This is a genomic window from Corynebacterium canis (genome assembly GCF_030408595.1).
GTDB classification, from domain to species: domain Bacteria; phylum Actinomycetota; class Actinomycetes; order Mycobacteriales; family Mycobacteriaceae; genus Corynebacterium; species Corynebacterium canis.
In genome coordinates this window covers 1,728,213-1,785,883 of sequence record NZ_CP047080.1, presented here as the reverse complement: position 1 = coordinate 1,785,883, position 57,671 = coordinate 1,728,213, and the positions used below count along the sequence as shown (strand labels likewise).

The 57,671-nt window shown below is 60.6% G+C and carries 50 protein-coding genes and 1 pseudogene (2 of these 51 cut by a window edge); 40 read left to right on the top strand and 11 right to left on the bottom strand.

The annotated features are described in order from the left end of the window. From ruvC to CCANI_RS07760, 16 genes are all read left to right on the top strand, one after another. On the top strand, positions 1 to 366 hold the 3' portion of the coding sequence (ruvC, locus tag CCANI_RS07835; RefSeq protein WP_246118226.1) for a crossover junction endodeoxyribonuclease RuvC. The gene continues 300 nt to the left of window position 1, outside the view; 366 of the gene's 666 nt are visible here — the last part of the coding sequence; its start codon lies beyond the left edge, outside the window; the stop codon is at positions 364 to 366. Then, positions 363 to 977, top strand: a complete 615-nt coding sequence (ruvA, locus tag CCANI_RS07830) for a Holliday junction branch migration protein RuvA (RefSeq protein ID WP_146324550.1) — start codon at positions 363 to 365, stop codon at positions 975 to 977. Before ruvC ends, ruvA begins: the two co-directional genes overlap by 4 nt. A gap of 12 nt (positions 978 to 989) precedes the next feature. After that, positions 990 to 2,081, top strand: a complete 1,092-nt coding sequence (gene ruvB / locus CCANI_RS07825) for a Holliday junction branch migration DNA helicase RuvB (protein WP_146324549.1) — start codon at positions 990 to 992, stop codon at positions 2,079 to 2,081. Between the two features lie 25 nt (positions 2,082 to 2,106). Then, positions 2,107 to 2,400 (top strand): preprotein translocase subunit YajC, encoded by a 294-nt coding sequence (gene yajC, locus CCANI_RS07820; RefSeq protein ID WP_146324548.1) that lies wholly within the window; start codon positions 2,107 to 2,109, stop codon positions 2,398 to 2,400. A gap of 144 nt (positions 2,401 to 2,544) precedes the next feature. After that, entirely contained in the window at positions 2,545 to 4,389 is a 1,845-nt protein-coding gene (gene secD / locus CCANI_RS07815) for a protein translocase subunit SecD (RefSeq protein ID WP_146324547.1), read from the top strand. Continuing rightward, positions 4,390 to 5,541 carry a protein translocase subunit SecF gene (gene secF, locus CCANI_RS07810; RefSeq protein ID WP_146324546.1) on the top strand — a complete coding sequence of 384 codons (1,152 nt, stop codon included), beginning with the start codon at positions 4,390 to 4,392 and terminating at the stop codon, positions 5,539 to 5,541. It abuts the gene before it with no gap. A gap of 400 nt (positions 5,542 to 5,941) precedes the next feature. After that, a complete protein-coding gene (locus tag CCANI_RS07805; RefSeq protein WP_146324545.1) occupies positions 5,942 to 7,291 on the top strand; it encodes an LPXTG cell wall anchor domain-containing protein in 1,350 nt (449 codons plus the stop codon). A gap of 1,169 nt (positions 7,292 to 8,460) precedes the next feature. Then, complete coding sequence (locus tag CCANI_RS07800; RefSeq protein WP_146324544.1) at positions 8,461 to 9,120, top strand: putative Ig domain-containing protein; 660 nt, start codon at positions 8,461 to 8,463, stop codon at positions 9,118 to 9,120. Positions 9,121 to 9,276: 156 nt separating this feature from the next. Next, positions 9,277 to 10,839, top strand: coding sequence for an ABC transporter substrate-binding protein (locus CCANI_RS07795; RefSeq protein WP_246118225.1), 1,563 nt, complete (start codon positions 9,277 to 9,279; stop codon positions 10,837 to 10,839). Next, positions 10,836 to 11,393 (top strand): adenine phosphoribosyltransferase, encoded by a 558-nt coding sequence (locus CCANI_RS07790; RefSeq protein ID WP_146324542.1) that lies wholly within the window; start codon positions 10,836 to 10,838, stop codon positions 11,391 to 11,393. Before CCANI_RS07795 ends, CCANI_RS07790 begins: the two co-directional genes overlap by 4 nt. A gap of 7 nt (positions 11,394 to 11,400) precedes the next feature. Further along, entirely contained in the window at positions 11,401 to 13,689 is a 2,289-nt protein-coding gene (locus CCANI_RS07785) for a RelA/SpoT family protein (protein ID WP_146324541.1), read from the top strand. A 1,269-nt stretch (positions 13,690 to 14,958) separates the two neighbouring features. Beyond that, complete coding sequence (locus CCANI_RS07780; RefSeq protein ID WP_146324540.1) at positions 14,959 to 15,600, top strand: ABC transporter permease; 642 nt, start codon at positions 14,959 to 14,961, stop codon at positions 15,598 to 15,600. Beyond that, complete coding sequence (locus CCANI_RS07775) at positions 15,593 to 16,816, top strand: ABC transporter ATP-binding protein (protein ID WP_146324539.1); 1,224 nt, start codon at positions 15,593 to 15,595, stop codon at positions 16,814 to 16,816. Before CCANI_RS07780 ends, CCANI_RS07775 begins: the two co-directional genes overlap by 8 nt. Next, complete coding sequence (locus tag CCANI_RS07770; protein WP_146324538.1) at positions 16,813 to 17,547, top strand: ABC transporter permease; 735 nt, start codon at positions 16,813 to 16,815, stop codon at positions 17,545 to 17,547. The genes CCANI_RS07775 and CCANI_RS07770 overlap by 4 nt, the downstream gene beginning before the upstream one ends. A gap of 5 nt (positions 17,548 to 17,552) precedes the next feature. Then, complete coding sequence (locus CCANI_RS07765; RefSeq protein ID WP_246118224.1) at positions 17,553 to 18,530, top strand: glycine betaine ABC transporter substrate-binding protein; 978 nt, start codon at positions 17,553 to 17,555, stop codon at positions 18,528 to 18,530. A 465-nt stretch (positions 18,531 to 18,995) separates the two neighbouring features. After that, positions 18,996 to 20,273 carry an MFS transporter gene (locus tag CCANI_RS07760; RefSeq protein WP_186750266.1) on the top strand — a complete coding sequence of 426 codons (1,278 nt, stop codon included), beginning with the start codon at positions 18,996 to 18,998 and terminating at the stop codon, positions 20,271 to 20,273. Positions 20,274 to 20,927: 654 nt separating this feature from the next. Here the strand turns inward: CCANI_RS07760 and CCANI_RS07755 are convergent. Continuing rightward, on the bottom strand, positions 20,928 to 21,281 hold the full coding sequence (locus tag CCANI_RS07755; protein ID WP_146324536.1) for a cupin domain-containing protein: 354 nt from the start codon (positions 21,279 to 21,281) through the stop codon (positions 20,928 to 20,930). Between the two features lie 389 nt (positions 21,282 to 21,670). Beyond that, on the bottom strand, positions 21,671 to 21,928 hold the full coding sequence (locus CCANI_RS07750; RefSeq protein WP_146324535.1) for a hypothetical protein: 258 nt from the start codon (positions 21,926 to 21,928) through the stop codon (positions 21,671 to 21,673). 223 nt (positions 21,929 to 22,151) lie between these two features. On the opposite strand from CCANI_RS07750, the gene CCANI_RS07745 reads away from it, so the two are divergent. Then, on the top strand, positions 22,152 to 22,652 hold the full coding sequence (locus CCANI_RS07745) for a transposase (RefSeq protein WP_146325764.1): 501 nt from the start codon (positions 22,152 to 22,154) through the stop codon (positions 22,650 to 22,652). Further along, complete coding sequence (locus CCANI_RS07740; RefSeq protein ID WP_290210812.1) at positions 22,652 to 23,740, top strand: DDE-type integrase/transposase/recombinase; 1,089 nt, start codon at positions 22,652 to 22,654, stop codon at positions 23,738 to 23,740. Before CCANI_RS07745 ends, CCANI_RS07740 begins: the two co-directional genes overlap by 1 nt. 160 nt (positions 23,741 to 23,900) lie before the next feature. Here CCANI_RS07740 and CCANI_RS07735 read toward each other — a convergent pair whose 3' ends face one another. Further along, entirely contained in the window at positions 23,901 to 24,743 is an 843-nt protein-coding gene (locus CCANI_RS07735; RefSeq protein ID WP_146324872.1) for a peptidylprolyl isomerase, read from the bottom strand. A 102-nt stretch (positions 24,744 to 24,845) separates the two neighbouring features. Here CCANI_RS07735 and CCANI_RS07730 point away from each other — a divergent pair, with 102 nt between their 5' ends. Both CCANI_RS07730 and hisS read left to right on the top strand, forming a co-directional pair. After that, complete coding sequence (locus CCANI_RS07730; RefSeq protein WP_186750313.1) at positions 24,846 to 25,487, top strand: MBL fold metallo-hydrolase; 642 nt, start codon at positions 24,846 to 24,848, stop codon at positions 25,485 to 25,487. Between the two features lie 9 nt (positions 25,488 to 25,496). Next, complete coding sequence (hisS, locus tag CCANI_RS07725; protein ID WP_146324868.1) at positions 25,497 to 26,780, top strand: histidine--tRNA ligase; 1,284 nt, start codon at positions 25,497 to 25,499, stop codon at positions 26,778 to 26,780. Positions 26,781 to 26,786: 6 nt separating this feature from the next. Here the strand turns inward: hisS and CCANI_RS07720 are convergent, their stop codons facing one another. Then, positions 26,787 to 27,497, bottom strand: coding sequence for a hypothetical protein (locus CCANI_RS07720; protein WP_146324867.1), 711 nt, complete (start codon positions 27,495 to 27,497; stop codon positions 26,787 to 26,789). Positions 27,498 to 27,502: 5 nt separating this feature from the next. Next, positions 27,503 to 28,072, bottom strand: coding sequence for a TetR/AcrR family transcriptional regulator (locus CCANI_RS07715; RefSeq protein ID WP_186750310.1), 570 nt, complete (start codon positions 28,070 to 28,072; stop codon positions 27,503 to 27,505). Between the two features lie 85 nt (positions 28,073 to 28,157). Here CCANI_RS07715 and CCANI_RS07710 point away from each other — a divergent pair, with 85 nt between their 5' ends. Further along, complete coding sequence (locus CCANI_RS07710; protein WP_146324863.1) at positions 28,158 to 30,752, top strand: DEAD/DEAH box helicase; 2,595 nt, start codon at positions 28,158 to 28,160, stop codon at positions 30,750 to 30,752. 150 nt (positions 30,753 to 30,902) lie between these two features. After that, a complete protein-coding gene (locus tag CCANI_RS07705) occupies positions 30,903 to 32,948 on the top strand; it encodes a VWA domain-containing protein (protein ID WP_146324862.1) in 2,046 nt (681 codons plus the stop codon). 1,086 nt (positions 32,949 to 34,034) lie between these two features. Here CCANI_RS07705 and ypfJ read toward each other — a convergent pair. Then, positions 34,035 to 34,925 (bottom strand): KPN_02809 family neutral zinc metallopeptidase, encoded by an 891-nt coding sequence (ypfJ, locus tag CCANI_RS07700; protein WP_146324860.1) that lies wholly within the window; start codon positions 34,923 to 34,925, stop codon positions 34,035 to 34,037. A 201-nt stretch (positions 34,926 to 35,126) separates the two neighbouring features. Between ypfJ and aspS the strand changes: the two genes are divergently transcribed. From aspS to nusB, 15 genes and pseudogenes are all read left to right on the top strand, one after another. Further along, complete coding sequence (gene aspS, locus CCANI_RS07695; protein WP_146324858.1) at positions 35,127 to 36,920, top strand: aspartate--tRNA ligase; 1,794 nt, start codon at positions 35,127 to 35,129, stop codon at positions 36,918 to 36,920. Positions 36,921 to 36,944: 24 nt separating this feature from the next. Beyond that, a complete protein-coding gene (locus CCANI_RS07690; RefSeq protein ID WP_146324856.1) occupies positions 36,945 to 38,150 on the top strand; it encodes a phosphotransferase in 1,206 nt (401 codons plus the stop codon). Continuing rightward, positions 38,147 to 39,487 carry a replication-associated recombination protein A gene (locus tag CCANI_RS07685; protein ID WP_425457353.1) on the top strand — a complete coding sequence of 447 codons (1,341 nt, stop codon included), beginning with the start codon at positions 38,147 to 38,149 and terminating at the stop codon, positions 39,485 to 39,487. Before CCANI_RS07690 ends, CCANI_RS07685 begins: the two co-directional genes overlap by 4 nt. Before the next feature lie 70 nt (positions 39,488 to 39,557). Beyond that, the gene (alaS, locus tag CCANI_RS07680) at positions 39,558 to 42,227 is read left to right on the top strand and encodes an alanine--tRNA ligase (RefSeq protein WP_146324855.1); all 2,670 of its coding nucleotides are present in this window, start codon (positions 39,558 to 39,560) and stop codon (positions 42,225 to 42,227) included. Between the two features lie 9 nt (positions 42,228 to 42,236). Then, positions 42,237 to 42,746, top strand: a complete 510-nt coding sequence (gene ruvX, locus CCANI_RS07675; protein ID WP_146324853.1) for a Holliday junction resolvase RuvX — start codon at positions 42,237 to 42,239, stop codon at positions 42,744 to 42,746. After that, complete coding sequence (mltG, locus tag CCANI_RS07670) at positions 42,733 to 43,893, top strand: endolytic transglycosylase MltG (protein ID WP_146324851.1); 1,161 nt, start codon at positions 42,733 to 42,735, stop codon at positions 43,891 to 43,893. Before ruvX ends, mltG begins: the two co-directional genes overlap by 14 nt. After that, positions 43,890 to 44,687 (top strand): shikimate dehydrogenase, encoded by a 798-nt coding sequence (locus tag CCANI_RS07665; RefSeq protein WP_146324849.1) that lies wholly within the window; start codon positions 43,890 to 43,892, stop codon positions 44,685 to 44,687. Before mltG ends, CCANI_RS07665 begins: the two co-directional genes overlap by 4 nt. Positions 44,688 to 44,706: 19 nt before the next feature. Further along, positions 44,707 to 45,084: a prepilin peptidase gene (locus CCANI_RS07660; RefSeq protein ID WP_146324847.1), complete on the top strand. Its 378-nt coding sequence runs from the start codon at positions 44,707 to 44,709 to the stop codon at positions 45,082 to 45,084. 59 nt (positions 45,085 to 45,143) lie between these two features. Then, positions 45,144 to 46,352 carry a chorismate synthase gene (gene aroC, locus CCANI_RS07655; RefSeq protein WP_146324846.1) on the top strand — a complete coding sequence of 403 codons (1,209 nt, stop codon included), beginning with the start codon at positions 45,144 to 45,146 and terminating at the stop codon, positions 46,350 to 46,352. Then, positions 46,352 to 46,882 (top strand): shikimate kinase, encoded by a 531-nt coding sequence (locus CCANI_RS07650; RefSeq protein WP_146324844.1) that lies wholly within the window; start codon positions 46,352 to 46,354, stop codon positions 46,880 to 46,882. The genes aroC and CCANI_RS07650 overlap by 1 nt, the downstream gene beginning before the upstream one ends. 3 nt (positions 46,883 to 46,885) lie before the next feature. After that, on the top strand, positions 46,886 to 47,950 hold the full coding sequence (gene aroB / locus CCANI_RS07645; RefSeq protein ID WP_146324842.1) for a 3-dehydroquinate synthase: 1,065 nt from the start codon (positions 46,886 to 46,888) through the stop codon (positions 47,948 to 47,950). 2 nt (positions 47,951 to 47,952) lie between these two features. Beyond that, positions 47,953 to 48,387, top strand: coding sequence for a type II 3-dehydroquinate dehydratase (gene aroQ, locus CCANI_RS07640; protein ID WP_146324840.1), 435 nt, complete (start codon positions 47,953 to 47,955; stop codon positions 48,385 to 48,387). Positions 48,388 to 48,391: 4 nt separating this feature from the next. Next, positions 48,392 to 49,486 (top strand): M24 family metallopeptidase, encoded by a 1,095-nt coding sequence (locus CCANI_RS07635; protein WP_146324838.1) that lies wholly within the window; start codon positions 48,392 to 48,394, stop codon positions 49,484 to 49,486. 47 nt (positions 49,487 to 49,533) lie between these two features. Then, positions 49,534 to 50,097 (top strand): elongation factor P, encoded by a 564-nt coding sequence (gene efp, locus CCANI_RS07630; RefSeq protein WP_146324836.1) that lies wholly within the window; start codon positions 49,534 to 49,536, stop codon positions 50,095 to 50,097. Positions 50,098 to 50,108: 11 nt separating this feature from the next. Further along, positions 50,109 to 50,765, top strand: a pseudogene (nusB, locus tag CCANI_RS07625) (transcription antitermination factor NusB); the annotation flags it as partial. An 860-nt stretch (positions 50,766 to 51,625) separates the two neighbouring features. Here nusB and CCANI_RS07620 read toward each other — a convergent pair. The 5 genes from CCANI_RS07620 to CCANI_RS07600 are packed head-to-tail and all read right to left on the bottom strand — an operon-like array spanning position 51,626 to position 54,830. Then, the gene (locus CCANI_RS07620) at positions 51,626 to 52,072 is read right to left on the bottom strand and encodes a hypothetical protein (protein WP_146324834.1); all 447 of its coding nucleotides are present in this window, start codon (positions 52,070 to 52,072) and stop codon (positions 51,626 to 51,628) included. After that, complete coding sequence (locus CCANI_RS07615) at positions 52,069 to 52,497, bottom strand: hypothetical protein (protein ID WP_146324832.1); 429 nt, start codon at positions 52,495 to 52,497, stop codon at positions 52,069 to 52,071. The genes CCANI_RS07620 and CCANI_RS07615 overlap by 4 nt, the downstream gene beginning before the upstream one ends. A gap of 53 nt (positions 52,498 to 52,550) precedes the next feature. After that, positions 52,551 to 52,961, bottom strand: a complete 411-nt coding sequence (locus CCANI_RS07610) for a YbjN domain-containing protein (RefSeq protein WP_146324831.1) — start codon at positions 52,959 to 52,961, stop codon at positions 52,551 to 52,553. Beyond that, positions 52,958 to 53,398, bottom strand: coding sequence for a YbjN domain-containing protein (locus tag CCANI_RS07605; RefSeq protein ID WP_146324829.1), 441 nt, complete (start codon positions 53,396 to 53,398; stop codon positions 52,958 to 52,960). The genes CCANI_RS07610 and CCANI_RS07605 overlap by 4 nt, the downstream gene beginning before the upstream one ends. Before the next feature lie 4 nt (positions 53,399 to 53,402). Continuing rightward, positions 53,403 to 54,830: a TIGR01777 family oxidoreductase gene (locus CCANI_RS07600; protein WP_246118255.1), complete on the bottom strand. Its 1,428-nt coding sequence runs from the start codon at positions 54,828 to 54,830 to the stop codon at positions 53,403 to 53,405. A gap of 221 nt (positions 54,831 to 55,051) precedes the next feature. On the opposite strand from CCANI_RS07600, the gene pyrR reads away from it, so the two are divergent. The 3 genes in view from pyrR to CCANI_RS07585 are tightly spaced (at most 25 nt apart) and all read left to right on the top strand, a layout consistent with a single transcriptional unit that may run on beyond the window. After that, a complete protein-coding gene (pyrR, locus tag CCANI_RS07595; RefSeq protein WP_146324827.1) occupies positions 55,052 to 55,615 on the top strand; it encodes a bifunctional pyr operon transcriptional regulator/uracil phosphoribosyltransferase PyrR in 564 nt (187 codons plus the stop codon). A 10-nt stretch (positions 55,616 to 55,625) separates the two neighbouring features. Then, positions 55,626 to 56,555: an aspartate carbamoyltransferase catalytic subunit gene (locus CCANI_RS07590; RefSeq protein ID WP_146324825.1), complete on the top strand. Its 930-nt coding sequence runs from the start codon at positions 55,626 to 55,628 to the stop codon at positions 56,553 to 56,555. A 25-nt stretch (positions 56,556 to 56,580) separates the two neighbouring features. Beyond that, positions 56,581 to 57,671: the 5' portion of a dihydroorotase gene (locus tag CCANI_RS07585; RefSeq protein ID WP_146324823.1), read on the top strand. 265 nt of this gene lie beyond the right edge of the window; only the first 1,091 of its 1,356 coding nucleotides appear in the window; it begins with the start codon at positions 56,581 to 56,583; the stop codon falls past the right edge of the window.

Genomic DNA, 57,671 nt, shown 5'->3' with positions numbered 1-57,671 from the left:
CGGGGTATTCCGGTGCATATGTATACCCCCAGTGAGGTGAAAAAGGCCATTTCAGGCAATGGTCGCGCCGATAAGAAGCAGATGACGGCGATGATTACTCGTATCCTTGGCCTTGGTGAACCTCCGAAGCCTGCCGACGCCGCGGACGCGTTGGCGTTGGCTGTGTGTCATTGTTGGCGCGCGCCGTTGTTGTTGCGCCAGGAGGCGACGTTGAAGCAGGTGGAGGCGGTGCGGCGGCAGCAGCAGGGTAAGCTGGGCCAGGCGAAGGCGCAGCAGTTGCAGGCGCGGTCGCGGTCGGCGAGCCATCACCGTGGTAGGGGCGCGGTGGCGCCGGATGTGTTCCCTGGAAGTAGGAGTAGTAGATGATCGCTTCGTTGCGCGGCACTGTGTTGAGCATTGGGCTGAATAGTGCCGTAATCGAATGCGCTGGCGTGGGGTACGTAGTTACCGCCACACCGCAAACCTTGGCTACCTTGCGCCGCGGTGAGGAGAGCCTTGTGCTCACCACCATGGTGGTGCGGGAAGACGCCATGAATTTGTACGGTTTCACCGATGATGCCAGCCGCGAGATGTTTAGTCTGCTGCAAACCGTTTCCGGCTTGGGTCCACGCTTGGCTCTTGCTGCGCAGTCTGTGATGAATCCCGCCGAGTTGAGTAACGCGATTGCGGGTGGTGATGCGAAGTTGTTGCAGCGTATTCCCGGTGTGGGTAAGCGAATGGCTGAACGCATGATTGTTGATTTGAAGGATAAGGTCATCGCGTTTACCACCAGCGGGCAATCGTTTGCCGACGCCCCTTCGGGCACCGCCCTGCCGCACCCCGGCGTGGCCGTCGATCAGGTGACGGAGGCGCTGGTTGGTTTGGGTTTCCCGGAGCGTTCCGCTACCGCGGCGGTGACTGCTGTGCTTTCCGCCACGCCGGAGTTGGATACTTCTGCCACCTTGCGGGCGGCCCTTGCATACTTGGGAAAGAAGTAGCGAGGAGGCGGTATGGGTGATGTAGAGAAAACTGAGTTTCAGCTGCCCGATGGTTTGCCGGAGTGGCGTCGCGGCCCGGATTCTTCCGTGGAGCCCAACCGCCAGGAGACTGATCGTGACGCGGAGGCCGGCCTGCGTCCGAAGAGTTTGGATGAGTTTATTGGGCAGCCGAAGGTGCGCAATCAGCTGAGCTTGGTGCTTACGGGCGCGAAGAACCGCGGCGCGACGCCGGACCATGTGTTGTTGTCGGGCCCGCCGGGTTTGGGCAAGACGACGATGGCGATGATTATCGCACAGGAGCTCGGTTCCAGCCTCCGTATGACCTCCGGCCCGGCATTGGAACGGGCGGGCGATCTCGCGGCCATGCTTTCGAATCTTATGGAGGGCGATGTGCTGTTTATCGACGAGATTCACCGCATCGCCCGCCCCGCCGAGGAAATGTTGTATATGGCGATGGAGGATTTCCGCATTGACGTGATCGTGGGCAAGGGGCCCGGCGCGACGTCGATACCCTTGGAAATCGCCCCGTTTACGCTGGTGGGGGCGACGACCCGCTCGGGCATGCTCACTGGGCCGTTGCGCGACCGCTTCGGGTTTACCGCGCAAATGGAGTTTTACGACGTCCCGGACTTGACGCGGGTGGTCACGCGCGCCGCCCGCATTCTGGGCGTGGGCATTCAGGAGGATGCGGCCACGGAGATTGCCTCGCGCTCGCGGGGGACGCCGCGCATCGCCAACCGGCTGCTCCGACGGGTGCGCGATTTTGCGGAAGTGTATTCGGATGGCCATATCGATCTTGGGGCGGCGAAGGCCGCGCTGATTGTGTTCGATGTGGATGAGATGGGCTTGGATCGGCTGGACCGTGCGGTGTTAAGCGCGCTGGTAAAGAATCACGGCGGCGGCCCGGTCGGGGTGAGTACGCTTGCGGTGGCGGTGGGGGAGGAGGCGTCGACAGTCGAGGAAGTGTGTGAGCCTTATCTCGTACGCGCGGGAATGATGGCGCGAACTGGGCGCGGGCGCGTGGCTACGGCGGCTGCGTGGCGGCACCTTGGGCTGGAACCGCCGCAGGGTACGCCGGGGGATTATCAACCCACCTTGTTATAGCCCAAGAATCTGGCACACTAAGGCAATGCCAGAAATACTGTTATTAGGTGTTGTCCTTATTATCTTCCTCGTGCCTTCGCTGCTGCAATTGCGGCGGCAGCAACGGGTGATCACGCAGCGGCGGGCGTTGCAGGCGAGTCTGCAGATCGATGAGCAGGTGGTGGTTGCCTCCGGCCTGCACGGCCGCGTGGTTGCCGTGCGGGAACACGAGGTGGACCTAGAGATCGCCCCAGGGACCGTCACTACGTGGGACATCGAGGCCGTGGTGCGGCGCGTGGAGCCGCAGGTGGAGCGGGGTGAGCAAGCGGCTGAGGAATAAGAGTGTCTGCGCTAATGACGTACCATATCGTTTGGACTAGATTTGAATAGGTCTTTTTTAGGTTGGGCACTTTCCGCGCTGGGTTGTTTCCGCGGGGTGCGTGTCTGATCGTTTCGTACATCAATCCTCGAGGAGAAAAACCCAGTGGCATCGTCATCCGCGCGCTCACGCGTCGGACTCGCCAACTGGCCCAAACTTGCATTGACATCGTTTGTGGCCATCCTGGTGATCATCTACGCGCTGATCTTTTTTACCGGTGATCGCACCGCCAAACCCAACCTTGGCATTGACCTGCAAGGCGGTACCCGGGTTACCTTGGTGCCGCAGGGTGAAGAACCCACCCAGGAACAATTGGCGCAGGCCCGCACGATTCTGGAAAACCGTGTCAACGGCATGGGCGTGACCGGGGCCAGCGTGATCGCCGACGGCAATACTCTCGTGATTACCGTGCCGGGGGAGGATACCTCCCAGGCCCGCGCCTTGGGGCAAACCTCGCAGCTGCTGTTCCGCCCGGTGGAGCAGCCCGGCATGCCGGATACCGCGGCGCTGATGAAGGTGACCGAGGAGATGGCCAATCGGTGGGTGGAGCTCGGCGTGATCACGCCGGAGCAGGCCAATACTTCGCTGGAGGACCTGGCCAAAACCATGAGCACCGCCGTGGACGCGCAGGGCAACCCCGTGCCGGACGAGGCGAATAAGGTGGAGGCGCCGAAGGTTTCCGCGAAGGCACCGGGGGAGGCAAAGAACTCTATCGACGCCGCGGAACGCCGCCAGAAGATCACGGAGATGCTGCGCGCGGACCGGCAATCGGAGGATCCGACGATGCAGATCGCCGCGGCCAACCTTTTGCAATGCGGCCAAGAGTTGGATCCCATCGCGGGCAGCGACGAGCCCAGCAAACCGTTGGTTGCTTGCGACGCCGCGACAGAGGAAAAGTACATCCTCGGCCCGGCGCCGCTGCTGGTGGGGCAGACCGATGAGGTGCACGGCAAGCGCCTGACGGGTAATGAGATTGATACGAACCGCCCGATTACCGGCGGGTTGAACCCCGAGACCGGCCAGATGGAGATCAATTTCGCCTTTAAGTCCGAGGGCGAGGAGCAGGGCGCGGCCACCTGGTACGAGCTGACCCAGGAGTACCTGCAGCGCCAGGTCGCCATCACCTTGGATTCGCAAGTGATTTCGGCTCCGCAGATTCAATCGCCGACGCCGCCCGGCTCCGGCACCTCCATTACCGGTAAGTTCTCGCAGCAGGAGGCCACCGAGCTGGCCAATAACCTGCGCTATGGTGCCCTGCCGCTCAGCTTTGCCGGCGAAAACGGTGAACGCGGCGGCACGGCGACGACGGTCCCGGCGTCGTTAGGCATTGCCTCGTTGAAGGCGGGCCTTATCGCGGGCCTGGTGGGCTTGATTTTGGTGGCGCTGTTCGCCTTCGCCTACTACCGCGTGTTTGGCTTCGCGGCGGTGTTCTCGCTCTTTGCCTCAGGCGCACTGGTGTACGGTTCGCTGGTGCTGCTCGGCCGTTGGATCGGCTACTCGCTGGACCTGGCGGGCGTGGCCGGTTTGATCATTGGTATCGGCACCACCGCGGACTCCTTCGTGGTGTTCTACGAGCGCATCAAGGACGAGGTGCGTGAAGGCCGCACGTTTAGGTCGGCGGTGCCGCGGGCGTGGGAGCGCGCCAAGCAGACAATTATCTCCGGTAACTTCGTGTCCCTGATCGCCGCCGTGGTGCTCTATATTTTGGCCGTGGGCGACGTCAAGGGCTTTGCGTTTACCCTCGGGTTGACCACGGTGTTCGACCTCTTGGTCACATTCTTTGTTACCGCGCCGCTGGTGGTGCTGGCGTCGCGGATCCCGTGGTTTGCTAAGCCGGCCGTCAATGGCCTGTCCAGCGTGATGAAGGTGGCGGAGCGGAACCGCGCGGAAGTGGTTGCCGCTGGTGGCGCGCGCGCCGATGAAGCCGATGATAAGGAAGAGGAGAAGTAAATGAGCTCCACCGGAATAATGAAGCGCCTGTACACGGGCGAAGGCGGAGTGAACTTCGTGGGTCGCCGCCGCCTCTGGTACACCATCACCGGCGTGGTGCTTGCGGTGTGTATCCTGATGGTGATTATCCGCGGCTTTACGCTCGGCATTGATTTCCAGGGCGGCACGAAGATAAACATGCCGGCGGGGGATTTGGACCCCACGCGGGTGGAGCAGGTGTTTACGGAGGCCACCGACGTTGAACCTGTGATGGTGCAGATCGTCGGCGCCGGGGATTCCCGCGTGCTGGAAATCAACTCCGAACGTTTGAGCGACGAGCAGATTGCGCAGGCGCGGGAGGCGCTGTTCGACGCGTTTAAGCCCGAGGACGGCACTGGGACGCCTTCGCCCGACGCCATCGGCGATTCCACGGTTTCGGAGTCTTGGGGCTCCACGATTACCAATCGCATGCTGATTTCGCTGGGCGCGTTCCTTGTGCTGATCTTCGGCTATATCGCGTTTCGCTTTGAGCGCGATATGGCGATCTCCGCGATTGCGGCGTTGGGTGTCGACGCCGTGGTTATTGCGGGCATCTACGCATTGATCGGCTTCGAGGTGACCCCCGCTACCGTCATTGGGTTGCTTACTGTGCTGTCCTTCTCGCTGTATGACACGGTGGTGGTGTTTGACAAGGTCAAGGAGAATACCGCCGGCTTTGAGTCCACCACGCGGCGGACGTATGGGGAGCTTTCGAACCTGGCGATCAACCAGACGGTGATGCGTTCGATTTCCACGACGGTGATTTCGGCGTTGCCGATCGCCGCGCTGATGGTGGTGGCGGTGTGGCTGATGGGCGTGGGCACGCTGAAGGACCTCGCCTTGGTGCAGCTGATCGGCATTATCGAGGGCACGTTCTCCTCGGTCTTTTTGGCCACGCCGTTCCTAGTGAGCCTGAAGAATCGGCAGCGCAAAGTGCGCGAGCACAATGAGCGAGTTGCGGCCGCGCGGGCGGGCGAAAATGCATCCGAAGATGATAGTGAAGATGCTTCTGACAAGGGAGAATTTGCGCGCAATGCAGATGGTAAGCGAATTGTCTCCGTACCAGCAGCACCTGCGCCGCGTCGTAGCACGCAAAATGCATCTGGGAAGAGTTGGCGCCCAGGTTCCGAATAGGAATTCAATTCGATAACTAAAACGTCGCATTTGTATTACGCAAAGGCGACGTTTTGCTTATATTTAGGGCGTCGCGTTTCGGTGGGGCGCAGTGTTGCTAGGGTGGGCAACTACCTGCGGTTTCTTAAAATATTTTCATTTTTGCCCCCAAGATGGGTGGCGCGGACTACCCCCGTTTTTGGGGGTGAATAAATCTATATCTGTCCAATTTGTCACAATTTGCGTAGAAATCCCTTGTGTGCGAATGAACTTTAGTGAAGTATCGCAATTAGTGCGGCTCTAGTCCTTGTCCAATTCCAGTTGCCTTTACTGGTGTCGTACTGCTCAGGCTTATTGAGAGCTTATTGAGAGTTTTCACTACCGTTTTTCAGTTTTGTTTCACCCAAGGAGTACAGAAGTTATGAAACGTTCTCGCTTACTTGTTGGTGCTGTTGCTACCGGCCTTGCGGCCACCGTGATTCCGGCACCCGCGTACGCGTGCGATGACGTATGCGACCAGCCGGGAAATCCTGGAGTTACCACACCGGATACTCCAGACGCGCATGATGCGATCCAGGGCGCTGTGCAAAGCGTGCAGCTGTCCTCGGGCCTGTTAAGGCTCAACGAGTCGATCCCGATCCTTTCCGGATCCTCCGCAGCTTCTGCTCCTGTAGTTGCCCCTAGCGCTCCGGCGGCGGGTTCCGGTGCCGCGGCCGCTGGCTCCGCAGAGGCCGCACTTGGTTCTTCCGCAGGTTCGGCAGCCGCATCCGCAGGTACGAGCGCAGCATTAAGCGCCCCGGCAGTGGGGTCTGCCGCAGGTTCCGAAGCAGCATCCGCAGGTACGAGCGCACTGTTGAGCGACCCAGGTTTGGGCTCGGCAGCTGCCTCCGCCGGCACCAGCGCAGCGCTGAGTGGCCCGGCGACTTCATTTATCCCGGATATGACCGTGGCTGTGGGCGTTCCCTTCAGCTACCAAATCCCGATCGCAGCTGGTTCCTCGGCCCCGCTTCTGAGCGGCCTGCCAGCCGGTCTTTCCTACGACCCCTACAGCGGGTTGATTTCTGGCGTGGCGTTGTCCGGCCCGGCCCGCATCTGTGATGTCGGGGTCATCGGTGACGATGGCAGCAGCCTGGGCAGCTTCTCCATGTCGCTGTCCGACGACGCCGCGCTGGGTAGCGCTGCCGGTTCCAGTCAACTATCCAGCGCCGGTAGCGCAGCAGGCTCGAGCGCCCTTTCCGGCGGCGGTAGTGCCGCAGGTCTAGGCTCTGGCGCGGGTTCCAGCGCGGGCCTTGGCTCCGCTGCCCTCGGCTCGGGTGGCCTTGGTTCCGGCGGGGGTAGCTCCACCGCGGCTGGTTCTGCGGCCTTTGGTGGTTTGCTGTCCAGTGTGGCCGCATTGGCCATCGGTGCTGGCGTGCTTGGCGCATTGTCTGCGGGCTCTAGCGATTCCGGTAAGGGCGGCGGCGATGACCAAGATAAGCCCACCGCACCCGATAAGCCTGCCGAAAACGCACCCGGCGGTAAGGGTATCCCGAAGAATGAGGGCCAAGGCGGCGGCGCACCTGAGGGCGGAACTCAGCCCGGCGGCAAGGGTGTCCCGCAGCAAGATGGCAAAGGTGGCGGCGCACCTCAGAATAATCAGACCGCCGTTGCGGCTGCCCCGAAGCAGCTAGCAAACACCGGTGCTGCGGATAGCATTAACGCGTTCTTGTTGTCTCTGGTCGCGTTTGCGGCTGGTGGTTCGTTATTGTTGGCACAGCGTAAGCGCCGTTAGGCGTTAGCAAACCGGTACCAACAAGCGTCATTGTCTGCGGGCAACATTCCCGCAGGCAGTGGCGTTTTTTGTATGGAGCTAGCGCCGTGTGGGTGGTGGCCCAGGCGGCCTGGGTATCAGCGGCCGCGTCCCGAATTTCTCGCGTAGAGTTTGAACTTTTTCGAACCATCAGGCCATGTCAAATCTGCCTCAGGCAGATCTAACGCGGCCGTTTTGCGTTCCTGCGGAAATGCCACCGCGCTGCGGTCGGTGTGTCGAATCTGCCTGAGCACGGAGCATCGTCGGCTGTTTTTGGTCCCCAAGCCACCCCAGCGGCAATAGGTTGTGGGCCCCGCCTAAGACACCGATGGGTAGTGTGCAACCGCTGACTTGGGCTCGTCTTTCTATTCTTCATTGACCACCCCAAAGAAGAAATTCCGGACGAATCTCGCCCGAAAACGCTGCAAATCGTCTTTTTATTCTTCGTTAACCACCCTAATGAAGAAATCCCGGACGATCGCAGGTCAACGGCTGCACACAACCTATCGGCGGAAGCTGCCGAGAGGGCACTCCCAGACGACGAAGATCGAACTTTCCCGAACCATCGGCCCCGCCACATCTGCCTCAGGCAGATCTAACACGGCCATTTTGCGTTCCTGCGGAAACATCGTCCCTAGCGTCCCGGCGGGGGTAGCTCCACTGCGGTTGGTTCCGTGGGCTCGAGCGCTTCCGGCCAGGGCGGCGGCGCACCTGAGAATTGCCAAACCGCCGTTGCGGCTGGTGGTTCGTTATTGTTGGCGCAGCGTAAGTGCCGTTAGGCGTTAGCAAACCGGTACCAACAGGCGTCATTGTTTGCGGGCAATATTCCCGCAGGCAGTGGCGTTTTTTGTATGGTAAGAAATAGGAGAGGTTCGCAAACAGTTCGTGGAAGGGTGCTAGCTGCAATGAATTGCCGATGGCGTGCTAAGATACCCCCGAGAAGGGGAGCTTGGGGCGCTATCTTTCCAAGTGATATCAGATATCACTCTCATCACTTGCGTAACAGTGGTTTCTGCGGGAGTATCGGAAGTGGTGCAGTGTTCAATGTGTTCATTAAATCTTCATATTGATCTTGTATCCTTCTGGAATCCTGCGAATAAAAATCTACGTGTCCGTCAACTAAGAGAAGTCCACCTAGGAGGACCTCCGCCATGAGATCTTTCCGAGTTTTAGCGGGAGTAACCACCGCTAGCCTGACGGTCGTTTTGGCGGCTCCATCGGGTGCGACGCCAGCGCCGGACATCCCGGTTTTTCAAATCCAAGAGATTCCCAGTACCACGGCCGCGCCGACGCTAGACCCGCAGGCGGTGCCGGAGTCGCCGGTGGAGAAGCCGCCGGGGCAGAGTTTTGAGGTGGATCAGATCCCGGTGTCCCCGGCCCCGGTGCCGGCGGAGGGGGAGCGCAGTCAGCAGGCGGCGGTGCCGGATGTGCCGGATATGCAGGTGCAGGTGGGGCAGTCGTTCCGCTATCACATTACGGCCCCTGCGGATACTTATGTTGCGGTGGTGAGCGGGCTACCTGCGGGTTTGGTGTTTCACCCGCTGAGTAGTGAGATTATTGGCACCCCGGCGGATAGTCCGGCCGGCGAGTATATTGTGGGGATTACCACGTATAACAGGCGCGGCGAGGTGGGCAACGGCAGTTTCGTCATGACGCTTCTGCGTGACGACGCCTCCTCCTCGCTGTTGCAGGAATTGCTGACGAGCCCGCAGCGCGGCGTGGAAAAGGTCAAGGAGCTTATTGATAGGGTCCTGGGGACAAAGCTGGCTACCAACGCAGAGCAGGCAAAGGGCGCCGAAACCCAGCCTTAAGCACGCGCGTAGAGTGCGGGTGCGGGCGAGCGGGGGAGGGTGAGGCGTCGATAAGTGCTGGGAAGGTAAAGGTTATACTTTCCAAGTCACTTCAAATCTGTGGAGGTCGATGTTTCTGTGTCAGGTTGGCTAAGTATCCGTCGTCGGATCGCAGCGGTGATCGCATTAGTTTCCGTGGCGGGCGTCGCGGCGGCGTGCTCCACCCAAGAGCGGGTGCCCATTGTGGAATTCGGCTACCTGACGGCGAGCCCCCTGCTCACCACGAATGCGGGCAGCCAGCTGGGCGTATCCACCCAGGCTGAGGTGCTGGCGGGGCGGCTCTACCCCTCCGTATTCGTGGTGGGGCAGCGGGGGCAATTGATTCCCAACCGGGATTTTGCCGTGGCGCAGGCGCTGCCCGGGCAAAGCCGCCAGGTGGCGTACACAATTGCGAAAACCGCGAAGTATTCCGATGGCACGGAAGTCACCTGCGCGGACTTCCTGCTCGCCTATAAGGCGGGCGTGATGCCAGATCTGTTCGAATCCTATATTCCCCTGATGGAACAGGTGGAAAAGCTGGAATGCCGGCCCAATAACAAGCAATTCACGGTCTTTTTTAAAGACCGCCTCGGGGCGCGCTGGCGGCAACTTTTCGCCCCCGGCACGGTGCTGCCCGCGCACGCCATAGCGAAAAAGGCCGGGCTGAGCCTAGAGGACCTGACCACGCGGCTGATGGAAAACGATCGCGACGGCTTGCAGGACGTGGCGCAGATCTGGCGGGACGGCTTTAAGCTGGACTTGTTCGATCCAGAGCTGCAGGTATCCTCCGGGCCGTACCGCATCGAACGCGTCGACGAAAAGGGCGCGGTGCACCTAGCCCGTAATCAGCATTTCGTGGGGGATAAGAGCACGCTTTCGGCGGTCACGCTGTGGCCGGACACCGTGGACGCCAAGGAGCGCGCCGCCGCGGGCGAGATCAATATCGCGGACCTGGTGGGGTCGAGCCAGCCGGATTGGGTAAACCGCGACGACCCCAAAAATCCGTTCGATATTACGCCGGTGGTGGGGGATATGAACGAGGTGCTTATGCTGGGCACTTCCGGCGTTTTGGAATCAAAGGAGGCGCGGCAGGCGTTTGCGGCATGCGTGGATCAGCGGGCGGTGGCCACGGCGTCGGCACACAAGAGCGGTGTGCCCGTTACCCCCATGGGGACGCGGCTGACCACGGTGGATGACCCGGCGAATGCGCAAACACAGCAAATTGCGGAGGCTCACTTGGGGGTGGATATTCCCCGCGCAGAGCAGCTACGTGGGGAGACCATTCGCATAGGTTATCGGGGCCCTGACCCGCGGAAACGCGCCATGATCGACGCCATGAAGCGCTCCTGCGAGCCGGCGGGGGTAACCATCGAAGACGCGTCAGGCGAAGCGCAATTCCTGCAGGATGTGAGGCACGTTCACTTTGACGGCGAAGAGCGGGAGGCCGTGGGTAAAGTCGACGCCGTTTTGCTCGCAGTAGATCCAATGTTGAACTATGGAAATAGCGATGCGACCGGTTCGAACGCGGAGGCGCTGCGGGCGACGGAGGAATTCCTGTGGGACTTGGTTCCCACCATCCCGCTGGCGCCGCAGCCACGCACGTTTGTGGTGGATCGGACCGTGCGCAACGTGGTGTTGAATTCTTCCGGTTCCGGCATTGGTTGGAACATGGAACGCTGGCAGGAGAGTGAGCAGCAATGAGCTATGCCAATGCGCGGGAAGCGCTGGTGGACAATATTAGGTACGTCAAGCACTTCCCCGTCGAAGGCGTGGTTTTTGAAGACCTGACTCCGGTGCTCGCCGACGCCGAGGCGTTCCAACTGGTTATCGATGCGCTGGCCGCCGCGTGCGAGGAGCAGGGGGCGGATATGATCGCCGGGCTCGATGCGCGCGGTTTCCTGCTGGGTTCCGCGGTGGCGTATAAGTTGGGCTTGGGCATTTTGGCGGTGCGTAAGCAGGGGAAATTGCCGCCACCAGTGCATACGCAGGAGTACGCGCTAGAATATGGTATGGCAGCACTCGAGGTTCCCGCGTCCGGCATCCCGCTTCAGGGGCGCAAGATTATGCTTGTCGACGACGTGCTGGCCACCGGCGGCACGCTGATTGCGGCTCGCAGGCTCCTCGAACGTTGCGGTGCCCAGGTGGTTGGTCATGCGGTGGTGTTAGAGGTGGCGGGGTTAGGGGGTCGGCAGGCGCTTGCCGGGCTGCCGCTTACCGTGGTTAACTCGCAGGAAGATTCTTCACTGAGGGGCTAGAGCGCAGATGAGCTTTGACCGCAAACCAGCAAAGCAGCAAGTCAACATGCGTAGCATGTCCGCTCGCTTGGCCCGCAGCTTGACCGGCTCCCGGGTGAAAATCGATCCCGTGTTGGATCCGTTGGTGAGCATCCACCGGCAGATCCACCCCAAGGCGGATATTGCGGTGCTGCAGCGCGCCTATGATACCGCGGAGCGCCTGCACGATGGTGTGTTCCGCAAGTCCGGGGACCCGTATATCACGCACCCATTGGCGGTGGCGACTATTGCCGCGGAGATCGGCATGGACACCACCACGCTGGTGGCGGCGCTGCTCCACGATACGGTCGAAGATACGTCCTATTCATTGGCGGATTTGGAGGCCGATTTCGGCGCCGAGGTGGCCCGGCTTGTGGACGGCGTGACAAAGCTGGACAAGGTCGCGCTCGGCGCGGCGGCGGAGGCCGAGACCATCCGCAAGATGATCGTGGCCATGAGCCAGGATCCGCGCGTGCTGGTGGTCAAGGTCGCGGACCGGTTGCATAATATGCGCACCATGCGGTTTCTGCCGCCGGAAAAGCAGGCGAAAAAGGCGCGCCAAACGCTGGAGGTGATCGCCCCGCTGGCGCACCGATTGGGGATGGCGTCGATCAAGTGGGAGCTGGAAGATCTGTCCTTTGCCATCCTGTACCCGAAGAAGTACGAGGAGATCGTGCGCCTCGTGGCGGATCGCGCGCCGTCGCGGGACCGCTACTTGCAGGAGATCATTACCAGCGTTACCGCCACGATGAAGGAAAACCACATTCCGGCGGAGGTGATGGGGCGGCCGAAGCACTATTGGTCCATCTACCAAAAGATGATCGTGCGCGGCCGGGATTTCGATGAGATTTTCGATCTCGTGGGGATCCGTATTCTCGTGGACAATGTGCCCAATTGTTACGCCGCGATCGGCACGGTGCATTCGCTGTATTCGGCCATGCCGGGCCGCTTCAAGGACTATATTTCCGCCCCGCGCTTCGGCGTGTACCAATCGTTGCACACGACGGTGATGGGGCCGGGGGGTAAGCCGCTGGAGGTGCAGGTCCGCACGCACGAGATGCACTATAACGCGGAGTACGGCATCGCGGCGCACTGGCGGTACAAGGAAACCAAGGGCAATCACAGCGGCGAGCAGTCCGAGGTGGACCAGATGGCGTGGATGCGCCAGTTGCTGGATTGGCAAAAGGAAGCCGCCGACCCGAACGAGTTTTTGGATAGCCTGCGGTACGACCTCACCGCCAAACAGATTTTCGTGTTTACGCCGAAGGGCGATGTGATCAACCTGCCGGTGAACGCCACCCCCGTGGATTTCGCCTATGCGGTGCACACCGAGGTCGGCCACCGCTGCATCGGCGCCAAGGTCAATGGCAAGCTGGTGGCCTTGGAATCGCCGCTGAAATCCGGCGACCGCGTGGAGGTGTTTACCTCTAAGGATCCCACCGCCGGGCCGAGCAAGGATTGGCAAAAGTTCGTGGTGTCCCCGCGCGCGAAGGCCAAGATCCGCCAGTGGTTTGCCAAGGAGCGCCGCGAGGAGTCCATCGAGGCCGGCCGTGATGCGCTCGCCGCCGAGGTGCAGCGCGGTGGGTTGCCGCTGCACCGGCTGTTTACCTCGCAATCCATGAAGGCCGTGGCCGCTGAGCTGCACTACGCGGATGTCGACGCCCTGTACACGGCCATCGGGGCAGGCTCAGTGTCCGCACACCACGTGGCCAATCGCTTGGTAGCCATTTTCGGCGACCAAGAAGATGCAACCGACGCGCTCGCCGCCCGCACCCCATTTAGCGAGCTCGTGGCGCAGCGCCGCAAACCTGCATCCTCATCCGAAGGCACCGGCGTGCTGGTGGAGGGGAGCCCGGACATTATGGCCAAGCTCGCGCGCTGCTGTATGCCGGTTCCGGGGGATGCCATTTTCGGCTTTGTCACCCGTGGCGGTGGCGTTTCCGTGCATCGAACAGATTGCACGAATGCCGAAAAGCTCCGCGAAGAGCCCGAACGCCTTATCGAGGTCCAGTGGGCCTCCCAGGGGCACAGCGCCTTCGCCGCGACGCTGCAATTGGAGGCCCTAGACCGCCACGGCCTCTTGTTCGAGCTCACCCGCGTGATCAACGAGCAAAAGGTTGCGGTGGTAGCCATGAATTCTCATTCGGCGGAGGACCATGTGGCCGTGGCGCGCTTTACCTTTGAGGTATCCGATACCAAGCAGCTCGGCTCCCTCATGACGCAACTCCGAAACATTGAAGGCGTCTTCGACGTGTACCGTGTGACCTCCGGCAGCTAGCAGGCGGGTGCGCGGCGTCGCCCCACCTGCGCCGATAGGTCGCACCCCCGCGCGCTCGCCGAATGCCGCCCGGGTTGTGACTCAGCCAGCCCGAACACCCGCTGCCGCACCCTCACCTGCCTTGCCCAGCTTGAGTTGTTTCGAGCCATCTGGCCCCGACAAATCTGCCTCAGGCAGATCTGACACGGCGGTTTCGCGCTCCTGCGGAAACGCTGACTTGAGCGCCCCGGCATGTCGAATCTGCCTGACCGAGGGTTTCGCGGGCCGGAGTTTGCAGCACAGTAGCCACAACGACGAAGCCCAACCGCCGAAGTTTGGGTCCGCAGCGCCGCGAAACCTTGGACGTTCGCACCCCAAACCACCCGCGTACAGTTTGAATCTGCCCGAGCCAAAGGCCCTGGCAAATCTGCCTCAGGCAGATCTGACACGACCATTTCGCGCTCCTGCGGAAACGGCGTCGCTCGATGACCTGTGTGTCGAATCTGCCCGAATGATCGGCCCTTGCAAATCTGCCTCAGGCAGATCTGACATGGCGGCTTCGTGTTCCTGCGGAAACACCGACTCCAGCACCCCGGCATGTCGAATCTGCCTGACCGAGGGTTTCGTGGGCCGGCGACCGCAGCACAACGACCTCAACAACGAAGCCCAACTGCCGAAGTTTGGGTGCGCAGCGCGCGTGAAACCTTGGGCGCTCGCACTCCGAATCACCCATGCGCGGTTTGAATCTGCCCGAATGATCGGCCCTTGCAAATCTGCCTCAGGCAGATCTGACATGGCGGCTTCGTGTTCCTGCGGAAACACCGACCCGAGCGCCCCGGCATGTCGAATCTGCCTGACTAAGGGGTGGGTGCGCGGCGTCGATACGCAATATAGGTGTGCGCTGCGGCGGGCGAAACCCCAGCCCACGCGCTTAAAGCCCGGTTTTGGTGCGTGCAATGAGCGTAAGGCGACACCGTTTGCGCGCGGTTGACTAAAAACATAAAGATATGATCCATCTCACTATTTTTGGTGGAGTGATGGATTTCAAGCGGGCGAATGGCGCTAAAGCGATCGTTCGCCAATTCGGTGATAACAAGCACAAACACCGCATTTGCAAGTGGCTATCAAACCGGTTTGCCAAAGCGACAACAAGTAGGGGATGAAGTGCCTCAATATCGCTACGTAGTGGATGTGCAGCTGGTATTTGAAGTGCTTTCGGTAGGCTCGGTTGCATGGGGGTGTAAGGAAATATTCTTCACTCCGCGGAATGATCCTGAGGAATGATTTGTAATGTGGCACTTTATTTCCGAGCGGTGGCAACAAATAGCCGCAGCGTCTTGGCAGCATATGAGCCTCGTTGTGCAGTGCCTGATATTGGCAACCGTGCTCGCCATTATCGTCGCCGCGCTCTGTTATCGCAGCGATCGTCTGACAGCGGTGGCAAACGGAATTTCTGCGATCGGATTGACCATTCCGTCTTTCGCGCTCATTGGTTTGCTGATTATCCCGTTGGGATTTGGCGTCACACCAGCGGTTGCGGTGGTGACGTTTTTTGCCATCCTACCCATTTTGCGTAATGCGGTGGTGGGCTTATCGGAAGTGGATGCCGCCATTGTGGAATCCGCGCGGGGAATTGGCATGAGCCGCATCGCCACGTTTTTTACCGTTGAATTGCCGCTCGCTTGGCCGGTCATCCTTGCAGGTATGCGGGTATCAGCCCAGATGACCATGGGGATCGCCGCGGTTGCCGCATACGCTTTAGGGCCCGGCTTGGGCGGCTATATCTTTTCCGGTTTGTCTCGGCTGGGCGGGGCTAATTCCTTCGAGTCGGTGGCAACTGGTGTTATCGCTGTTGTTATTTTGGCTCTTATTCTTGATGCGGCCTTGCTTGTAATAGGTCGCCTAACTACCTCAAGGGGTATTCGTGTCTGAGCAGAATGTAAACACTGAAGCGGAATTTGCCACGCGGGGTGCGGGCCAGGGCGGGGCCGCGATTCTTATTGAGAATGTGACTAAGCGGTATGGCTCCAAAAAGGCCGCGGTGGACCAGTTAACCATGGAAATTCCCGCTGGCAAGATCGTGGTTTTTGTTGGGCCGTCGGGCTGCGGCAAAACCACAACGCTGAAAATGATTAACCGCCTTATCGAACCGACGGAGGGGCGGATTGTGATTAATGGCGAGGACGTCACCCACATTAATGGCGATAAACTGCGGCGGGGAATCGGGTATGTGATTCAAGCGGGTGGATTGCTTCCGCATTTAACGGTGGGTGCGAATATCGCCATGGTGCCCAAGATGCTGAAATGGGATAAAAAGCGCATTGCCGCCCGCGTGGATGAACTCTTGGAATTGGTAAACCTTGACCCGGAGGTTTATCGAGACCGCTACCCGAAGGAACTTTCCGGTGGACAGCAACAGCGGGTGGGGGTGGCGCGAGCCCTAGCGGCGGATCCGCCGGTGCTGCTGATGGATGAGCCTTTTGGGGCCGTGGATCCGATAACCCGGCAGCACCTGCAGGATGAGCTGATCAATATCCAATCGGAGCTCCACAAAACCATCGTGTGCGTCACGCACGATTTCGATGAGGCGTTGAAGCTCGGGGACTGGATCGCCATTTTTAACGACGGCGCGCACATCGTCCAATACGACACACCTGAGCGGATTCTCGCTGAACCGGCCGATGAATTTGTCGAGGACTTCATCGGTTCCGGTGCCGGGCTGAAGCAGCTTAACTTGAAACGCGTCAAGGACGTGGATTTGCTGTCCGCCACGGTTGGCAAGCCCGGTGATGACCCCCGCCAGCTGATACGCACGGCCGAGGCCGCGGGCCACAATCACGTGGTGATCGTGGATCATAAGCATCGCCCGTTGGCGTGGCTTTCCCGGGAGCAATTGCGCACTATGCCTGCGATTTTGAACAGGCGCGCCAAGGATCTTCCAGTGGTATCCACCTTATCTACGCTCAACGATGCGCTCGACACCATGCTGGTATCCAGCAGCGGTTCGGCCCTGGTGGTTGGGCCTCGTCACGTGCTTCACGGCGTCATTGATGTGGAAACGGTCATGCACGCCATCGCCGAACTCCGCCAAACCTCAGCCAATGCGCCTGCCCCGGTGGGCACCAATGCGGATGTGGAATCGTCATGAAGAGTTCTGGGAAAAACATATGGCCGTTAGTGATCCAACCGCTGGCGATATTCCTAGCGTTGGGGTTGATCGCGCTCTGGATTTTTAACGCCGACCTCACCACAACGGAACAGGTCACCCTGACGGTTCCGTACCTTTGGGAATTAACAATGCAGCATCTTTCCCTCACGCTGGTCGCCGCATTGGTGGTACTGGTCACGGCCATCCCGCTGGGCGTGCTGCTGACAAGGAAGCCGCTCCGCTGGTTGACCACTCCGGTCATGATGCTGGCTAATGTTGGCCAGGCAGCCCCGGTGATCGGGCTGGTGGTCCTATTTGCGTTCTGGCTGGGATTTGGTTTTAAAGCGGCGGTGTCCGCGTTGATTCTGTACGCCTTCCTGCCGGTATTGAAAAACACCATGGTGGGCTTGGACGCGGTGGATCGAAATACCATTGAAGCCGGTAGAGGCATGGGCATGAGTGCGTTGGCGGTCCTGTTCCGCATCGAACTCCCGCTCGCCGTACCGATCATGTTGGCGGGCATCCGCACCGCGTTGGTGCTCCTCGTCGGCACCGCCACGCTGGCCACCTTTGTTGATGGCGGGGGATTAGGGCTGCTGATTACCACGGGCGTAAACCTTGCACTGGACCGAGTGCTGATCACAGGGTCGCTGCTCGTGGCCCTCTTAGCGCTCCTCATCGACTGGATTGCCCGCGTCTTTGAACAGCTGCTGCGGCCGAAAGGACAGTGATCATCATGCGGACAAAAACGATGCAGGTCATCGCGCTACTCATGGCCATGCTTGTTGGCTTGAGCGGTTGTGGGCTGCGTCCATCAGCAACCACCGTGCCGTCGATAAGCGAAGGCAGCCTGAAGCCTGTCTCGGGCGCGGAGGGGGAGAGGCTCGTGGTGACGTCGAAAAGCTTTACCGAGCAGCTGATTTTAGGCAAGATCGCCGTGTTGATCGGGCAGGCGTCCGGCTTTGACGTGGTGGACATGACCAACGTCCCCGGTTCCCAACCCGTGCGTAACCTCATGGTTTCCGGGCAGGCCGATGTGTTCTTCGAATATACGGGCACCGCGTGGCTGACCTACCTTGGCCACGAAACCGGCATTCCGGACCAGCACGAGCAGTGGCAGGCGGTGCACGACGAGGATGCGCAGAACGGCCTGACCTGGGGCGCCGCCGCTCCGCTGAATAATACGTACGCTTTCGCGGTGCGCGCTGAGTACGCCGACCAACACGGCATCGCCACATTGTCGGACATGGCGAAGGTCCCCGCTGCGGATCGTACCCTGTGCGTGGAATCGGAATTCAATTCTCGAACAGACGGCCTCAACCCGATGCTGGAGGTTTACGGCTTGCCCAGGGGCGATAGCAACGGCGTGCCGGAAGGGAATATTTCGCTGATGGATACCGGCACCGTGTACCAAGCGACCGCCGATGGCGCCTGCGATTTCGGCGAGGTTTTCACTACCGACGGCCGTATCCAATCGCTGAACCTGGTGGTTTTGGAGGACGATAAGCAGTTTTTCCCCGCCTATAACGCCGCCCCCGTGTTTGGCACAGAGTTTCTGCAACGGTATCCAGAGCTAGAACAACGTTTTGCGGAAGTTGCGGTTTTGCTTAACGACGACACTATGCGCGGCCTTAACTATAAAGTCGACGTTGAAGGCGCTGACCCTAGCCAGGTTGCCTTTGAATGGATGCAGGAGCAGGGATTTATTGGATAATGCGAAACCTTTATTGGCGCTTGCGCCCGACTTTATCTGGCCCGCGCGTCCCGGTGGGTGAGCGCCGCAAGTCTTTGACCTGCGACGATAGGTTTCGCGCAACCGCCGACCTGGGGCTTGTTTTTTATCCCTTGCTAGGGGTCCTAACCCGACTTTGTCCCTATATCCGTATCGAAAAACTGACTGGGGTACCGGTGACGAGCGAGCAAGCGGGTGACCTTATAGATATGGCCGGTACGAGTACCGGAATCTGGGCTTTGACGAGGCCGTCGATGGTTGCGATTGCCAGCCAGACTATCCATGCCGCGTCCCGACCGCTCGACATTATCGACTTGATCAGGTAGGGGAGTTTGCTGATTTATATGTAGAATCATCGCCAGGTGGGCGACTGCGCTCGCTATGAGCTTTGCGTTTCTGGGAAGAAATTCCAAACTTAGAGGCAACGTAGAGTTCTTACACGCGGGAATGGCTAAGGAGGATACAGCGTTGGTTGTTTTCGTGAGAAAATCAACGAGGTTTGCGCCGGGTGAATTTGCTCTGTATTCAGCGATGCTTTTGGATGCGATTGGTTTAGGCAGTTATCTCAGCACCTCCTTCCTCTATTTTGTTACCGTGTGGGCAATAGATGGCCGAGATTCAGGAATGATCCTCGCAGCTGTGGGCATTGTATCCCTCGTTTGTTTAGCGCCAGGTGGGAAGCTGGCGGATACTTTTGGTCCTCGCAGAGCCTTGTGGGTAACTAGCGGAATAAGGGGTGTCGGGTTCCTCTTGATGACCTTAGCTCCTAATTTCACTATCGGTGTTGTCGGTGGGCTTATTGCGGGAATAGTGGGACGTGTTGCTGGCCCTATAGCGCAATCTGTAGTTCTCACGTTCAGTGATGCGCCAGAGCGATCCACAATGTTATTGGCGAACTATCGGATGCTGAGGAATCTGGGGTTCGGTATTGGGGGGATGATTGCCGGAATTACCATTGGTGTTGGAACCCCCGAAGCCTATCGCCTGTTGTATTTTCTTTCCGCTGGTCTCTTTTTTATTGGATTACTCATTTTGGTCCTATGGCTGCCTAAACACTCGCGGGATAGCGCCAAGGCTGGGGAAAAGAAGCGCGATTCTGGGGTGAAATCACGGCTGCCAACTCAACTTGTTCTGCTTACCGTTATGAACGGAGCACTGTCATTACATACGTTTATTTTTACGATTATTGCTCCGTATTGGTTAGCGCAACAATCTTTGATCCCGCCGTGGACGGCAAGTATAGTGATGGTTTTTAACACCTTCTTGGTTGTTATCCTTCAACGCCCATTGTCTCGTGGGACTGAGGTGTGGCGCAGAGCTTCTACTTATACAATGTTTTCCACGCTCGTCATTGCTTCGGGTTGTGTTCTTCCTATTTTAGCTGTCCAGACTGCAAGACCTTTGTTAGCTACAGTTTTGTTTTTGGCGGGTATAATTCTTATAACCGTTGGTGCAGTATTACAGACCAGCGGGATATATGGCATGATCTTGCCTTATGTGGATGGGCCGGAAAAAACGTATCGGATGGCGTTCTTCGGGTTTGGCTTTAGCGTAGCTACCATTGTAGGGCCAGTCATTAGTGGCTATGTTGCTCCCGCCGGAGATATTGGTTGGTTGTATATTGCAGTTTATTTCCTTGTTGTTGCGTTTTTAATCGCAATTGCCGTTCGCTGGCTTCGAGCTGATGTGAATTTTAGGGAAGAAAAGGTTGTCGACAATTCTTAAGCAGATCACGTTGTCATTAGGTGAGAGCTGGAAGTTTATTCACGGTGTTTGTTTGGGTGAACAAGCACGCTCCAAAAAAATTGCGCCGAGCCGAGTCGTTGGTGCGCGCCATCGGTAACGGTTGCTTGGAAAACGCTGAAAATAACATTGGTTGCGCACCGCCGGATTCCGCCCCAAACGCCCCTGTACGATCTGCCTTGCCGCGCAGGATCTGCCTTACTTTCGGGTCGAATTATCCTGGGGAAACGCGACAGTGCAGGATCCGCCTCAGGCACATCTGCATGCACACGGATGGCAGCAGATGTGCAGTGGGCGGGATTCTAGTTCACCCAAACAGGCCCCGTGAATAAACCCCTGAATTGTGTCGAGTTTTGCGGACGGTGAAGCCCAGTTGTGTTGGGAAACGCTCCAGTACGGTGGCAAGTGCGTGAGAGCCTTGTGGGTTGGGATCCCACTGGCATAGCCCCCAGTTGTTTGGCTAGTAGCAAGGATGCGGTTTAACCCACCCCAGGGTCAGATTCCGCCACCGTATCGTTGCTAGCTAGCCTGGAGTACTCCGGTAGGGCCGTGGTCATTTCCAGCCTGCCGGGGTGTAGCACAGTTTTCCTCATTTTGGCTAGGGGACAGTGGCCTTACAGGCGAGTTTCCTTTGGTTTACTTATCGCCGCCATCTTCGGCCACAACCAGTGTCAGCGACATGTACGTCTTGTCGAGTGCTTCAACCGCGTGTCGTTCATTGGGGGCTAAGTAGATAACATCGCCAGCTTCAACCTCGTGGACAACACCGTCAATAGTGAACGCGAGTTTGCCTGCCAGAATATTGACGATGACAGCCCGAGGGGAGGAATGCTCAGTTAAGACCTGGCCAGTATCCATGGAGAACATCACGTGGCGTAGCAAGGAATTATTTACTAGCACCCGCGATGTCGTGGAATCCTTCACGACGGGGAGATCACGGTAAACATCCGTAGCGACAATAGATTCTGACAAATTGCTGGTATGCGACATGCGCGCTCCTCACGCTAAGGTTTAGGTACGTCTAATCTTATCACGATTGTTGTTCGTTTCCGGTTTGCCCAAATCCACGCAAGTGAGATCTATGGCTGAGACCAGTGCTGCGTCGCTGACCGCGCCGCCCGCGACCTAGAACGCAGCCGCTGGGCCTGTCGCTGGGGTTCGGCCCCAACTCGGCCCAGATTTCTTTGTGCGCCACCAGTAATGGGGGCGTTTTGCCTTAGATGATCTGCGTCGCGTCTTTTGACGCGTCAACAAGCGTGTAATTCAGCTAATTCTCAGAAAAAGGATGCGGGCATCTGTCCAACCCGACACCCCGAACCCAATAAAAAACCACCCAGCTTGGTATGCGCTGAGTGGGAAACTAGTCTTCGTTGCCGTGTTTAGGCGGAGCCAAGGCCCTTGAAGAACTTATCAAAGTTGCCCTGCAGCTTGGTGATGCCGCCGAAGAGTCGAGCAACGAGTTCGATAGCGTCCACGATGCTTTCGAGGGCGTTGGTGCTATCCTTGCTGTCCTTGTCGCCCTTCGTGGTGGAGGAAGAGTCCTGCGCGAATGCGACCGGTGCAGCCGTAACGGAGGTCATCGAGATAGCAACGGCAGCCATTGCAGCGGTGAGGCCCTTGCGGGTAAGCAATTTCATGAACACGCCTTTCGTCTTGAGTTTTAGCGAGCTGAGCTTTAAGGTAGCCCGGGTTTCGCAAAAAAGCAAGAGAACCTTTTAAAAAACTTGAGCGCTTTATCCGAAAGTCTATCCGCAAACCGTACTTTGCCATTGAAGATGTGAACTTTCGGAAGCTTCCCCGTGATGGTCATGGGGATGAGGTCCCCGTGATGGTCATGGGGATGAGGAAGGAAGGTTCAAGATGTCTGTACAGATCCCTCCGGTAGATCCGGACCGGACGTTTACTGCGGAGCAGCGCCGGGAGATCGTGTTGGCCCATGCGGAGACCAAGCATGGTCTGAAGGGAGAGTTCCTCCGGGCGGCCGGGGTGACGCCGAGGCAGTTGTATTTGTGGCGGCGGCAGCTTGCGGCGGGCACGCTCGACATCGGGTTAACACCGCGAGAAAATATTCCTATGAGTGATGAAAATATCGTGGAGTTTTCTCGGCTGACACAGCGCAATCAGGAGTTGGAGGCGCTTAACGCCGAGCTGGGGGCGGAGCGTGCGAAGCTGGAGACCGAGCGCGCGAAGTGGGAGACTGCGCGCGCGAAGTGGGAAACACGTCACGCCAAATTGGAGGCGCGGATCGCTGAATTGGAAAAGGTGGTTGCGGATAAGGATGCTGCCACCACTGCGCATGCCAAGGCGGTGGAGGCGATGGGAAAAGCTATCGCCGCCATGCAAAAATATACCGATCGTTGATGCGTGGTGGCCGGAAACTTTCCCCAGAGCAGCAAGCCGATTTCGATGAGTTCGTTAAGCTTGAAGACCATATTTTAGAGTTGCTTGCGGCGGCTGGCTATACCCAAAACGCGGCGTTGAAGCTGCTTGGGCTTGCGAAAACAACCCTGTATTACCGGCGGCATCCGCGGCCGAAGAAACCACCACAACACCCAAAGGCCGCGCCGCCGAAAACGATTAGCGCCCCGGAGCGTCAACGTATCGCCGCATTGCTTCGCGACGGTCGTGAGCAGGGATTATCGGTCTATAAAATCTTTTTCAGCCATGTCGATTCCGAGGAGCCCTTGCTCGGCTCATTGCGGACGTTTTACCGCGTGAACAATGAAATCAAAACGGTGCCAGACCCGCTGCGCCACGGCGCGCCACGGGCGCCGCAACCACCACGCATAGTGACCGCGACACGGCCCGGCGAAGTCCTGTGCTGGGATATCACCTGGCTCCCCGGATCCTTTATGACCAAGGGATTTCACCTCTACACCGTGCTGGACTTGCACTCCCGTAAAATCGTCGGCCACACCGTACAACTGCGCCAAGACAAACACATCGCCACCGACCTCATCGCCCAAGTCATCGCCGCCGAGCAGCTCAACCACGCCAAGGTCCGAGTCCTGCACACCGACAACGGTGCTGTCATGACCTCCACCCAAATGCGCCAAATGCTCGACGCTAACGGCGTAGAACTCTCACTCATCCGCCCCGGAGTATCCAACGACAACCCTTTCGAAGAATCCTCCCACCGCACACTCAAACACCACCGCTACGCCTTAACCAGCTACCCCAATATCAAGGCCGCCGCCAACACCATGGCCTCCATCATCGACGCCTACAACAACCACGACCCACACAGCGGCCTCGCCGGATTCACCCCACAACAGGTCTACACCGGCGAATGGAAACCACTACTCAAACACCGCAAAGCAAAGGAAGAAATCTACTACAACACCTACCCCCAACGACGCCCACCACGATCCATGTTCCAACCACCACCAGCCACCGTCGGCATCAAAATCGGAACACCACCACCAACCCCACAAAACCAAGTACAATAAAACCAAGAACAATCAAAGAAGTTCACAACTCAATGGCACGCGGCGAACTCCGATATATTGTGCACTACTAGTACATATGTGCTGAGATTATTATGAGAACCATCTCTGGCAATCAATAGCTAAGCCCCCTGTTTCCAGGAGGCGTTGCGCGTGCTGCGATCTACTTGACCGAGGCCGTCTTGATCTTTACTTCTTCGGCGGGCGCGCCATCCGGTGCCCCGTCCTTTACGCCGGTTTCGGCGATTTTATCCAGGGTTTTCAGGCCTTCCTCATTGATTTGCCCGAAGTAGGTGTAGTCGGTCGGCAGCGGGGAGTCCCCGTAGTTCAGGAAGAACTGCGAACCATTGGTGTCTTTGCCGGCGTTGGCCATGGCGATCGTCCCGCGGCCGTAGTTGACGGTTGCGGATTGCGTGGCGCTGTCGGTCGGGTGTTCGTTGGCAAATTGGAATCCGGGTCCGCCCGATCCGGTGCCGCTCGGGTCGCCGCATTGCAGCACGTGCAGCCCGGAGCTGGTCAGGCGGTGGCAGATCGTGTCATCGTAGTATTTTTCTTTAGCCAAGTGCTCGATGGCGTTCACCGTGCAGGGGGATACGGACCGATCCAGCTTCATGCCGATTTTGCCTGCGCTGGTGTCCAATTCCACCTCCACGGTCCCTTGGGTGGACACGTTTTCCGTCGGCGGTTTGCTTACTTCCCGTGCGGGGTCGCCGGCGTCGTTATAGGTGCAGGTGACGGTTTCGGGCAGCGCGGTGGGCCGTTTTGTGGATACGGGTTCCAGGGCGGTTTCCGCGGGGGAGGTGGTGCTGCTGGAGCTGGCGGTGGTTTCTTCGTCGTCGCTGTTTCCGCTGGTGGTGGCCCACCAGATGCCGCCGACGATTGCCAGGATGACCGCCACGGAAGCGAAAACTACCCCGAGTGGTTTGGTTTTTTCGGCGCGGTCGCGGGACTTTAATTCTCGTTCAAGCTCGCGCAGTGCTTCTGTGCGGCGTTCCTTATTGCTCACCTTGTAAACAGTCCTTATGGTGTTGAGCTCGTTACTTGCAGATTATTGTATTGCCGAGGCTATTGTAGCGGTGGGTTAGGCTCAACCTTTAGGGTGGTCTTCATGGAGATTCAGGGCTTTGCCGCCGGGCCGTTTAAGACTAATTGTTATCTGATTGTCAATGAGGGGCACGTGGTCATCATCGACCCCGGCATGTATTCGGAGGAGCGCATCAGCAAGATTGTCGCTGATCAGGGGCTTGTGGTTGATAAGGTGTTGCTCACGCACGGGCATATCGACCACACGCGTAACGCCGCCGTAGGACGTAAGTTCGGTGTGCCGGTGTTTATTCATGAGGATGACGCCTTTATGATTATGAACCCCGACGTCGGCGTCGCCCCGCACACCGCAATGCTTTTCGACGCCGCGAACATGCCGCCCGTGCAAGACTTACGCTTCTACGGCGACGGCGATGTTATCGATGTGGTGGGTTCGGAATACGCCGTTCGGCATGCGCCGGGGCATTCGCCGGGCAGCGTCATGTTGGAGGGCGACGAGGTCTGTTTCACCGGCGATGTGGTGTTCCAGGGCTCGGTGGGCCGGACGGATATTTTGCATTCGGATCCGGAGGCGATGCGCCGTACGCTGGCGGGACCGGTGTTGGCGTTGCCGGACGCGTTGCATCTGTTGCCAGGTCACGGGCCCGTGACCACGATGCGTGCGGAGCGGGCGCGGAATCCGTATCTGCAGGGTTTGGTCGTATAATCTTCATTCGTGACTACATCCAAGAAGCTGCAATCGTTCACTGCCCCCAAGGGGGTGCCGGACTATGTGCCCCCGGCATCGTCCGAGTTTTTAGCCGTGCGCGATAGGTTCACCGGTCACGCCCATGCCGCAGGCTATGAGCACATCGAATTGCCCATCTTCGAGGATACGGCGCTGTTCGCACGTGGTGTCGGTGAGTCGACGGACGTCGTCAGTAAAGAAATGTATACGTTTGCGGATCGCGGCGAGCGTTCTGTGACTCTGCGCCCCGAGGGGACGGCGGGCGTGATGCGCGCGGTAATCGAACACGGGCTCGACCGTGGGGCGCTCCCCGTCAAGCTCGCGTACTCCGGCCCGTTTTTCCGCTATGAGCGGCCGCAGGCGGGGCGGTACCGGCAATTGCAACAGGTCGGCGTGGAGGCCATCGGTGTGGACGATCCCGCGCTCGATGCGGAGGTGATCGCGCTGGCGGATCGTTGTTTCGCCTCGGTGGGGCTCACCCAATACCGCCTGGAGCTCACCAGTTTGGGCGATGCGACGTGCCGGCCGGCGTACCGCGAGAAGCTGCAGGAATTCCTGTTCGCATTGCCGCTGGATGAGGAAACCCGCCGCCGCGCGGAGATCAACCCGCTGCGCGTGCTGGACGATAAGCGCCCCGCGGTGCGCGAAATGACCGCCGATGCGCCATTGATGCTGGATTACCTGTCCCCGGAGACCCGCGAGCACTTTGAAACCGTCACCGGGTTGCTTACGGATCTCGGCGTGGCCTTTGAGATCAATCCGCGCATGGTGCGTGGTTTGGACTACTACACCAAGACCTGTTTCGAATTTGTGCACGATGGGCTGGGCGCGCAATCCGGCATTGGCGGCGGCGGCCGTTATGACGGTTTGATGTCCCAACTCGGCGGCCAGGACCTTTCCGGCATCGGGTTCGGCCTCGGCGTGGATCGCACATTGCTGGCGATGCAGGCGGAGGGGGTTTCGGCAAGCGCGGGTCGCCGGGTGGACGTGTACGGCGTGGCCTTGGGCGCGGCAGCCAAGCGCGAGATGGTGCGCCTGGTGGATCAATTGCGTGCCGCTTCCGTCTCGGCGGATATGTCCTATGGCGACCGCGGCTTAAAGGGCGCCATGAAGGGCGCGGACCGGGCGGGCGCGCAATTCGCACTGGTGCTCGGTGACCGCGAGCTGGAGGCCGGCGAGGTCGCGGTGAAAGACCTGCAGGCGCACGAGCAAACCACCGTCGCGCTGGCGGATGTGGTGCGCCACCTGCAGGCGCGCCTGGAGCGCGGCTAAAACTCCCTAGAAGTCCAGGGCCTGGACCAATTTGGGCAGTTCGGAGCGATCGATCACGCGCAGCGGGTATTGCTTCGGGCTGCCTTTCGGCGTGATGATGATCGCGCGCGGCAGCAGGCCGGAATGCCCGGGGTCCGTGAAGTGGTGGATCGCGGTGGCGGCGCTGATATCCGCGCGCGAGAAATAGGCCATATCGGCGGGGGATACGTAGGGGGCGAGGTCGCCAACGGAATGCGCGTCGAGGCGGCCATCGTCCTCTAGGTCCTCGGCCACCCAGCGCACGATCATATCCGTGGTCAGCAGGAAGATAAAGCTCTTGGCGTACACGGGGAGCACGGACAGGCTTTCGCCGTGGAGCAATTTCAGTGCGTCGTGGATGGTGGTCGCCAGGGTGACCACGTCGGGGGAGCGTTCACCGAGCACGGCCAGCGCGGTCGGGGGTTGGGTGATCAGGTCCCGCAGCGCCTCGATCTCCGTTACCGTGTGTTCGAATGGTTCGGCGATCGGACGGCCCTCGTGGTAGGTGCCGTGGCTGATGGCGTTGCGCAGGTCCGCAAAGGCGAACAGGGCATCGGCCTGAGGTTGGGGGAGCGCCTGCTCCCGCATTGCGATCCGGACTAGCGTTCGAAATCCTTCCGCATTGCGGCTGCCGTAATTGCGGCGGAGGTATTGCTCAATGTCGTTAAAAGCGGCGATAAAAGCAGTAGCTCGATTCATGCCTTTCAGCGTAGCTGCGGGCCGTGCTTGAGGCCGGTGAGATAGAGATCCACGAGCTCAGTGGTGATATTCGGGCGAATCGTGAGCACCCCCGGCACCGGCGGCCGCGCCACCACCAGCAACCCCACGATAAAGGTCTCGTGGCTCACGTCGCCCGCGACGAGCCGGTGGCGTTTCGCGGCGTCGATAATCGCCTCGCCGTTGTGGGAAGCGCGCGCCCGCAGCTCGGCGAGTTCGCACGGGAGTTCGTTGAGGTTATCGGGCGCGAAGGCGGCGGCGAGCGGGCCCACGCCGAGGGTGATAAACGCGTCCACATAGCGGAACCAGTGGCGTTCCGGCGCGGCGTCGATACCCGCCAGCACCTCCTCTTGCAGCGCAAGAACCTGCTCGAACATGTGTATGGCGCAGGCGTGGATCAGGGCCGCGCGGTCGGGGAAATTGCGGTAGAGCGTGGCAATGCCCACCCCGGCGTGTTCGGCAATGTTTTCGAGCGGCGCATTGTCCGGCTGGGTGCGAAAAATCTCGCAAGCGGCCTCGATGATGCGCTGGCGGCGGGCGCGGGCGTCGGAACGCACTGGGGCTCCTTTCGTGCGGCGTGCACCCCCATAATAACCGATAGTCCAGCCTCCATATCCGCTCGGTGTGGGAAAATGCAATACCATGAACCGCGAGCAGATCACCGCCCTCTTGCACCGTGCCGACAACGTCCTCGCGCAGGCCGCGGAAGCCCGCGACGTTTGGGACAGGCTGTATCAGACGCCGGTGACAGTCGCGGAGCACCCCTGTCTAGGGGCGGCGCACGTCTTGCCGCCAGGGGTGGTGCACTGGCACGACGTGTACCTGCACGCGGAGATGGCGCACCACACGGGCGTGGAGGACGCGCTGCAATCCTTCGCCGAATATTCCCGACAGGTGGCGGCGTTGCGCCCGAAGGCAGCGCAGGCCACCGCCGGGTTATTCAAGCGTATGTTCGGCATGGCGAACGTCGCCGAAGGGCATTCCGCAGCCGCCGAATTAGCCGCGCTTCTCGACGCCCCGGCGGGCCAGCGCGTGCAGCCCATCCTCGAGGCCGCACGTCAAGCGCTCAGCTATTCGAATGTACAAACGACGGGCTACCCGGAGCTATACACTGCCTTTGCGGCGCGCAGCCTGGCCCAGGCATTAGGTTTGCGGGCGGCCACGGAAGAATCCCTAGATACCGTGACCGTGGCGGGGTTGCGGGCGTTGGCCCGGGACGTGATGCAACACCCCGATTCGGAGCTGCGGTTGCGCGTCGAAGCGGAGATCGCCCTGCGGGAGCTCACCGAGCAGCGGGTCACGGAATTGCTTGCGGGCATGCCGGTTGACATGCTGAAACAAGCCACGAAAGGGCAATTGCGCTTCGCCGGATTGGACACCATCAATGTGGCCACCGTGGCGGATGTGCTTACCGTGCCCATGAGCACGCTGACCGCCGTGCGGGGGATCGGGGAGCAGACCGCGCGCCGCATGAAGGCTGCCGCCCAGACCCTGTTGAACGAGGCGAAATCCGAAAACTCCACGCGCATCGGCGATGTGCCTTCCGCGCCGGCGATGAGCCTGGTGCGGGTGCTGTATCGCTTCGGTCAATTGGTCGAACTTGACCCCGCGGAGCGGGCGCGCAAGCGGCGTATTATCGAATACGCTCAGGCCTTGCCGGACGTCACGCCCGGCCCGGACCCATGGCGGGTGATGGTGCCGCAAGGCGATACTACGTTCCAAACCTTCCTCGATGATGCGGCCTGGGCGCTGGCCAGCCCGGGGTTGTTCCAACCGCGCAATGTGGTGGATATCGGCGATGGCGCCTGGGAAGATTACCTGCAGCGCCCCGCGCACTATCAGGGTTTGCTGACCACCCTGCTCGGCCTGGATATCGAGGTTTCCGATGATCTGCTCGATACCAGCATCATCGAACAAATCCGCGCATTGCGCCTGGATGCCTCGCTGCTGCGGGAATTGCACCTGCGCGGCTACCAATCCTTTGGCGCGCGCTTCGCCCTGGTGCAAAAGAAGACCATTTTGGGCGACGAGATGGGCCTGGGGAAAACCATGCAGGCCATTGCGATGCTGGCGCACCTGCACGCCAAGGGCACCTCGCACAGCGTGGTGGTGTGCCCGGCGTCCTTGGTGGTCAATTGGGTCCGCGAGCTGCGGGCGTTTAGCACCTTGCCGGTGCACGTTGCGCACGGGGTTGCTAAGCAGGATGCGCTGGGGGCGTGGCAGTCCCACGGCGGCGTATTGATATGTACGTACGATGGCGCCCGCACCTTGGAGTTCGCCCCGCCGCCGCAGGTGATCGTTGCCGACGAGGCGCATTACCTGAAGAACCCGCGCACGCGCCGCAGTGTCGCGGTGTCCGAATTGATCTCCGCCGCCACGCATGCGCTGCTGCTTACGGGCACGCCGCTGGAAAACCGGGTTTCGGAGTTTTTGACCCTGGTGGGTTACCTGCAGCCGGACCTTGTTCCCAGCAATACCGGCAGCGCGTTGGGGGTGCGGCGCGCCATCGCGCCAGCGTATTTGCGCCGAAATCAAGCCGACGTCCTTGATGAATTGCCCGAGCGGCTGGAGCATATCGACTGGGTGGAGCTCAACGAGGACGATCGCGAACACTACCTCGCAGCCGTGCGCAGCGGCAATTGGATGGAGATCCGCCGCGCCCCGATGCTTACCCCGAACGCGGAGCCCGCAAAGCTGGAACGCATCCGCACCATCGTGGAACACGCGACCGAAAACGGGGACCGGGTCTTGCTGTTTTCCTATTTCCTCCCGGTGCTGGAACGTCTCGCCGATACGTTCGGGGACCGCGTGGTGGGTACCATCACCGGCCAGGTCGCGCCCGCCGCCCGCCAGGAGCTGGTCGACGCGCTGGCCACCGCCGCGCCGGGCAGCCTGCTGCTGGCGCAGATCACCGCCGCCGGGGTGGGTCTAAACATTCAGGCCGCCGCCGTGGTGATTTTGGTGGAGCCGCAGGTAAAGCCCACGCTTGAGGATCAAGCCGTGGCCCGCGCCCACCGCATGGGCCAAACCCGCGTGGTGCAGGTCCACCGGCTGGTCGCCGACGATACCGCTGACGAACGCATGCTCGAGATGCTGGCCACCAAACGTAGCATCTTCGACGCCTACGCCCGCCCGAGCGAATCCGCCAAAGTTGATGACGCCGTGGACATTACGGAAGGGGAGTTGGCGGCCAAGATTATCGCCGCGGAGCGCGCGCGTTGGCATATGGACGCCTAAGCTTCACCTCAGCGCGCCACTTCGGGGTAGCAATTCTTCTGTCGCAGATTGGTAACTATTCTGTGTTGCAATACCGCGTTTTCGGGTAAGGTTCTCGTTTCGCTCTTACTCTTGTGTTTGGCGTTCTTTCACCTATGACGAGGAAATGTTATGAATGTAGCCCGTACGGTGGCGGCAATTGCAGCGTCGATTGGCCTGGGGACTTTGCTCGCCCCACCAACCGTAACGGCACAACCAACCATGGACCCGACGGTCGTCGTAGTGGACGCTTCGGCCCGCATGATGGACACTGACGCCGAGGGGCGCACCCGCATAGACACCGTGAAAACCGCCGTACAGGAGTTTCTCGACGCCGCGCCAGCCCACGCAAACCTCAATATGGTCGCCGTAGGCACGGGCACGGGCCCCGGCGAGGAGGAACGCGAAACGGGCTGCCAGGACATCTCCGTGCTGGGCCACCACGGGGAGCAATCCGTGGCGGATATGAAACGAGCGGTAAATACCTTGGCCCCGCGCGGCTACGCGCCATTGGGGGCCGCGATGACACGGGCGCAAGAGCTATTGCCGGACAGCGGTAAGCGTGCCGTGGTGCTGGTAGCGGGCGGCGTCGATACGTGCGCTCCTCCTCCGGCGTGCGAGGTGGCGCAACACATCAACGCGGAATACGGCGGCGACCTCGTGGTACACACCATAGGCTTCATGGTTGACGACGCCGCGCGGGACGAACTCACCTGCATCGCCCAGGCCACCGAAGGCACCTACGCAGACGCCAATACCGAGGATGCATTGCGAACCACCCTAGGAAAAATGACCACCCGGGTGGATCAAGGCAGCTACCAATACCCCGCCGAAATCGTCCACTTTGGCAAAAACAGGGAAGAAGCCCCGGAAGTGAAACTGGGCACCCTGGAACGGCCGCATCGGATGACAGCGCGCACGCTGAGGGAATCCGAAGAAGAAGACAACCACAACGTGTTGAAGCTGCGCATCCCGCGCGGGCATCGAATCCACATTGGGTTTACGGCCGTGCCCAAGGGCGGAAGCGGTGCCGGCGGCGGGGTGGTCTTCTCCCCAACGCTGCAATACGAACAAGACAACCTGCTGGTGGATTGCCCCAGCAACAGCGGATCTGGGCGCGGAAACTTTATGGACACCACCGCGCCCATCGCCGGGTTTTTGGTGGGGGAGCACTATGACGAGGATTCCCCCTGCTACGACACGGACGTCTACCTGGATATCGGCATGATGCGCTCCAACGAGTTCCACGACTTCGTGGACCTTGATATGACGCTGGCGGCGGTGCCGGAGCCCGAAAACCTTGGCGACGACTTCAATTCCGTGGCCTCCCAGGCGCGCCAAGAGCAGGACTTCAGCGTGCTCTCCTCCGAGGAAAACGTGGTGGCCGTGCCGCCCGCCACGCAGCCTGACGGGGCGCACGATCTTGTGGGTACTACCTATGGGGAAATCGCGGAGGGCCAGACCCATTTCTATGCGGTGCCGATTAGCTGGGGCCAGGCACTCGACGGTACGTTCGAGGTGTTGCGCTCGCAGGAGGAATCCCCGGAGGAGGTGGCTGGGGTTGAGCCTGGTGTTGAGCCTGGGGCGGAGGCGGAGCTCGATGGTGGTGTGGAGGCTGGGGCGGAGGCGGAGCTCGATGGTGGTGTGGAGCCTGGGGCGGGTGCCGATGCTGCGTTTTCCGCGCGCGCGATCGAAATCCAAGCGCTGAATCCACTCGGGCAGCCGCAGGAGATCATTGGGCACAGGGAAATCGACCTAGCCAAGATCGCCGAGCCCGCCACCTTTGGCACCATGTACCCCGTGTCCTACGCCAATGTGGATGCGAACGATACCAGCGCCCAATCGTTTTGGATGGGCGGCAAACAATACGTGGCGCTGAGCTACATCAATATCGCCGGCAATATCGCGGACGACGCCCCCGCCGCGCCGACCGTGAAATACCGGCTGACCCTGAAACCTCACGGCAAGGAAGTGGTCGGGCCAAAGTTCAATACGGTGGCAACCACCGAGGCCCTGACAAACGGGAAGCAAAAAGGGTCGCGTCAACCCACCAACGCCTCCCCGGTGGCACGCACGACCGGTGCCAGCCCCGCGCTAAAGATCGTCGGTGGTGGGGTGGCTGCCTCGGCGGTGCTGATTACCGCCGTGATCGTGCTGATCAAAACCCGAAAGAGTTAGCGCCGCGCGGGTTGCGACTCAACCGGCCTGGGTATCAGCGGCCGCATCCCGAATTTCTCCCGTAGAATTTGAACTTTTTCGAACTATCAGGCCCTGTCAAATCTGCCTCAGGCAGATCTAACGCGGCGGGTTCGGCGTCCTGCGGAAACACCGTCCCTAGCGTCTCGGCGTGTCGAATCTGCCTGAACGCGGAAAATCGTCGGCGGATTTCGGCCACTCCAAATCACACCGCCGATGGGTTGTGCGCAACCGCCGAGGTCACCGATTGGTTGTGCGCAACCGCCGACCTGGGCTGGTCTTTCTATTCTTCATTCGGGGACCTTACGAAGAAATTCCGGACGAATCTGGCCCAAAAACGCCGCAGCTCGTCTTTCCATTCTTCGTTGAGGTGCCCAAAGAAGAAATTCCGGACGATCGCAGGTCAACGGCTGCACACAACCTATCCCGAGCCACACACAACCTATCGGCAGGCAGAAGCTGGCGGAGCTTCCCAGACGATCAGGGTCAAATTATCCCGAACCATCGGCCTCGCCACATCTGCCTCAGGCAGATCTAACGCGCCCGTGTTGCGTTCCTGCGGAAATACCGTCCCGAGCACCCCGGCGTGTCGGATCTGCCTGAGCGCGGAAACCCATTAGCCGATTTCGGCCCCCAAGCCACCCCAGCGGCACTAGGTTGTGCACCACCGCCGAGGTCGTCGATGTGTTGTGTGCAACCGCCGACCTGGGCTCGTCTTTCTATTCTTCATTCGGGGGTCTTACGAAGAAATTCCGGACGAATCTGGCCCAAAAACGCCGCAGCTCGTCTTTCCATTCTTCGTTGAGCACCTCAATGAAGAAATTCCGGACCATCGCAGGTCAGCGGCTGCACACAATCTATCCCGAGCCGCACACAACCTATAGGCAAGCAGAAGCTGGCGGAGCTTCCCTGACACAAGGCACCCACACGACGAGGCTAGAACTTTCGCGAAATAAACCCGTCACCTAGTCCTGCTTCAGGCAGATCCGACACGGCAAGTTCACCCGTCCTGCGGAAACTCCACCACGCGTGCACCGCCGTGATCGCGCTGATCAGAACCCGCAAGTGTTAGCGGTATACGCCGCGCTGCAGGGTGTCGCAGGAGGACATTTTGCCGGTTTGGTACCCGGCTTTAAATGATTCGGCGCGTTGCTCGGAGGATCCGTGGGTCCATGTGTCGGGCCGTACTTCGCCGCCGGAGCGTTGCTGGATATTGTCGTCACCGACGGCCTGGGCGGCCACGATGGCGCTTTGGATTTCTTCTTGGCTGAGTTGTTTCAGCCAGGCGTTTTCGCCTTCGTCGGCGTGGTGCGCCCACACTCCGGCGTAGCAGTCGGCTTGCAGTTCGATCTTTACGGCGTTGGAGTCTGCGCCGGGTTCGTTGTAGTTGCTTAAGCTGAGTGTGCCTTCCAGCTTCTGCAAGTGGTGACCAAATTCGTGTGCGACGATGTATTGCTGCGCGAATGGCGTGTTTTTCGCCCCCAATTGCCCGAGCTGGTCGAAGAAGGAAAGGTCGAAATACACCGTTTCATCTCGTGGGCAATAGAAGGGCCCCGTGGCGGCGGAGGCGCGCCCGCAGCCGGAGTTGGTCGCGCCGTCGAACATGACCACTTGCGGCAGTGTGTAATCGAGGTTTGCTTGCGCGGGTAGTTCCTTTTGCCACACCGCATCCAGCGATTGCGCGGTGAAGTCGATGCGGCAGTCTACGTGGGCGTTTCCGTCCGCGCCGGTCTTGCAGTGCTCCAGGCCGGTTTTGCCTTCTTGGCCGGGGAGCGCCGGCTGCTCTTGCTGGGTTTGTTGCCCGAGCATTTCATTGAGTTGTTCGGGGTTGCCGCCCATGAGCACGTAGAGGGCTACTAAGACGAGTGTGCCAATTCCGCCGCCGATGGCTACGGGTGTGCCGCGGCCTCGTTTTTGTGCGCGGGGGCCGGAACTGGTGACGTCATCGCGAAAGGTCATGGCCGTATTATCGCATATGTTAATTAGGAAATCGTGGGGCTGCACGCTAAGAATGTTGATAAATCCCGCATGACGTCGATCAGCACAGGTATACGCTTTTTGTCATGCTAGGGGTGGGGTGGCGCGGCTTGCGTTAAGGTAACCGGGTAGGATCGTGCGGAGAGTTTTTCATATTCCCTTTCACGGAAGGATCCAACGAACGTGCTGCGCACTCATTTAGCGGGCGATCTGCGTGCGGAAACCGCAGGCGAAACCGTCACGCTGACCGGCTGGGTTTCCCGCCGACGTGACCATGGTGGCGTTATCTTTATTGATTTGCGTGACCGCTCCGGTATCGCCCAGGTTGTGTTCCGTAATAATGAGGTGGCGGAGCGCGCGCATCATTTGCGCAGTGAGTTCTGCATCAGGGTCACGGGTGTGGTGGAGATTCGCCCGGAGGGTTCGGAGAATCCGAATTTGGCGTCTGGTGCCGTGGAGGTGAACGTAGCGGCGCTTGAGGTGTTGAATGAGTCCGCACCGTTGCCGTTCCAGATTGATGACGCCGCTGCGGGCGGCGAAGTGGGCGAGGAAACGCGCCTCAAGTACCGCTACCTTGATTTACGACGCACCGCGCAAGGCAACGCTTTGCGGTTGCGTTCGGCGGTGAACCGGGCCGCGCGCCAGGTCTTGGATTCTCACGATTTTATTGAGATTGAGACCCCGACGTTGACGCGTTCCACCCCGGAGGGTGCTCGTGATTTCTTGGTTCCGGCGCGGTTGAAGCCGGGCACGTTTTATGCGTTGCCGCAGTCTCCGCAGTTGTTTAAGCAGCTGTTGATGGTGGGTGGCATGGAGCGCTACTACCAGATTGCCCGTTGTTATCGTGATGAGGATTTCCGGGCGGATCGCCAGCCGGAGTTCACCCAGTTGGATATTGAGATGAGCTTCGTGGATCAGGACGATGTGATCGCCCTGGCCGAGGAGATTTTGGTGGCGTTGTGGAAGCTGATTGGCTTTGATATTTCCACGCCGATCCCGCGCATGACCTATAACGAGGCGATGCGTTTGTACGGTTCGGATAAGCCGGATTTGCGTTTTGATATTCAGATCACCGAGTGCACTGAGTTTTTTGCCAATACGTCGTTCCGCGTGTTCCAAAACGAGTATGTTGGTGCGGTTGTGATGGAGGGTGGTGCCTCTCAGCCGCGTCGTCAATTGGATGCGTGGCAGGAGTGGGCGAAGCAGCGCGGCGCGAAGGGTTTGGCGTATATCCTCGTGGGCGAAGATGGCGAGCTGTCCGGCCCGGTGGCCAAGAATATTACGGAGTCCGAGCGCGCGGGCATTGCCGCTCATGTGGGCGCGAAGCCGGGGGATTGCATTTTCTTTGCCGCCGGTGAGACGAAGAGTGCGCGTGCGTTGTTGGGCGCGGCGCGCGGCGAGATTGCCGCCAAGCTTGGCTTGATCAAGGACGGGGATTGGGCGTTTACGTGGATTGTCGACGCCCCGCTGTTCGAGCCTTCTGCGGACGCTAAGGCTTCCGGCGACGTGGCGTTGGGCCATTCTGCGTGGACCGCTGTGCACCATGCGTTCACTTCGCCGAAGCCGGAATGCCTGGACACTTTTGACCAGGATCCGGGCGGCGCGTTGGCTTACGCGTATGACATTGTGTGCAATGGCAATGAGATCGGTGGCGGTTCGATTCGTATTCACCGCCGCGATGTGCAGGAACGTGTGTTCAAGGTTATGGGCATTACGGAGCAGGAGGCGCAGGATAAGTTTGGCTTCCTGTTGGATGCGTTCGCTTTTGGCGCGCCCCCGCACGGCGGCATTGCCTTTGGGTGGGATCGGATTGTGTCCCTGCTTGGCGGGTTCGATTCGATTCGCGATGTGATTGCGTTCCCGAAGTCGGGTGGCGGTGTGGATCCGTTGACTGACGCCCCGGCTGCGATCACACCTGAGCAGCGCAAGGAAACGGGCATCGATGCCAAGCCCGCCAAAAAGAAGGCAGAGTCCTAACCTCGTCCCAGGAGCCGCTGTTCAATGCGCACCCTTCAAGAAATCATCACTGTCGCCGAAGAGTTGTTGGCGCAACGCTTCGGCGGCACCCAGGTGTTGCAGGAATGCGAACAACTGGGAGGGTCTGGTACCGCTACCGTGTTGCGTGCGCGGGTGGCGCCCTCGCCGTTGTTGCAACAACGCTCAGTGGTGATCAAATACGTCCCGGCAACGGGAGATCGCATCGATGATGCCGCGCTGATCCGGGAGGTGGTGTCTTACCAATTCACCACCTCGTTGCCGGAGGATGTGCGGCCTGGGCCGATCCTGTTGGCCTACGATATCGATCGCCGCATGATGGTTATTTCCGATTCCGGCGACGGGGAGACGTTCGCCGAATTGTTGGAAGATGGCGATCGGCAGCGGCGGCTGCATGTGTTGCGGACTCTTGGCCAAGCCATTGGGAAGATGCATGCCGGCACTGCTCACCGCGAGCCCCATTTTGATATTTTGTTGAATCGGATGCTGGGCAGGTACCCCTCCTCGGCGGATGTTCACGAGCTCCGCGACACCACGCTCACCAGTTCGATTGGCAGGGGAGTTACCCTGCTGGAATCCGCGGGCATACGCATCCCGGATGTGGTGCATGCTTTTGCGCGGGACGCGCAACGCAGGCTTGCCTCCGGCCAGCATCGTGCCTTTACCCCGTTCGACTTGTCGCCGGATAATGTGCTGCTGGCGGATCGTACGCAATTCTTGGATTACGAGTGGGCCGGTTTCCGCGATGCCACCTTCGATGTGGCGTGCGTGGTGGCGGGCTTTCCGCAGTATTTGTCCTCGCGCCCGATTTCGGACGAGGAAGCCGATGTGTTTATTGATGCGTGGGTGCGGGAAGTATCCGCGATGTGGCCGAACGTGAAGAATCACGTGCGCTTGCAGGCCCGCATCGTTACCGCATTGATCGGTTGGGCCCTCGGCAGCGTCGCATACGTGTACTACGGTTCGATGAGCCAGGCGGTCGCCGGCGCGGTGGCTGGTCCCAGCGCGGAGGAAACCGCCTTGGTCACCGCGCAGTTAGAAGAAGATTTCGACGTGCTTGGTGCCGTTTTGCGGCACGCGGAAGACGCTCGCCGCGATCTGCTGGAAACCTTCGAAGCGCTCGCCCGCTTTGCGGCTCGGGGTGCGGATTCGAGATTCCCGATCGTGGAGGAGTTCGCGCTCGCGGTGGTGGATAGGCTTTCACAGCAGTGACGCAGGATTCCCTGTTTCCTGATGAAAAGCCGCAGGCAGCCGATTATTTCCACCCCGGCGCGCACGCCCCATTGGCGGCCCGGATGCGGCCGCGCACCCTGGATGAGGTGGTGGGGCAGCAGCACCTGTTGGGGCCGGGCACCCCGCTGCGGCGGCTGATCGAGGGGCGTGGGGAAGCCTCCGTGATTTTGTATGGTCCGCCGGGCACCGGCAAGACCACCATCGCCTCGCTAATGAGTTCGGATACTGAGGATCGTTTCGTCGCGCTGTCCGCCCTGGATTCCGGGGTGAAAGAGGTGCGCGCGGTGATCGACCGCGCCCGCCGCGAACTCGTGCACGGGCACCGCACCGTCCTATTTATCGATGAGGTGCACAGGTTTTCTAAAACCCAGCAGGACGCGTTGCTGGCGGCGGTGGAGAATCGCACCGTGTTGCTTGTGGCGGCCACCACGGAAAACCCCTCGTTCTCGGTGGTTTCCCCGCTGCTCTCGCGTTCGCTGCTGCTGCAGCTGCACCCCTTGGACGATGCCGCGGTAACCACGCTGATCAAACGTGCATTGGAGGATCCGCGCGGCCTGGCCGGGCGGATCACCGCCACGCCGGAGGCTATTACGCAATTGGTGGCGCTGTCCGGCGGGGACGCCCGCCGCGCCCTTACCTATATCGAGGCGGCCGCCGAGGCGGTCGAAGACGGGGGCGAACTCACCGTCGATGTGGTGCGCGCCAATGTGAACCGCGCGGTGGCCCGCTACGATCGCGACGGCGACCAGCACTACGACGTCACCAGCGCATTTATTAAGTCCATACGCGGCTCCGATGTGGACGCCGCCCTGCACTACCTCGCTCGCATGATCGAGGCGGGGGAGGACCCGCGCTTTATCGCCCGCAGGCTGGTGATCCACGCCAGCGAGGATATCGGGCTGGCGGACCCCACCGCCCTGCAATCCGCCGTGGCGGCGGCGCAGGCCGTGCAATTGATCGGCATGCCGGAGGCGCGGCTGAACCTGGCGCAGGCCACCATCCACCTGGCCACCGCCCCGAAATCCAATGCCGTGTGCACCGCGATCGATGCCGCGCAGGCCGATGTGCGTGCCGGAAAAATCGGCCCGGTTCCCGCACATTTGCGCGATGGCCACTATGCGGGGGCAAAGCAGTTGGGAAACGCGGTGGGTTACGTATATCCGCACGACGACCCCCGCGGCGTCGTCACGCAGCGGTATCTCCCTGAGGTCTTGGATGATGCCGTGTATTATCAGCCCACCACGCACGGAGCTGAGAAACGTTTGTACGAGTTCTTGGGGAGGCTTCGCAGGATTGTAAGAGGCTCCCGCGCATAGTGATTTATCCCGCACAAGGTAAAGTGAGGCGCTGAAACTGTTGGCTCACTTAAAGCGAGGAATTACTGCCGTGCAGACTCATGAGATCAGGGAGCGCTTTATTCAGCACTTTGTCGACGCTGGGCACCAAGAAGTCCCCAGTGCGTCGCTGATCCTCGACGACCCAAACCTACTGTTTGTCAACGCCGGCATGGTTCCCTTCAAACCATACTTCTTGGGCCAACAAACCCCGCCGTTTCCCAGCGGAACCGCAACTTCCATTCAGAAATGCGTACGCACCCTGGATATTGAAGAGGTGGGCATCACCACCCGGCACAATACCTTCTTCCAAATGGCCGGGAATTTCTCCTTCGGCCAATACTTTAAACGCGGCGCTATCCAGCACGCTTGGAGCCTGCTGACCAACCCCGTCGAGGAGGGCGGCTACGGCCTTGACCCCGAAAAACTCTGGGTTACCGTCTACCTCGACGATGACGAAGCCGCCGAGATTTGGCAGGAGGTGGCGGGGCTGCCCGCCGAACGCATCCAGCGCCTGGGCATGGCCGATAACTACTGGTCCATGGGCGTGCCGGGGCCGTGCGGACCGTGCTCCGAAATCTACTTTGACCGCGGACCCGCCTACGGCAAAGAGGGCGGGCCGATCGTGGACGATTCCCGATACTTAGAAATCTGGAACCTCGTGTTTATGGAAAAGGAGCGCGGGGAAGGTATCGGTAAAGATAACTTTGAGATTCTCGGCGACCTGCCCAAGAAAAACATTGATACCGGGCTCGGTGTTGAGCGCGTGGCCTGCATCCTGCAGGGCGTAGACAACGTGTATGAGACGGATCTGCTGCGCCCCGTGATCGATGAAGCCGAAAAGCTCACCGGCGCCGTGTACGGCAAGGGCGGGCAAAACGATGTCCGTTTCCGCGTGATCGCCGACCATTCCCGCACCGGCATGATGCTGATCCTCGATGGCGTCACCCCGGGCAATGAGGGGCGTGGCTATATCCTGCGCCGCCTGCTGCGCCGCATTATCCGCTCCGCCCGCCTGCTCGGGGCAACTGGGGAAACGATGGGCAAGTTCATGACCACCATTATGGACACCATGACCCCGTCCTACCCGGAGATCGCGGAGCATCGGGAGCGCATCCTGCAGATCGCGGTGACGGAGGAGCAGTCCTTCCTGCGCACCCTGGAATCCGGCACACATTTGTTCGAGGAAGCCGCTGCCTCGGTAAAGGCTGCCGGGGCGTCGACACTCGCCGGTGCGCAAGCCTTCGCGCTGCATGACACGTACGGTTTCCCCATCGACCTGACGCTGGAAATGGCGGCGGAAGCCGGCCTTGACGTGGATCAAGAGGGCTTTAACGCGCTCATGGCGGAGCAGCGTGCGCGCGCCAAGGCGGACAGCCAGGCCAAGAAGCACGGCCACGCGGACCTTTCCATCTACCGCGAGTTTGTGGACGAACACCCGACCGAATTCACCGGTTATTCGGAGCTGGCGGCGGGCGCGAAGGTGCTCGGTTTGCTTGCCAATGGGCAGCGGCTCAGCGAAGTCAGCGCCGGCCAGGACGTCGAGGTAATCCTGGATACCACGCCGATGTACGCGGAGTCCGGCGGCCAGCTCGGCGATCGCGGTTTGATTAGCGCTGACGATACATTGCTGCGCGTCACCGATGTGCAGAAGATTGGCAAGAAATTGTGGGTGCATAAGGCCACCGTGGAGTCCGGCGGGCTCGCCGTGGGTGCCGACGTCGTGGCTACCGTAGACCCCACATGGCGGCACGCGGCGCGGCAGGCACACACCGCAACGCACCTGATCCATGCCGCATTGCGCGAAATCCTTGGGCCGACGGCGGTGCAGGCCGGTTCCATGAATAAACCCGGCTACCTGCGCTTTGACTTCCAATGGTCGCAGGCGCTCACCCCGGACCAAGTGCAGCGCATCGAGGCCGTGACCAATCAGGCCGTGGACCATGACTGGGCTGTCAATACCATCGAAACCACGCTTGATGAGGCGAAGGCGATGGGCGCGATGGCGCTGTTTGGGGAAAACTACGGCGACCAAGTGCGCGTGGTGGAAATCGGCGGGCCGTTCTCCATGGAACTCTGTGGCGGCACGCACGTGAGCCATTCCTCGCAGGTGGGGCCGGTGGCCGTGCTCGGCGAATCCTCCATCGGTTCTGGTGCGCGCCGCATCGAGGCGTACTCCGGGCTGGACTCGTTTGCGTACTTGTCGAGGGAACGCGCGCTTGCCGCCGGGCTGGCCACGGCGCTCAAGGCCCCGTCGGAGGAATTGCCGGATCGGATCGCGGCATTGACGGACAAGCTGAAGGAAGCCGAAAAGGAAATCGCCCAATTGCGGCGCCAGCAACTTCTTGCGCGCAGCTCGGAATATTTGGGTGCGGCCCGCGATATCGACGGTGTGAAGGTGGTTACCGCGAAGTTGCCGGAGGGCACCGCGGCTGGCGACTTGCGCACCATCGCCATGGATCTGAAAGCCCGGTTGGGGAACCAGGCGGGTGTGGTGATTCTGGCGGCACCCGGTGCCGATAACAAGGTGCCGTTTGTGGTGGGTGCAACGAAGGAAGCGGTGGCCCGGGGGGTGGCATCTGGCCACCTTGTGGGCGTGTTTGGCAGCCACGTGGGTGGCCGTGGGGGTGGCAAACCCGATATGGCCCAAGGCTCCGGAAACGACGCCTCCGGCTTAGAGGCCGCTTTTGTTGCGGTGGTCAACGAGTTAGAGAACCTGTAGCCTGCGGCTATGAAGGTTTTCGCTGATACCCCAGGCGCAGATGATCCGGGGCTGGGTCGCCGCCTAGCCCTCGATGTGGGGACGGTAAGGATCGGAGTGGCCGTTTCTGATCGGAACGCCGTGCTGGCAACGCCGGTGGAAACGGTCCGCCGGCTGACCGGTTTTAAGGATCGGGATCAGGGCGATATCGACCGCATCGTGGACTTGGTCAACGAATACGATGCGGTGGAGATCGTGGTCGGATTACCCCGGGATCTTCGCGGCAATGGGTCGAAGAGTGTGCGGCACGCGAAGGATATCGCGTCCCGGGTTCGGCGTCGCACTGGGCTCCCCGTTCGAATGTGTGATGAACGACTCACCACCGCTGTGGCTACCCGAGCTTTGCAGGCGTCCGGCGTAAACTCTCGTAAAGGTCGTAGTGTGGTCGATCAGGCTGCGGCGGTGGAAATCCTACAATCTTGGCTGGATGGAAGGGCTGCATACCTCCGACAGCAGGAAGGCGATAATGAAGCTACGTAAGGAACCAACGTACGCGAAACGCCGCCAGCGCGGTATCGCAATTCTCATTGCTACGTTGATTCTAATCATCAGTGCTGTGGTGTACATCGGGTACATGCGAACCAACCCACCAAGCACCCGTGATTACGTTGGTACGGGCAACGGTGAGCAGGTCACCGTGGAAATACCCGAGGGCTCCAGCATTTCCGAACTCGGCCCCGAATTGGTGAAACTCAACGTTGTTCAAACAAATGGCGCTTTCCAAATTGCGGCTAATAACAACCCCGATGCGGCTAGTGTGAAACCTGGCGTGTACCGGGTGCAAAAGCAAATGAGCGCTGAGTCCGCGGTGGCCGCGCTGCTAGACCCCGCTAATCGGGTGCCCACCCTACATGTACACGGCGGCGCCACGCTGATGGATGTGAAGGTCGTGGGCGGTCAGACAAGGCTGGGTATTTTCCGTCAGATTTCTGATGCAACCTGTGCGGAAGGCAGCACAAATTGCATCCAAACGCAGGAATTGCAGCGCGTGGCCCGCGAAACCCCGGCGGCGCAGCTGGGCGTGCCGGATTGGGCGCTGCCGCAGGTGGAGGCCCGCGGCGCGGATGAAAAGCGCCTGGAGGGCCTGATTTCCCCCGGCGAGTACGTGATTAACCCGGAGGATGATGCGCTTTCGCTGCTCACCCGCCTGGTCACGGATTCCGCGAAGGCGTACAACAAGACCGGCATCGTGGAGCGCGCGCAGGCGATCGGGCTGTCCCCGTACGAGCTGCTTACCGCGGCGTCGCTCATTGAGCGTGAGGCTCCGAGGAACGATTTTGCCAAGGTCGCCCGGGTGATTTTGAACCGCCTGCACAAGCCGATGCGCTTGGAGTTCGACTCCACCGTGAACTACGACGTGGAGGAGCAGGAGGTGGCCACCACCGATGAGGACCGCCAGAAGGTCACCCCGTGGAATACCTACGCCAAGGATGGCCTGCCGGAGACCCCGATCGCGTCGCCGTCGATTGAGGCGATCGAGGCGATGGAGAACCCGGAGCCGGGCGATTGGTTGTTCTTTGTCACGATCGATAAAGACGGCACCACCGTATTCAATAACACGTTCGAGGAGCACCAGGCGGATACCGATCAGGCCATCAACAACGGCGTATTGGATAGCAATCGATGATCCAGCACCGGGCCGCCGTCCTTGGCAAGCCGATTGAGCATTCCCTGTCGCCGGTCCTGCATAATGCCGGATACGCGGCCCTCGGGCTTGCGGATTGGCACTACGAGCGTATCGAATGCGACGCCGAACAACTGCCCGCGGTGGTGGGCGGCGCGTCGTCAAGCTTCGTCGGTTTTTCCGTGACCATGCCGGGCAAGTTTGCCGCGCTGAGCTTTGCCGATACCGCCAGCGACCGGGCCCGCGCCATCGGCAGCGCCAATACATTAGTACGCACCAGCGAAGGTTGGCGTGCCGATAATACCGATTGCGACGGCGTCACCGGGGCGCTCCGGCTTCTCGACGCCCTGACAGGCACAACCGCCGTCGTGGTCGGCGGCGGCGGTACCGCGCGTCCCGCGCTATGGGCGTTAGCCCGGGCCGGGTACCGGAAGATCACGGTGCTCAACCGCACCGATAAAAGCACGGAGCTCGCGCCGCTGGTGCCCGAGGCGGACTTTGCGCTGCTGCCGCTGGATACCGATATCTCCGCGCTCGCGCCGGATGTGGTGGTATCCACCGTGCCCTCGGCGGCGCTGCGCGGCAGGGAAGACGCCCTCGCGCAGGCTCCCGTGCTGGATGTGATCTATGATCCGTGGCCCACGCCGCTGGTGCAGGCGGCGCAGCGGCGCGGGGTGGCGGCCGTGGGCGGTCACGTGATGCTGGCGCACCAGGCTTTCGGGCAATTCGAGCAATTTACCGGGCGGGCCGCGCCGCAGCAGGCTATGCTCAAGGCGTTGGAAGCGGTGGTGCTATAGCCGAGGGGGTGCGTGGGATTTGGGTTTGGCCGCAGGGGTGGTGTGGGCCATAATCCTCGCCGGGATTGATACGTGCTTTCGAAGGCTCCCGGATGTGCTTACCCTGCCCGCGATCCTGGTGGTATGGGGGTGGGCGGCGGTGACGGAACCGTGGTGGATCCTTGGCGGGGTCATATGGGCGTGCATATACTTCCTCATGCCAGGATTCGGGGGTGGCGATATCAAACTCGCAGCATCGTTGGGGGTGCTGGTGGCGGCGCACGGCGTGTTGGGGTGGTGCGCGGCGGTGGGCGGGGCGTCGATAATCACGGTGGCGGCGGGGATGCTTACGCGAAGCCCGACGGTGGCGCATGGGCCGGGCATGCTTGCGGCCACATTTGCGGTATGTCTATTGTGAGCGTTTGAAGTGGGGGGTGATGTTTTAACAGGCACTGTGTTCGTGACACAATGAACCGCATGCTTCGATGGACAACAGCAGGTGAATCCCACGGTCAGGCGCTCATCGCGATGGTTGAGCACATGCCGGCCGGGGTGCCGCTCACTCGTGCAGACATTTCCGCCCAACTCGCCCGCCGCCGCCTCGGGTACGGACGCGGCGCGCGCATGAAGTTCGAAGCGGACGAGGTGACCGTGCTCGGGGGCGTGCGGCACGGGTTTACGCTCGGCGGGCCAGTCGCAATCATGATCGGTAATACCGAGTGGCCGAAATGGACCACCCTGATGAGCTCCGATCCGGTTGATATGGAAGACCCGGAAATCGCGGCGGCGTTCGCCTCCGGGCGGGGTGCGCAATTGACGCGTCCGCGGCCCGGGCACGCCGATTTCGCCGGGATGTTGAAATATGGGTTCGAAGAGGCGCGTCCCGTCCTGGAGCGGGCATCAGCGCGGGAAACCGCCGCCCGCACCGCCGCCGCGACCCTGGCCCGCAACTTCCTGCGGGAGGCGTTGGGCGTGGAAGTGCTTTCGCACGTGATCTCTATTGGCGCGTCCGAGCCCTATGCGGGCCCGCTGCCGGTTTTCGCGGACCTAGAGGCCATCGATGCGTCCCCGGTGCGCGCTTTCGATGCGGCCGCGGAGGCTAGCATGATCGCGGAGATCGAGGCCGCGAAAAAGGCCGGGGATACGCTCGGCGGTGTGGTCGAAGTGGTGGTGCACGGGCTGCCCATCGGGCTGGGATCGCACGTGTCCGGCGAGGATCGTTTGGACGCGCAATTGGCCGCCGCCGTCATGGGTATCCAGGCAATTAAGGGCGTAGAGATCGGCGATGGTTTTGCCACCGCACGCCGCCGCGGCTCCGTGGCGCACGATGAAATGGTGCGTGGCACGGACGGCGGCGGGATCGAACGTTTGAGCAACCGCGCGGGCGGGCTGGAAGGCGGCATGACCAATGGCCAGTCCCTAGTGGTGCGCGCCGCTATGAAACCCATTTCCACGGTGCCGCGCGCGCTGCAGACGGTGGATATGGCCACCGGCGGCCCGGCCGCCGCGATCCACCAGCGTTCGGACGTGTGTGCGGTGCCGGCGGCGGGCGTGGTGGCGGAAGCCATGGTGGCGCTCGTCCTCGCCCGCGCCGTGCTGGAAAAATTCGGCGGGGATAGCCTCGCTGAAACCAAATGCAATATCGATTGCTACCTTGACCGGGTTCAACAACGTTTGGAGTTTTAATGTCGCCTCGCGTAGTGCTGGTAGGCCCCCCTGGGGCGGGGAAAACAACGATCGGCCGGCGGCTGGCGCACGCCCTGAACACCAGCCTTGTAGATACCGACGATCTGATCGAAGAAGCAACCGGGCGCACCTGCGGGGAGGCGTTCACCGAACTCGGCGAGGAAGGCTTCCGCAAGCTGGAGGCCGCGGTGGTCGCGGAGGCGCTCGGCCATAGCGGCGTGGTGAGCCTCGGCGGCGGCGCGGTAACCACCCCGTCTAATCGCGAACTCTTGGCCGAACATTCCGTCGTGTGGGTGGATGTGTCTGTGGCGGAAGGCGTGCGCCGCACGCTCGCCGAAAACACGCGCCCGGTATTGGCGGCGGCGGATCCGGAGGCTCGGTACCGGCAGCTGTTGGAAGAGCGGATGCCGTTGTACCGTGAAGTTGCGGGGTACCGCGCTCGCACCGATGGGCGCACCCCCCGCCAGGTGGTTGCGGATGTACTCAACTACCTGGAAACGCACAGCGATACCCCCGGAAAGGACACCTGACCGATGACCGTGATCTCCGTGACCGGAGCCTCCCCCTACGACGTCACGATCGCACACGGGGTGACCCCGCAGATCGTGGCGGCAGTGCGGGCGGATTGTACGAACGTACTTATCATTCACCAGGAGCCGCTGATGGCGGCGGCGGAAAATTTGGCGGCGGCGCTGCGGGCGCGCGGGCTCAAGGTGTTCGCGGCGGAAGTGCCGGATGCCGAGGCCGGCAAGACCCTCGCCGTGGCGGGGGAGCTATGGGATCGCTGCGGGGAGCTGGGTTTGGGCCGCCGCGATGTGATCATTGGGCTCGGTGGAGGCGCGGTGACGGACCTGGCGGGTTTCGTGGCCGCGTGCTGGATGCGCGGCATCGATGTGATCCAGGTGCCCACGACCCTCTTGGCGATGGTGGACGCCGCCGTGGGCGGTAAGACCGGTATTAATACCGACGCCGGGAAAAACCTGGTGGGGGCGTTCCACGAACCGGCCGCCGTATGCATTGACCTGGACTTTTTACGCACGTTGCCGGTGGAAGAGCTGATCGCGGGCTCGGCGGAGATCATTAAGACCGGTTTTATTGCGGACCCCGTGATTCTGGACTTATACGAGTCCGACCCCGCCGCCTGCCTCCGCGTGGACGGGTACCTGCCCGAATTGATCGCACGTTCGGTTGCGGTAAAGGCGCGGGTCGTGGCCGCCGATTTGCAGGAGTCCGGTCTGCGGGAAATCCTTAATTACGGCCATACGTTCGGTCATTCCGTTGAGTTGCGGGAGGCGTTTCGCTGGCGCCACGGGAACGCCGTCGCCGTGGGCATGATGTTTATCGCCGAGCTCGCCGAGATTCACGGGCTTATCGACGCCGCGTTAGTGGACCGCCATCGCAATATCCTGCGCTCCATTGGGTTGCCGGTCAGCTACGAATCCGGTTGCTTTGACGAACTTTTGGTCGGTATGGGGCGCGATAAGAAGAACCGCGAAGGGAAGCTGCGCTTTGTGGCGCTGACCGGGCCGGGGGACACCACCCGCCTGGTGGACCCGAGCGTGGAAACCCTCCGCGAAGCCTACGAACGGATCAGCTAAACATGCATGTGTATGTGGTGAACGGGCCGAACCTGGACCGGTTGGGCAAGCGGCAGCCGGAGATCTATGGCTCCACGACCCTGGCCGATGTGGAGGCCAGCATTCGGGCGCGGGCGGCGGCGCTCGGGGTGGAGGTGAGCTGCTTCCAATCGAACCACGAGGGGCAGTTAATCGAATGGGTGCACGAGGCCGCGGACCGTGGTTGCCCCGTGATTATCAACCCCGGCGGCTTTACCCACACCTCCGTAGCATTGCGCGACGCGCTGGTGGAATTGGAATGCGTGATCGAGGTTCACATCTCCAATGTGCACGCCCGCGAGCCGTTCCGCCAACACAGCTATATTTCCCCGATCGCCCGCGGCGTTATCGCAGGTTTGGGGGTGCGGGGCTACTTGCTGGCATTGGAGTACCTCTGCGCCAGCGAGCCGGTACAGTGAGTTTATGACACTTCTTGCGGACACTCGTTTTGCTACCCGCCGCCGCACATTGGCGGCGGCCCTGGCCGGCCAACGCATCGATTCGATGCTGATTACCCATCTGACACATGTTCGATACCTGTCCGGGTTTTCCGGCTCGAACGCCGCGCTGCTGGTGCACAAGGATCTCAGCTGCGCGATAGCCACCGACGGCCGCTACACCACGCAAATCGCGGAGGAAGTGCCGGATATCGAGGCGCTGATCGAACGCCCGAGCGCCCAGGCGTTGCTGAAAAAGATCACCGGCCCCCGGCGGGTCGGCTACGAGGCGGCCTTCGTTTCCGTAGCGGAGCTAGAGAACCTCCAACAAGCCTGCGGCGAGGACGTCACCCTCGTCCCCGTCACCGAAGTGGTGGAGAAAATCCGCCTTATTAAGGACCCCATAGAGCTCGAACGCTTGCGCGAAATTGCCCAGGTGGCCGCGACCGCCTTCGAGGAGTTGCTCGCGGCGGGTGAGCTTGCCATTGGGCGGACAGAACGCGACGTCGCAACGGACCTTGAATACCGCATGCGGAAACTCGGCGCGGAACGCCCCAGCTTTGAAACCATCGTCGCCTCCGGCCCGAACTCCGCAAAGCCGCACCACGGCGCCGGCGACCGAGTCATCGCGGCCGGGGACCTTGTTACCATCGACTTCGGCGCGCACGGGTGCGGCTTTAACTCGGACATGACGCGCACGCTGATCATGGACCACACCACCGATTTCACCGCCGAAATCTACGAAATCGTTTTGGCCGCGCAACTCGCCGGCATCGACGCCGCCACCCCGGGCACCGCATTGGTGGATGTGGACCGCGCCTGCCGCGACATTATCGCCGATGCGGGTTACGGCGAATACTTCGTGCACTCCACCGGGCACGGAATCGGCCTGGATGTTCACGAGCCGCCGTGGGCCGCGATGACGGGCACTGGAACCCTCGAACCCGGTATGACACTGACTATCGAACCGGGCATCTATGTACCTGGCAAAGGTGGGGTGCGGATCGAAGATACGTTAATTATCACAAACGGGGCGCCGGAGATCATCACCAAAATAAATAAAAACCTCCACGTGGTGTAGGATTGGGGAGCTCAATTGCACCACTGTTATGTAGGGAGAAAGACCCAGTGGCAACCACCGCTGATTTTAAAAACGGCCTTGTGCTCAAGCTTGAGGGCAAGCTCCAACAAATCGTAGAGTTCCAACACGTCAAGCCGGGCAAAGGGCCCGCCTTCGTGCGCACCAAGCTCAAGGACGTCGTCTCCGGCAAGGTTGTGGATAAGACGTTTAATGCTGGTGTCAAGGTTGAAACCGCGACGGTGGACCGCCGCGACATGACCTACCTTTACAACGACGGCACCAACTACGTCCTTATGGACGATAAAACCTACGATCAGATCGAGGTTGCGCCGCACTTGATGGGCGATGGTGCCAAGTTCCTCCTCGAAAACACCGTGGTGCAGGTCTCCTTCCATGAGGGCGAGCCGCTCTTCTGCGAACTCCCCGTGTCTGTCGAACTGAAGGTCGAACATACGGATCCCGGTTTGCAGGGCGATCGGTCTACCGGTGGCACCAAGCCCGCCACCTTGGAAACCGGCGCCGAAATCCAGGTGCCGCTGTTCATCGAAACCGGCAATGTGCTGAAGGTGGACACCCGCGATGGTTCCTACATTTCGCGCGTAAACAACTAGGCGGCGGCGGAGTGAATACTTCCCGGCAAGATCCTGCGAAACGCCGCGGCAGCCGGTACCGCGCACGCCGCCGCGCAGTAGACATCCTGTTCGAGGCCGAGTTTCGCGATGTGGACCCCGTGGCAATCGTCCAAGACAGGATCGAATTGTCGCAGCAACCCGATCCGCCCGTGGCGCCAATCGCTGAATACACCCAGCATATCGTCGGTGGGGTGGCGGTTGAGCTCGATCGCGTCGACGACACCATTAGCCGTTACCTCGCCGACAACTGGCTTCTTGAACGCATCCCCGCCGTCGACCGCGCCATCCTGCGCATCGCGGTGTGGGAAATGCTCTTCAACCCAGACGTGCCGGTGAAAACCGCAGTGGTCGAAGGCGTGGAACTCGGCAGCGAATACTCAACCGACTTCGCCGCCCCCTATATCAACGCCGTTCTTGACGCCGTGGCAAGAAACATCGAGGAACTCCGCGCCGAAGCCCTCGCCGAAATTGAAACCCTTGCTGAGGGTGAGGCTCTTGATGTGAGCGAGGCCTTTGGTGAAGCTGAGGCTGAAGGCGAGGTCCTTGATGTGGGCGAGGCCGGCGAGCTTGAATCGATGGATGCGGAACTTTCGGGAGACGAGGCCTCGGAGGAGTTTCCGGTAGGCGAGCCTTATGGGGATGGTTCTTCGGAGCAGCCAAATGAAGCTGCGCTTGAGGAAGAGGCGCAAAACCAACCGATCACAGTTGATGCGCCGGAAACCCAGGAGAGCTTGCCGGTAGAGAGTTCGGTGGAGAATACCGAAGACGGCAAGTGATCCATATCACTTTTGGTTGCCTAGTGCCCGCCTCGGTGTTACTTGGGGCGGGTTTCGCTTGTGTTCAGGACTAGGCGACGGGTTCATTTCGCGAAAGTTCGACCCTCATCGTCTGGGAAGCTCCGCCGGCCCCTGCTCGCCGGATAGGTTGTGTGCAGCCGTTGACCTGCGATCGTCCGGATTTTCTTCATTAGGGTGGTCAACGAAGAATGGAAAGACGAGCTGCGGGGTTTTTGGCCCAGATTCGTCCGGAATTTCTTCGTAAGGGACCCGAATGAAGAATAGAAAGACGAGCCCAGGTCAGCAGTTGTACACAACCCATCGGCGACCTTGGCGGTGGTACATAACTTATTGCCGCTGGGGTGACTTGAGGGCCGAAATCGGCCGACGATTCTCCGCGCTCAGGCAGAATCGACACGCTGGGACGATAGGGACGGTGTTTCCGCAGGAACGCAACACGGCCGTGTTAGATCTGCCTGAGGCAGATTTGACCGGGCCTGCTAGTTCGAAAAAGTTCAAACTTTACGCGGGCAATTCGGAATGCTGCGGCTGGTGTCCAGGTCGGTTGAGTCATAACCCACGCGGCACCAGCGGCGCAGGTGAGGACTGGGCGCGGCGCAACCTATCGGACCAGGCGGGGACTGGGCGCGGTGCAACCTATCGGCGCAGGTGAGGGAGGGGTGTAACCCAGCGGGCACAACGCAGCTTGTGGGCGGATCCGCGGCAGGGGGTTAGACGCCGCCCCATTCGGTGGTGGGGGCGGGGCTGACATCGGCGCCGGGGATTTGGGAGCTGAGTTCGTAGGCGGCGTGGATTAATCCGCCGAGGCTGCTTTGCAGGGTGAGTTCGAGGAGGCTGTCGCTGAGCCCGGGGTGGCAGGAGATTACGTCGAAAAATGATAGGACGGCGTGTTCGTTCTCGGTATCCATCGCGATTTTGATGCGGGTGTATTTGCGGTGGAAATCGTTGATGCGGAAGAATAGGTCGCGCTGCAGCTCAGGGGTGTTATCAAGTTCCAGGTCCCAGTCGGCCGCCAAGACGAGGAGTTGGCCGGATTCCACGGAGGCGGCGATGGGTACGCGCAGCTGGATGATATTGAGCTGATTGGAATCGAGCTCCGTTTCCACGCCGATGTTTTTAAAGGCGGTGGCCACCCGCGCGAGGTTGATGGCCCTCATGAAGCGGGCCCCATTCGGCGCAGCGTTTCGGGCTGGATCAGGAACGGATTGGCGTTGGCCAGGCCAAGTTTGCCGCCGGGCAGCGAGCATTCCACGGTGAGCATGAGGTGTTGGCACATGATCCAGGACATCATGGCAAAGGTCGCGATGTTTGTGCCCGGCAGTAGGGAGGCGTTGGGCAGGGTAATGCGGCCGCGGAGTTCCATGGTGGTGGGGGTGGGGGTTTCCAGGATTGCCGTCGGCTGCAGGAGTTCGTAGTTCCAGTCGGTGATAAAGGTGATGAATTCGTCGAGGTTTTCGTATCTTGGTTTGCCCTCCCACGTGCACAGCGCTTTGAGCTGGTCCAGCGTGGCATCGTAGGAGAAATCCACATGCCAGCGTTGCGAGCGCACGCGGACGGTTTCGCCAATCAATTCAAACCGCATTCCTTCGCGGTTTAACCAAGCAACGACACGGGAAAGAGGATTTGGGGTAAGCATTAAGACATTGAATCTGCGAGTTGGGCGATTGCTTTCTGGGCTTGGAGAATGTGGTCCACAGACTCCTTAAGGGCGGCGCGCAATTGATCGTCGGTCATTCCGGCCGCCACCATGATTTCGCATTCGGTGCGAATCACAATGTTTTCAATGCGGTCCATAATCGCCGCCTTGCATTGAAAATTAAAAGCATTGAAATGATTGCAGGCTAAGAATTTGGCGGGATTGCCATCCGCAACGGGTTCGTCCGTGGTGCAATCCGCCCGCACAATCAGGATCGCGCGGCCGATCACCGCGAAGGTCACGGGGTAGCCATTCAGGTTCGCCGTGGCGATCTCTTCATGCGGGGCGAGTTCGATGCCGAAATATTGCATGGCACTGCGCACCCGCTCTAAGGTTACGGCGCTGATCATTCGGCTTCCTCCCACGTAACATACTGCGGAAACTGAGTTTCCAGCCAGTGAAAACACGACCGGGTATTTTCGATTGCGGACATGACAAACGCGCCGATTTGATTGCGCGTCGCGCCGTGACCGATATACAAACCACGATGTGCCCGCAGATTCAGACTACCTTCAGTGATTTCACTGAAACTCAGGCTTGGCATCATCTGCGTCAAGTTCCACTCGTTGACGGCGCCGAGGATAATAGGGGCGTCGCCGCTGGGTGGGGTGCCGCGCCACGCGGCGTCGAAAAGCAAATAATCGCCTTCGATGACAAGGCTCACTGCGGCGTTAGGGAAGCCCGTGCGCAGCAAACCTTCCTCTTCGGGAATGTATTCAAGCTTCTCAGCCTGGAATATTTCCGCAACGCGATCGAGGGTTACGGCGGTGGGTTCAGAATCAGTCACAGGTTTAGCCTATCGTGTCCGACGCATCTCGGAAGCCTTCGCCACCCAACTCGTGGGCCAGCGCACTATCGATAGTCGGGTGCCGGAATTCGCTCGTAAGTACGGATGAGCACACATTGTGATCAGCTAAAACCAACTCTTGAGCGCCCTGAGAACCAAGCAAGAGCCGCGGCCCGAAACTGGGAATTGGAATGATAGAAGGCCGTCCCATCTGCGATCCGAGCTCCCGCGAGAAATCTCGATGCGTGATCGGGCTTGGCGCCACGGCGTTGATCGGACCGACCAAGGATTCGTCCAAAATTGCGAGACGATAAATATCCGTTAAATCGTCCAAAGAAATCCATGACAATCTGTGCTCACCCGAGCCAACATGCCCACCTAAGCCCGTCGAGAACAAGGTGCGCACGATTGGAAGGATGCCGCCCCAACTACTTAACGTCACCCCGGTGCGCACGCTGACCACCCGCACTCCGGCATCCACGGCGGGCGAGCAGGCGTCCTCCCAATCGGCGGTGACGTCCGCGAGGAAACCTTCCCCCTTGGGCGCTGTTTCGTCCACCGGCGTGTCCGAGTGTTCATGCCCGTAGTAGCCGATCGCCGAGGCGCACACCATTACCGTGCATGTCGACGACGCGGCCGCCCGGCGTGCCAGCGCAGCTGTCGGCCCCACGCGGGATGCGCGAATAGCGCGTCGGTGCTCCTCATGAAACCTGCCGACGAGCGGTTCGCCCGCCAAATGCACCAGGCAATCCACGCCTTCCAGCAGGTCTAGGGCGGGGGAAACCGGATCCCACAGGCGCTGGTCCTCGGCGGTGCGATTGATCGCCCCAGGCGTGGTGGAGGGCTCCTCCAAATCCCGAACCAGCGAAATCACGCGATGCCCGGAGGTGGTCAGCAGCGCCCGCAGCGAGCGGCCCACTAGGCCGTGCGTGCCGGTCATCGCGATGACCTTGGGCTTGGCGTTCAGCGGGCCGAGGGCTTGCAAGGTGGCGAGGTCCGAAACCAGCTGGTGTTGCCGGTACGCCAGCATCGCCTCCACGGAAGAGGTGGGCATATTCGTGTGCACTTCTTCCGTAATCAGCGTGCCATCGCCCTGCGGGGTGAGGGTGTGCGTGTGCCGCCAATTCGACAGCGCCTTGAGCGGGGCCTTGATGCACAGGCTGGTGGCGCGCTGGCCGGGCACATAGTCCACCAGGTTGTAGCGGGACACCCAGCGCAGGCCGGCGGGCAGCGAAAACACGGTGGTGCCGTCGGCGAGGCGCTTGGGCTCTTCGATCGGGACCATGGGCACAAACTTGGGCGCGAGGCGAACTACGGCCCCGGGGCGGGACAACCAATCCCAAACCACCTCTGGGGCGTGTGGAACGAAGTGTTGCGCGGTGTGACTCACGACGATAGTCCCCTCCGGGGTTGGCGCTGCGATGTCACTCAAGCATAGACCTTTGCGCGTTCCGTCGCCGTGCCGAAGTAGCGGAAAACCCCACGTGTGCGACCGCCGCCCGGGCTATTTCGAAGTGCGCAACCGACGGTGCGCGGTAGCACCAAGCTGTATAGCGATGCCGCACGCGGCAATGATAAGGTTGTTCGCAGTTCTTAACACAATGGGAGACATCCTTTAACGGACCGCACCGAGAGGCGGGGAAGGAGGTCACGATGGAGCAAGACAATTTGGCCACAACGGAGTTGCTGAGTGCAGACGATGTGGGCCGAACCGTCGCACGCATCGCGCACCAAATTATTGAAAAAACGGCGTTGGATTCCGCCGACGCCGGCACCGTCATGCTGTTGGGTATTCCCTCCGGCGGCGTGCCATTGGCTAAACGATTGGCCGCAAAGATTCAGGAATTCTCGGGGGTTGAGGTGCCCGTAGGGGCTTTGGATATCACGCTGTACCGCGATGATTTGCGCACGCACCCGCGGCGCGCATTGCGCCCAACCACGATCCCGGATTCCGGGATAGATGGTGCCACGGTCATTCTTGTGGACGATGTGTTGTATTCCGGCCGCACCATCCGCGCCGCCCTCGATGCATTGCGCGATATCGGCCGCCCGGAGCAAATCCAACTCGCGGTGTTTGTGGATCGCGGGCACCGGCAATTGCCAATTCGCGCCGATTATGTGGGTAAAAACCTGCCCACCTCCCGCGCCGAAGATATCGCGGTTTCCTTCGCCGAAATTGATGGCCGTGATGCAGTGACTCTTACCCGTAGCGAATAGGAAGCTTATTGTGAAACATTTGCTTTCGATCTCGGATTTAAGCAAAGACGAGATCCTCCACATCATGGATGAGGCAGATAGGTTCCGCGAGGCATTGCTGGATCGGGAGGTGAAAAAACTCCCCACGCTTCGCGGCCGCACGGTGTTTACTTTGTTCTATGAAAACTCCACGCGTACCCGGTCTTCATTTGAGACGGCGGGGAAGTGGATGAGCGCCGATGTGATCAATATTTCCGCCTCCTCCTCGAGCGTGAAAAAGGGCGAGTCGCTGCGCGATACCGCCGCTACTTTGCACGCAATCGGTGCCGATGCGATCGTGATGCGCCACCCGTCCTCGGGCGCGGCGCAGCAGGTCGCCGGCTGGCTGGACGGACCCAGCGTGATCAATGCCGGCGACGGCTCCCACCAGCACCCCACCCAGGCGCTTCTCGACGCCGTGACGATGCGCCAGCGCCTTGGCAATATCACCGACCGCAAAGTGGTGATCGTGGGGGATTGCCTGCATTCCCGCGTGGTCCGTTCGAATGTAGATTTGTTGTCCGCCTTGGGTGCTGAGGTGGTGCTGGTGGCGCCGCCGACGTTGCTCCCGACGGGCGTCGATACGTGGCCGGTGCGAGCGACGTACGCCATGGACGAGGAAATCCGCGACGCCGATGTGGTGATGATGCTGCGGGTGCAACAAGAACGTATGTTGGGCGGGTTCTTCCCCTCGCATCGGGAATACGCGACGCTGTACGGGCTGTCCAAGCAGCGGCTGGCGAGCCTGCCTGAGCACGCCATCGTGATGCACCCCGGGCCCATGTTGCGCGGCATGGAAATCAACGATGCCGTGGCCGACGCTCCGCAAACCGCGATCCTGCAGCAGGTCTCCAATGGCGTCCATGTTCGCATGGCTGTGCTGTTTAATCTGATTATCGGTGTCGGTTCCCCCGCACTGTAACTACCGCAAACTTCAAGGGGAAAAGATGATTGAATATCCCGAAACCGGTACGCTCGGCCCGGCCGCAACCGGCACCCTATTAATCCGCAATGTCCGCCCCTACGGGGAAGGCGAGGCGGTCAACGTACTGGTGCAAGACGGCGTGATCGCGGATCTCGACGCCGCGGCCGACACCACCGCAGACCGCGTGCTCGACGGCGGCGGAAACGTGCTGTTGCCCGGTTTGGTGGACATCCACGTGCACTTGCGCGAGCCCGGCCGCGAAGACACAGAAACCATTGCCACCGGGTCCGCCGCCGCAGCTCAGGGCGGGTTTACGGCGGTGTTTACCATGGCCAATACCCAGCCGGTTTTGGACCAGCCGGTGATCGCCGAATCCGTGTGGTACAAGGGCCAGGCCATCGGCTTGTGCGATGTGCACCCGGTCGGTTCCATTACCAAGGGTCTGGCGGGCAAGGAGCTCACGGAGTTCGGCATGATGGCGCAATCTGCCGCTAAGGTGCGCATGTTTTCCGATGACGGCAAGTGCGTGGATAACCCGCAGATCATGCGCCGGGCGATCGAATATTCGCGCGGCCAGGACGTGCTGCTTGCGCAACACTGTGAGGAACCCCGGCTCACCGAAGGCGCGGTAGCACACGAAGGCGAACACGCCGCGCGCCTTGGGTTGCGTGGGTGGCCGCGCGCCGCCGAGGAATCCATCGTGGCGCGCGATGCGCTGCTGGCCCGCGACTACGGCGGGCGCGTGCATATCTGCCACGCCTCCACCGTCGGCTCCGTGGAATTGGTTACCTGGGCCAAGGAGCGTGGCATTCCGATGACGGCGGAGGTGACCCCGCACCACCTCATCCTCACGGACGAACGTTTGTACAGTTATGACGGCGTGAACCGCGTGAACCCGCCGCTGCGGGAGACGCACGACACGGTGGCGCTGCGCCAGGCGCTTCTCGATGGCGTGATCGATTGCGTGGCCACCGACCATGCCCCGCACGGCTCCGAGGAAAAGTGCTGCGAATTCGAACATGCGCGCCCCGGGATGCTGGGCTTGGAAACCTCGCTCGCAATTATCGCCGATACTTTCGTGCGCACCGGGCTCGCCGATTGGCGCTGGGTGGC

What these genes read in the sequence shown, in the direction of transcription:
- ruvA (WP_146324550.1), top strand. Translation starts at nt 363, where the DNA reads ATGATCGCTTCGTTGCGCGGCACTGTGTTGAGCATTGGGCTGAATAGT.
- ruvB (WP_146324549.1), top strand. Translation starts at nt 990, where the DNA reads ATGGGTGATGTAGAGAAAACTGAGTTTCAGCTGCCCGATGGTTTGCCG.
- yajC (WP_146324548.1), top strand. Translation starts at nt 2,107, where the DNA reads ATGCCAGAAATACTGTTATTAGGTGTTGTCCTTATTATCTTCCTCGTG.
- secF (WP_146324546.1), top strand. Translation starts at nt 4,390, where the DNA reads ATGAGCTCCACCGGAATAATGAAGCGCCTGTACACGGGCGAAGGCGGA.
- CCANI_RS07805 (WP_146324545.1), top strand. Translation starts at nt 5,942, where the DNA reads ATGAAACGTTCTCGCTTACTTGTTGGTGCTGTTGCTACCGGCCTTGCG.
- CCANI_RS07800 (WP_146324544.1), top strand. Translation starts at nt 8,461, where the DNA reads ATGAGATCTTTCCGAGTTTTAGCGGGAGTAACCACCGCTAGCCTGACG.
- CCANI_RS07790 (WP_146324542.1), top strand. Translation starts at nt 10,836, where the DNA reads ATGAGCTATGCCAATGCGCGGGAAGCGCTGGTGGACAATATTAGGTAC.
- CCANI_RS07785 (WP_146324541.1), top strand. Translation starts at nt 11,401, where the DNA reads ATGAGCTTTGACCGCAAACCAGCAAAGCAGCAAGTCAACATGCGTAGC.
- CCANI_RS07780 (WP_146324540.1), top strand. Translation starts at nt 14,959, where the DNA reads ATGTGGCACTTTATTTCCGAGCGGTGGCAACAAATAGCCGCAGCGTCT.
- CCANI_RS07770 (WP_146324538.1), top strand. Translation starts at nt 16,813, where the DNA reads ATGAAGAGTTCTGGGAAAAACATATGGCCGTTAGTGATCCAACCGCTG.
- CCANI_RS07765 (WP_246118224.1), top strand. Translation starts at nt 17,553, where the DNA reads ATGCGGACAAAAACGATGCAGGTCATCGCGCTACTCATGGCCATGCTT.
- CCANI_RS07760 (WP_186750266.1), top strand. Translation starts at nt 18,996, where the DNA reads ATGGCTAAGGAGGATACAGCGTTGGTTGTTTTCGTGAGAAAATCAACG.
- CCANI_RS07755 (WP_146324536.1), bottom strand. Translation starts at nt 21,281, where the DNA reads ATGTCGCATACCAGCAATTTGTCAGAATCTATTGTCGCTACGGATGTT.
- CCANI_RS07750 (WP_146324535.1), bottom strand. Translation starts at nt 21,928, where the DNA reads ATGAAATTGCTTACCCGCAAGGGCCTCACCGCTGCAATGGCTGCCGTT.
- CCANI_RS07745 (WP_146325764.1), top strand. Translation starts at nt 22,152, where the DNA reads ATGTCTGTACAGATCCCTCCGGTAGATCCGGACCGGACGTTTACTGCG.
- CCANI_RS07740 (WP_290210812.1), top strand. Translation starts at nt 22,652, where the DNA reads ATGCGTGGTGGCCGGAAACTTTCCCCAGAGCAGCAAGCCGATTTCGAT.
- CCANI_RS07730 (WP_186750313.1), top strand. Translation starts at nt 24,846, where the DNA reads ATGGAGATTCAGGGCTTTGCCGCCGGGCCGTTTAAGACTAATTGTTAT.
- CCANI_RS07720 (WP_146324867.1), bottom strand. Translation starts at nt 27,497, where the DNA reads ATGAATCGAGCTACTGCTTTTATCGCCGCTTTTAACGACATTGAGCAA.
- CCANI_RS07710 (WP_146324863.1), top strand. Translation starts at nt 28,158, where the DNA reads ATGAACCGCGAGCAGATCACCGCCCTCTTGCACCGTGCCGACAACGTC.
- CCANI_RS07705 (WP_146324862.1), top strand. Translation starts at nt 30,903, where the DNA reads ATGAATGTAGCCCGTACGGTGGCGGCAATTGCAGCGTCGATTGGCCTG.
- ypfJ (WP_146324860.1), bottom strand. Translation starts at nt 34,925, where the DNA reads ATGACCTTTCGCGATGACGTCACCAGTTCCGGCCCCCGCGCACAAAAA.
- CCANI_RS07690 (WP_146324856.1), top strand. Translation starts at nt 36,945, where the DNA reads ATGCGCACCCTTCAAGAAATCATCACTGTCGCCGAAGAGTTGTTGGCG.
- ruvX (WP_146324853.1), top strand. Translation starts at nt 42,237, where the DNA reads ATGAAGGTTTTCGCTGATACCCCAGGCGCAGATGATCCGGGGCTGGGT.
- mltG (WP_146324851.1), top strand. Translation starts at nt 42,733, where the DNA reads ATGAAGCTACGTAAGGAACCAACGTACGCGAAACGCCGCCAGCGCGGT.
- CCANI_RS07665 (WP_146324849.1), top strand. Translation starts at nt 43,890, where the DNA reads ATGATCCAGCACCGGGCCGCCGTCCTTGGCAAGCCGATTGAGCATTCC.
- aroC (WP_146324846.1), top strand. Translation starts at nt 45,144, where the DNA reads ATGCTTCGATGGACAACAGCAGGTGAATCCCACGGTCAGGCGCTCATC.
- CCANI_RS07650 (WP_146324844.1), top strand. Translation starts at nt 46,352, where the DNA reads ATGTCGCCTCGCGTAGTGCTGGTAGGCCCCCCTGGGGCGGGGAAAACA.
- aroB (WP_146324842.1), top strand. Translation starts at nt 46,886, where the DNA reads ATGACCGTGATCTCCGTGACCGGAGCCTCCCCCTACGACGTCACGATC.
- aroQ (WP_146324840.1), top strand. Translation starts at nt 47,953, where the DNA reads ATGCATGTGTATGTGGTGAACGGGCCGAACCTGGACCGGTTGGGCAAG.
- CCANI_RS07635 (WP_146324838.1), top strand. Translation starts at nt 48,392, where the DNA reads ATGACACTTCTTGCGGACACTCGTTTTGCTACCCGCCGCCGCACATTG.
- CCANI_RS07620 (WP_146324834.1), bottom strand. Translation starts at nt 52,072, where the DNA reads ATGAGGGCCATCAACCTCGCGCGGGTGGCCACCGCCTTTAAAAACATC.
- CCANI_RS07615 (WP_146324832.1), bottom strand. Translation starts at nt 52,497, where the DNA reads ATGCGGTTTGAATTGATTGGCGAAACCGTCCGCGTGCGCTCGCAACGC.
- CCANI_RS07610 (WP_146324831.1), bottom strand. Translation starts at nt 52,961, where the DNA reads ATGATCAGCGCCGTAACCTTAGAGCGGGTGCGCAGTGCCATGCAATAT.
- pyrR (WP_146324827.1), top strand. Translation starts at nt 55,052, where the DNA reads ATGGAGCAAGACAATTTGGCCACAACGGAGTTGCTGAGTGCAGACGAT.